We start from the raw sequence: 57,671 nt of genomic DNA on the forward strand, positions 1-57,671 counted from the left end.
TACAAGCAGTCGAAATCAAGCAACCGGCCGGAACACTTTATTGTTCCGGGCAAGTTGCCATAGATGCCAATGGCCAACCTGTTGCCGCTGATATGCTTACGCAGTTTGAGCTGACGATCCGGAACTTGGAGCAACTTATAACCGAAGCCGGATATGAGCCTGGCGGCATTGTAAGATTAAATGTCTACACAACTTCTGTACAAACGTTTTTCACAAGCTGCGTGCAGACTTATCAAAGCTGGATTGCAAAGCATGGCATCAAGCAAGCTACTACCTTGCTTGAAGTGAAGGGTTTGTTTGGCGGGCTTACAATCGAACTGGAAGCAACGGTGGTAAAGTAGCTTATTGGTCTGAAAAGGATTGCAAAAGAGCCCGGTCTTTGGCTCTTTTGCATCGTTGTTTAATCAAAACTCTAATCCAGGATGGATTCAGAAGCGACCAGGCTGTCCCGACTTGTGGGCCTGCTTACACTTTTACAAACAAAACGGAACGTAACCGCCACGGAGCTGGCAGTACGTTTTTCAGTGAGCACCCGGACCATTTACAGGGACATCAGGACCCTTGAAAGTGCAGGGATCCCGATTGTAACACAGGAAGGAAAAGGGTATGCTATGCTGGAAGGATACCGTCTGCCGCCTGTCATGTTCACACGTGAGGAAGCCATCGCATTGCTGACCGCTGAAAAGCTAGCTTCAAGGCTCACCGATACAGCTACGGGCAAGCTGAGCGGCGCAGCCATGGACAAGGTTCGGGCAGCACTCAGGTATTCAGACCGCGACCATCTGGAAACCGTAGAACCTTATATCCATGTAATGGAGCCGCCGAGTGCATCCGGGCGGCCAGATACCTATCAGCAACTCATTTCCGCTGTTACATCTCAGCGTGTCGTACACATTCGTTATCAGGCCGCAGAATCTGGAGAAGCCACCATGCGCGACATTGAGCCGATCGGCCTTTATTTAAGTGAGCATTGGCATGTAGTGGCATTTTGCCGCCTGCGGCAGGCATTCCGGAACTTTCGACTCGACCGTATCAGCTACTTGTCCTTATCCGGGGAATCATTCCCTCCACGTCCGGAAACATTACAACAATACTGGGCTGACGAAGCCAAAAGGAGAGACCAGGAAAAAGTGGTGATCCATTTCAATCCTTCGAAGGTATCACCTGCCCAGGTCCAGCATCTTCATGATACCAAGCACAAATATGGATGGACGCATGAACAAACGCTGACAGACGGAAGCCTGGAAATCTTGTTTTTAGTTGGCTCACTTGCTTATCTGTCCACCTGGTTGTTACCTTTTGCAGGCGCTGTCAAGATTATTGAGCCTGCTTCGCTGCTTGGACATCTATCCAGCCTCGCAAAGCAGGCACATGATTCATTTTATACCGGATAAATTGCAAGGCTCAGGATCCATATTATTCAACCAAGATCAGGCTGATCATCCTAACATTTCCGAATCCATCCCGGCAGAATAACGTTATACAGTTGCCGTCGCAAAACAATTTTAAGTACAAGTAAGGAAGTCCTCATACACGATATGGTTCCTGAGCCGAGCTTTCCGGTGCCTGCTGTGCACATACAGACAGTCGTATATATGTGCACAAATGAACCCGTAGTATGGGCATATGGAACTTACCGCCACTCCAAAAAGCGTCGGTTCTCCGAATTTAAGTAGATATCTTTGCAACAACGATTTTATAAGGATTTTTGTTCGTCCCATATTTTCGCGTAAGCCGGATTAGTTTTTAAAAGCATTGAAGTAGATTAATGAAGAGTATTGCTGTTTTTTGTGGGTCCAATTTTGGTCAAAATCCTGATTACCTGAAAATTGCAAAGGTTCTTGCTTCCGAGTTGGTTCATCGGGACATTACCTTGGTTTACGGTGGTGGTGCAGTCGGATTAATGGGTGCTATTGCAGACGAGGTGCTTCATTTTGGAGGAGACGTAATTGGGGTCTTACCAGAAAAACTGGCCGGAGTTGAAATTGGCCACAAAGGTTTGACGGAGTTACATATCGTTAAAACAATGCATGAAAGAAAGGCGTTGATGGCCGAATTGTCGGATGGATTCATCGCAATGCCAGGTGGTATTGGTACGCTTGAGGAAATCATTGAAGTTTTCACCTGGAATCAACTCGGATTTCACCAAAAACCTTGTGGTTTGTTAAATATCAATGGATTTTACGATAAGCTAATTAGCTTTCTGAGTGATTTGTCGGAAAATGGCTTTCTGAGTTACTACCATTTCAAGACGTTACTTGTGAATGAGAATCCTGCCAGTCTGGTGGATGAACTAGCTGCACAAAAACTGACGTACCAGCCAAAATGGATCAAATAAAAGTCGTAGCAGGAGTTATCATTTGGCAAGATACCAAAGTGTTACTGGGGTTCCGCCTTTCTAAACACGGTCACGGCGTATGGTCATTTCCGGGAGGCCATGTCGAATTTGGTGAGCATCCCGATCAGGCGGTGATTCGCGAAGCTTTTGAGGAGACTGGCCTTGTGATTTCAAACGTTGAGAAGATTACTTTCACAAGTGACTTCTATGAGAATGGTACACAGTACATTACACTTTTTTTTAACGCTACATCGTGGTCCGGAATACTGGAGAACAGAGAACCTGACAAATGTCTAGAATGGGCATGGTTTGATCCGGAATTCCTACCGTCTCCTCTGTTCATTCCAATACGTTCTTTTCTCAAGGAAAAGAACGTACTGATTGATTATAGAAGGCAATAGCACAGTTGGTAGTCGTAAGAGAAACGGGCCGGCAGGAGCTTATAAAAGGCATAGCAAAGATCATCCCGTACGGCACATTCTATCTTGCTAATCCGTAACAGCAATACACCTTTGGTTTAGTCTATATGCCAGACCATGGGATCGGCTTCTGATTTTGTAAAAACGGTCAGCACATGTGATGAAAATTTAGACTGCTTGCCGGACTAAGGAGCTCCTGATGGGTTTCATCTATATAATAGCAGCAAAATGACTCGGTCGTTGAAACGTACTTTTTCTTCATTTTTAAAATCAAGGTTTTAATCCTCTGACAGCCTGATCTTGTTCCGTTACTCGTCCTGCACTACGCTAGAAGGTACGGTTGTAAGCTGCGATGTACACATACATGCGTCGTAACGCATGATTATCTTTGAGCAGTTGAGAATTTCTTTGGCTTAACACCAATATGCTTTTCGAATATTCTGGAAAAGTGGCTCAGGTTGGTAAAGCCGAGTTGATAACCTGCCTCCGAAACTGACAGCCCCTCTGCTTTCAACAGACGGGCCGCCTCATTGATGCGGAACGCCTGATAATAGCTATATATGCTGTTACCAAATATTTGTCTGAATAACCTTTTTAGCTTGGTAGGACTCATTCGGGCACTTTTGGCTAATTCGCTAATCACCGGCGTGACTTCCGGGCGTTCCAGCATTTGCTCCTTGATTCTGTAAATGGTCTGGATATCCTGCCCATTTAATGCATACAGATGATTTTCATCCCGCTTTTCCAAGGCCATTAACAATCGGCAAATCAGTTCCTCGGACTTTACACGCCGGAAAAATAAGGCAAACATGTCATCAATCGTTTCGCTTACCAGTTGATCTATAATAATTTGCAAAGCTGGAAAGATCATTTCTTCGAAAAACAAAGGCTGCGTGTTTTCCAGCAGACCTTGCAAGACCGGTGATTTTTGAGACGAATGGAAAAGTCCTTTCAGATAAGTGGCATCCACTTCTATATTGATCATTGCCCGGCTGCGTTGGATTGGAATAACCAGGTTGGAATTCAGGCGACCGGTTACGATCAAAACGGACGGGGTTTGCAGATCCGGTGGTACATGGACTGATTGAGTTAGGACATGCTGGAATTTAAACAAGATCATTCTTTCCGCCATAGCTGCATCCGGATTGTCGATGACGAAGTCTTCCCGGATTTGGTAATTGAAAATCATCAGCCGGATAAACTCATTAAATACGAACCCGGTGCAGTAACCAGTGCCGAATTCTTCTGGAATATCCAGTCGCCCGTTTTTCACCTCTGTCCCTAATTGATGAGCCAGCGCGATCAGTACTTTGGGTATCATGGATTGTTTGTTTTCCTCCATTGCGTCCTTTATGGCTATTTTTAAGTCCAATATAGCTATTTAGACTATAAAGGACTTCATACGTTTGCGTTAGAATTGAACAACACAAACACATGATACTTCATAATAAACAAATTGCCATCATTGGAGCTGGCCCCGCAGGTCTTACCCTGGCCAGCTTATTACAACAGCAAGGAGTTCACGTAACGGTCTACGAGCGGGACAGAGATGCACAGGCCAGAATTTGGGGCGGTACCCTTGACCTTCATAAAGAGTCCGGGCAAGCTGCCTTGAAAAAAGCAGGTTTGCTTCACCGCTATTTTACGCTAGCGAAACCAATGGGAAGAACCTTGGCCGATCAGCACGGCAATGTGTTTTTTTCTAAAAAGCCAACCGCTGAAAACCAGTATGATCAACCCGAAATCAGCAGGAATGATTTACGGTCTTTGCTACTGGATAGCTTGTCTGCCAACACAGTGGTTTGGGACAGAAAATTTACAGGACTTTCCCAGGACAATGGAAGATGGCGTCTACATTTCGACGAAAAACCAGATGAAGTCGCTGATCTGGTAATCGGCGCAAACGGTGGAATGTCCAGGGTAAGACCTTACGTGACAGATGCACAGGTCGAAGACACAGGCACCTTTATTATCCAGGGCGAGGTGCTTGACCCAATACATAAATGCCCATCCTTCTACCACTTGTGTAACGGCAATATATTAATGAGTTCGTATCAAGGTAACTTGCTGGTAGCAAACCCAGTTAATCACAGTACATTGGCTTACGGAATAACATTCCAAAGACCAGAAGAATGGTCGAATGGCCTTGGACTGGATTTTAAGAGTCCGGACCGCATTCGCACCTGCCTTTCCGAAAGATTTACGGATTGGGACCAGCGTTATCACGAATTATTCAAGGCCACATCGTTCTTTGCTGGTTTGCCGACCCGAAAACTGTCTCTTGATCAACCCTGGAAAGCAGACCGTCCTCTACCAATTACGCTGATCGGCGATGCCGCACATTTAATGCCGCCTTTTGTTGGTAAGGGTGTAAATACCGGGCTGATGGACGCTTTATTGTTAGCGGATAATCTGACCAGCGGTAATTATCAGTCCATACAAGCTGCCATTGAAGATTATGAGCATAAGATGTTTGCCTATGCGTCAGAAGCGCAGAGAGCATCCAGCGAGAATGAGCTGGAAATTCGTCAACCCGACTTTACGTTTCAACGATTCATACACTAGCATGCTAGTTATAGAGTCCGAAAGTTATTTTTGGGCGCGATATATTGCATTTAATGCACATATTACGACTGTCTGTATGTGGACGCTTGAAGCCGGCAAAAAGTCCAGATCAAGGTGTACTTCTTCGCTTAAAACGACGCCGAACTTTCCTTCGATCGACAGAACGACAGGATTTGGAAGGATATGGAAATTTTAATTAAACCAAGGTATTTCTGTAATTCCCGGTTTGACTTCAATGCACCGAACAATTGGCAGACTGGTGCATTCTTCAGCAATACTTCCATTTTTCTAGTAATGCATTAACATTCCTTCAGTATTAAGACGTTTCAGAAAGTTCACCCCTACTTTAACTGTTTTTCGCCGCTCCAATAACTTTCTTTCTGCCTCCTATACGGATAGCTCATGTGTCTTCTGCATTTCAAGTTCCGCCCTTTCAGGATTCCATCACCGCTTGGATAAATTCTCTCCTACCCACCCGAAACTAAAGTAAGATACTTTACCAATTTTTGTCTATTAAAATAAAGGGTCAGGCTTTAAGCTTTGCCTGACCCGGATTAAAATGTTTATACTTTTAACAAGATTGTCCCACTCATAACCATGCCCTCACCTTCTGCTATCATTAGCAACTTTTGTTATTTAGTGATCAAAACCTTCTTACTGTTCTTCAAACCATCTTTATACGTAATCACAAGCATGTAACTTCCTGCGGCAAGTCCATTGACATCCACCTGCTTTACGGATATTGTGGACCGATAAACGGATTTGCCTGTGATTGACAGTAACTGTATACTTTTAATTTCGTTAACATCTACAGTTTCAATAAAGAGCTTGTCAGTTACCGGATTGGGGTATATGCTTACAGCATTAACATATTTTTCTGATTCCGACTTTGTCTTGGCCTTAATCGTTTCTGACATATTGCTGATGACATTTTCTCGCGCAGGTGCAGTACTGCTGCCTGTCAGGTAACCGGGAACATACCGCCACGGACCATAAATCTGACCGGTCAATGCGAGTGCAGGATCATATTTTACCCTTGTGCGCACTTTTGTGAAAGTGCCTTGCTTGGCAACCACATTTTTAAGCTCAGTCCCTTTCAGCCCCAGACTGGTGTACGTGTTCTGTGCACCAGAATATGCAGTACTGTTGGTAATCACATTGTTACTGCCTTTCGAAAAAGCCTGTCCTTTGGGCTTTGTTTCCCAAACCAGCTTGCCCTTGCCGCTACCCAGAAAAGATTTGGCATACAGTCCCGCCCCAAAGTCGTTTTTAGCCTTTTGTGATTGGTTAATAATCGTTGTCAGGTTGGAGTTGTACAGCCGCAGGTTGTTTTGAATACCTCCGGTTCTGCTGCCATAATATACCAGCGCTGTTCCACCAGTCAGTTCCGAAGTCCCATATTTATATTGATAAGATCCTAAAATGATATCTCCCAGCCCGTCTCCATTTAGATCGCCTGCGCCTGATGCTGAAATTGCCGTGGAGTGAGTGGAAACTTGCTTTTTATCACTTGGCAAGATTTCATTAGCTATTGCACCACTTAGAATTCCTGATGCACTACCAAAATAAAGAAACGCTGCGCCTTGATATGGAGTTTTCGTTAATTGGGTAGCTCCAACCATAATGTCACTGTATCCGTCCCCGTTTATATCTCCTGCACTGGACACATCCGTACCAAACCTTGCATAGTTTCCATAAACATTTCTGTCTATTTCCAATCTGGATGACATAGAAATATTTAATCCCGATGTAGATCCGTAGTAGATCAAGACCTTACTTGGTTTAATTTCATCAGGTGCCCCTATCAATACATCGGCAAAGCCATCTCCGTTAACATCTCCGGCTCCGGCAACAGATGTACCAAATTCGGATTCTTCGTCATTTCCTTCAATTGTAATATTATTCTGTTTACTAATGCCGTTTTGAGACCCATAGTACAGAGTAGCGGCTCCATCTGCTGTAATATGATCCTTTGAATATAAAGGCATTCCAGCGATAATATCCGCAAATCCATCTGCATTTACATCTCCTGCACCGGATACGGAAGCACCCAGATATGCCGTTTCTTTATCACTTTCTATCAGCAGAAAGCTTTGAGGTAAAATCCCGGCCTGTGAACCGTGGTAAACGTAAATTGCGCCTTCATGAAATTTATCATTGTCATAGTTTTGTGCTCCTATTACAATGTCTCCATAGCCATCTCCGTTTACATCACCAGCGTTTGCGAGAGAGTATCCGAACAAAGCATCTGCATGATTGCTTTCCAACTGCGTAAAAAAAATTATATTGATCCCACTTGCCGATCCATAATACACACTGGCCGCACCTTCATATAATTGTCCTCCGGAATAATATGGTGCACCAACAATTACATCATCATAGCCATCTCCATTTACATCACCGGCACCTGAGACAGATTTACCAAAATAGGCATCTGCCTTATTGCTTTCCAACATGGTAAAGGCATTTACATGAATCCCTGAAGCAGAGCCTGGATAAACAAATGCTGCTCCTTCGTCATTTTGCCCATTATCAAATCCCGGTGCGCCAACGATAATATCACCAAACCCATCACCATTGACGTCTCCAGCCTTTGCTACGGAAAGCCCAAATAGTGCTTCTGGCTTGTCTTTCTCAATTTTAACGTTTGCTAATGAACTGACTCCGTCCGCTTTGCCCATCCATACAAAGGCGGCTCCTTCATTAACCTGTCCTTTGTCATACAAAGGTGCGCCGGCAATCACATCGCTGTACCCGTCGCCGTTCACATCTCCGGCACTGGCCACTATGTTGCCCAGCTGGGCAGCCGCCTGATTGCCTTCCAGAGTAGAAACGGAAATTGCTGACAGACCAACAGAAGATCCATGGTAAACAAAGCCTGCACCTTCATTGCTTTCGCCATTGTCATAGAACAGTGCTCCTATGATCACATCGCTGTATCCGTCGCCGTTGACATCACCGGCACTGGCAACCGAGTTGCCAAACTGCGCCTCAGCCTGGTTTTTTTCCAGCGTAATGGCTGCTATGGTATTAATCCCTTGCACTGATCCATAATGCACAAACACAGCACCTTCATTGGCTTGCCCGTTATCATACATGCTGGCCCCTACAATAATGTCGCTGTATCCATCCCCGTTCACATCCCCGGCTGTGTTGAGGCTATGGCCCAGGTATGCATTGGCTTGGTTGCTTTCCAGAACTTTTGCAGCCACGGCATTGATGCCCAAAGCCGAACCATGATAAACAAAGACAGCACCTTCATCAGTCTGGCCTTTGTCGTACTGCCGCCCGCTGACAAGGATGTCGCTGTACCCGTCACCGTTTATGTCACCTGCTCCGCTGACGCGGTAGCCGAACAAGGCAGCTGCCTGATTTTCTTCCAGCAGTGTAGGATTGGTGTTCAAGCCTGTAGCCGATCCAAGGTATAGGAATGCTGCACCTTCATTGACCTGTCCTTTGTCATACATCGTTGCCCCGACGAGAATATCACTATATCCGTCACCATTCACATCACCTGCCAACCCGACACTGCTGCCCATATTGGCTTCGGCCTGGTTGCTTTCCAGAATCTGCGATGCGGTCTTGCTGATGCCCTGAGCCGAACCCAGGTATACAAATGCCGCCCCTTCATTGATTTCTCCTTTGTCATACATATGTGCCCCGACCACAATGTCACTGTATCCATCTTTGTTGATATCTCCTGCCGATGAGGCATAAGCCCCGAAACGTGCCTCTTTCTGATCGGATTCCAGAATGGTTGGCGCTACTGCATTGATGCCCAAAGCACTTCCGTAATACACAAAGATCGCACCTTCATCAACCTGGCCATTATCATATTTGGAAGCGCAGGCCAGCACATCGCTGTACCCGTCCCCGTTGACATCCCCGGCGCTGGCCACCACACTGCCCAGCCAGGCTTCGGCCTGGTTTGATTCCACAGACGTACTGGCATTGGCCGGGCTGCCATTGGCTATGATCGGGTCAATGGTAACGGGGTAAGCAGCATTGTGCACATCCACGCTCAACCGGACCAGTCCATCCGCATAGCCCAGGGTTGCAGGCAAGGTTTTCCCATGGGCATCCCAGCATCGGATGTCTTTGTAAACCAGACTGGCCATACGCTGGCCTTTGTTGTTATCTTTATAAAATAATAAGGCATTGCTTTCAAGGTCATTGACTTTTAAACCTTTTGCCGACAACCTAACCTGCAGCGCCTTGGTAGCTTGCGGGGCAGCTTCAATGATGAAGTTCTGACGAACGCCGTCTTCATTGTTGATGAATTCCTCGGTAAAGCCTGCATGTCTGATCAAAAGGGTGTCCTGATGACTTTCCAGAACTGCGTTGGCCTGGGCTGACAAAATCTTTTTACCATCCGCATAAATGCCTTCATTGACCAGCTGCAGTGAAAATTTATGACCTGCCGAATCAATGCGGTTTTCAAGGGTAAATACGCCCGGCTTGTAATATGCGCGCAGTCCATGCCGGCGGTTGGGGCTCTGCATGGCTGACTTTTGTTCATCGAACGAAATGCTGTATTCCCGCCGGACCAGCTGCTGCTGAATATCCTGTAAGGGAGTGGTGCTGGCTGGTGCCTTCCGGTTCTTCTTCATAGTTATGACCTTGGTAACACTTTTGACCTGGGGCAATTGCTGCATCCAGATCAAGTATGCTACTGCAACCAGCAAAAAAGAGAAAACGGCATAGATGCCTGTCTTGTAGTGTTGTTTCATGTGTTTGATTTTTTACAACTAAGAAAAGAAGGTGGTAATTCAGCAGAAGAACCTGCCTGACAAATATTGAAAAACAGCTACATTGTTAAACCCAATAACAATCAACAGGCAGGGAACAATGAGCATCCGGTAAAATCCGGCTTATCGCAGTGTTCAAACACTGGGATAAGCGGTAGATTAAGTGAATAATAAATGTTTGGGAAGAGAAAGACAGGAACTTTTTGTAGGATGAGACATTGTATCACCGGCAAATTTTCAAACCGAGCAGGACTTAGGCTGTCAAAATGTTTTCCCATCCGGCTGCTTTGCACTTCAGAATGGATTCTTTTATAACTAAAACTTAAATGAGCTTTGCAGGTAAAATATTTGAGCCGTAGAAGAAAGTTTCAGAGGGCTGGAATGTTGAATTTTGTACCATGAAAAATATCGCAAAAATTCAATTGGGCCAGAATGGACCGTTCGTTTCCCGACTTGGTCTGGGCTGTATGCGCATGTCCTCTATATGGGGCGGCCCCACACCGGATGAAAAAGAAAGTATGGCAACGATCCGGGAAGCTTTGGATAACGGAATCAACTTCCTGAACACCGGAGATTTTTACGGTGCCGGTCACAATGAAATGCTGATAGGAAAAGCCATCAAGGGAAGGCGAGACGATGCTTTCATCAGCGTGAAATTCGGTGCCATTTTTCACAAGGGCAAGCCGCTGGGAATGGATCTGCGGCCCATTGCCATCAAGAATTTCATTAATTATTCTCTGACCCGTTTGAGTATTGAAACCATTGACCTTTACCAGCCCAGCCGAATGGATCACAGCGTGCCGGCGGAAGACATCATCGGAACGGTTGCCGATCTGATCAGGGAAGGTAAAGTGCGCTACATCGGTGTATCGGAAATTACGGCTGACCAGCTTCGGAAAGCCAACAGCATTCACCCCATCAGCGCGCTGGAAATCGGCTATTCCCTTGCCGACCGCCAGATAGAAAGTGAACTGCTGCCGGCAGCCATGGAATCAGGCATTGCCATAGTTGCCTTCTCCAATACTGCAGAAGGACTGCTGACCGGTGATATGAAAGCACCGCTTACGGGAAACGATTACCGCAACCATTTTACCCGTTTTCAAGGTGAAAACCTGGTTAATAACCTCGAAAAAGTAGAAGTGATGAAGCAAATGGCCAGCAATAAAGGCTGTACGCCGGCACAGACTGCAATTGCCTGGGTAAAAGAACAAGGCGACCGCATCATGCCTCTGGTGAGCATGAGCCGCAGGTCGCGTTTGCCGGAAAATATTGCAGCGATGGACATTGTGTTTACCCCGCAGGAAATGAACATTTTGAACACTACTTTTGCAGAAGGCCATATCCTTGGCGGCACTTACTTACAACGTTAAATGACCAGTCCAGCAGAAATTCTTCCGGGAGTGATTTTCTACTCGTACCTCTCTGCCCAGCGCAAAGAGAAAATATGCTTGTGGAACCATCATACCTTGATATTACAGGTTTCGGGACAGTTTGTGATGGAAACCTCTGCACAAACCATTTCGATGGCCGGCGGAGAAATGCTGCTGATCGGCAGAAACCAGCTGGGTACGCTCACCAAAACACCGTTGCCCGGCGGAAACTATGAAACCATCGTGATATCTCTTCAGGACGATTTGTTACGCAGAATTGCTCTGGAAGATAAACTGGAAGCAGACGGAAAATACACGGGTTCGCCCAACATGCTGATTCCGTCCAATGAATTTCTGCAGGGCTATTTTCAATCGATTGTTCCATACGCCAGAAACTCAGGAGCTGCCATAACAGATGAAATGGGCATTTTGAAGGTAAGGGAAGGCATTAAATTACTGCTACTTGCCGTGCCCGGACTTCATAATTTCCTGATCGACTTTTCGGAACCCAGTAAGATTGATCTGGAAAAATTCATGCTCAGTAACTATCATTTTAATGTTCCTGTTGAAAAATTTGCGCAGCTTACCGGCCGCAGTCTGGCATCCTTCAAACGCGATTTTCTGAAAACCTTCGGTGCTTCGCCCCGCCAATGGCTTCAGAACAGGCGACTTGCCGAAGCAAAGCACCTGATCCAGACCAAACATCAAAAACACTCGGCTATTTACCTTGCGCTGGGGTTTGAAAGCCTTTCGCACTTTTCATACGCCTTTAAGAAAAAGTACGGCATGGCTCCTACTGCTCTGAATCCGGATCTTGCTCAAAAGTAATTTCCTGATATCTGAACAGATCTGCATCAGGATTCCGGTGCATTTGTTCCGGCGAAACCGTGAGTTGTTTTCCGTCTTATCCGTTTCAGATTCAAATCCGGGTTTGAAGCAATAAGAATAATTATAATTAAAATAATATGATTCCAACCTTGGTTGTTCATAAAAGGTCCTGTTAAAAAAACGCTGAGAATTTTATGAACAGGCTGTCCCGGTATTTATTTTTTCTTGGAATCGGTTTATTTGCATCCTGTGAAAACAGAATGGATGAACACTCGAAAACTTTCTGCGCTCAGGCCAAATTTGTCCGGAGGTATCATTGTACTTCTTCTGAATCGGTGCAGGTGGTCGAATTGATGCTGCCTAATCCACTCGCGACGCCGATTGCCGGAAATGATTCCACCGTAACCAGGTATTTTGCCGCAATGCTGGACCTGCCGGATTCCGTTCTTGTCGCAGGAAAGACTTTTTACATGCAGTTTCACCGGGACAAGGCAAGAGAGAAGAAAGCGAACGTGCTTTATTGTACAATGGAATTTGCGCCTGTCAATATACTTGTGTGCGAAAATGTCCTGCAGTCCTGCCCATAACGATAGCAGAGTACATCGATTTATCCGGTACGCTACAAGGTCATAAATGAATAAGGCCGTATAATCCCAGACAGCCGATGAGCAACGCGGCTCCTGCAAAAAAAGTTGATCCGCATACGCATGGTCCGATCTCCTTGTATGGTTCTGACCAAAATCCGGATGCATCCAATTCAAGTTTAATTGTACATGTTTTCCAGTCTGGAGTAATCAAGAATCTGAATTTGTCCGGCGGTAATTGCAATCAGATTCTCATCTTTGAAATCACTCAGCGTCCGGATCAATGATTCCTTGGCAACTCCTGCAATAGCCGCCAGATTGTCTCTCGACAAATCGATGCTGAAATTTTCTTCTTTCAGCGGGTTGTACTTTCTGTAATATTCAATAAGCGTATCGGCTACCTTTTTTCTCAGGGAATTGTAGGCGATGGCCAGTAGTTTGTCTTCCTTTTCATTCACATTATTTGCCAGAAGGGTAATAAAACGTTTCATGACAACCGGGTTGGACCCGATCATTTCCTCAAATTCTGCAACGGGTATAAGCGCCAGTTCCGAATCCTCCAGTGCCTCAGCCGTTTCACGATACGTTACATTTTCAAGCAAAGCCATGTATCCCAAAAAATCACCTTCCTTGTAAAGACCGGTAATGAGTTCCTTGCTTTCTTCATTTTTGCGGAAAGTTTTTATTTTACCCTTGTTGACATAAAAAAGCCGCGCGGGGTGGTTTCCTTCGGTGTAAATTTTCTGTTTCTTTTTGTAAAGGTTGATGCTTCTGTTTTCTTTCAGCTTTTCAAGATAGCTTTCCCCCGCGGAAATACTGATCAGATCATTGAAGCCGGTCAGGTTACCCTGAAATTCTTTTCTCAGCTGAGCTGTTTTTTTAAGCCTTCGGTCGATGGCATTCAGCAGTTCGGCGCCTTCAAAGGGTTTGGTAATGTAATCATCCGCCCCCAGATCCATGCCTTTTCTTACATCTGCGCGTTCCGATTTTGCGGTTAGAAATATAAAAGGGATATTCTGCAGGAATTTGTTTTTCTGAACGACATGAAGTACCCCGTAGCCGTCCAGTACAGGCATCATGATGTCGCACAGGATCAGGTCGGGCCTGTGCTGAAGCGCGAGATTCAAGCCCTCTTTTCCGTTGTCTGCACTGAAAACCTGATAATTGGCCATTTCCAGGATCTCGGCCATGTTTTCCCTGATTTCCGTATTGTCTTCAATTAATAAAATCGTATTCATTCCATTGGTTATTCATGTGGCTGCAAAGGGAACACAACTTCAAAAGTAGTTCCTTTGCCGATTGTACTTTCGCACCGGACGCTTCCGTTCATCAGTTCGGCATAGTTGCGGATGATATGCAGGCCCAGTCCGGTTCCCTGAATATGGTTTACGTTACTTCCCCGGAAAAAGCGCTCGAACAGATGCGCCTGATCTTTCGCAGAAATTCCGATGCCCTGATCCTTAACGGAAATTTTCAAAACGTTTTCAAGATTGCTGCTTCTGATTTCTATGATGGAGCCTTCATTTGAAAACTTGATTGCGTTGGAAATCAGGTTTGTCACAATATGGTTCAGCAATTTCGGGTCCAGCACCACTGCCTTTTTTCCCTGATGGGCATACGTTATTTCCTGCCCTTTTTTCAGGATGTCACTAAGCTGAGCAATCTGGCCCCGGATCGTTTCTTCCAGATCAAATTCACTGTTGCAAACCTGTATTTTCCCTTCTTCAATTTTACCGACCGATAAAAAATCATCCAGGATGCTGTTCAGCATTTTAACAGCTGTCACAATGCGCTGCACGTGCTTTTCTTTTTTGGCACTGTCGTCATGCTGGCTGTATTGCGAAAGGATAAAAGCGGAGGTAAGTACCGTACTCAGCGGCGTCCTGAATTCATGCGATGCCATCGAGACAAACCTTGATTTAAGCTCGCTCAGTTCCCTCTCCCTTTTCAAAGCCATTCTCAAATCTGTTTCTGCTTTCTTGCGCTCCGAAATATCAATGGCAATGCCGAGATATCCGTTGATCTGTCCGGTAACGTCACGCATGACATTGAAGGTCAGTGAAACCGGAAATGAGGAATGGTCCTTTCGTATAAAAGCAAGTTCACTTTCATTGGAAAGGCCCTGTATCGCCTTGGCTGCCAGAACGGTGAAGTCGGGCTTCACTTCTTTTTTCAGCAGATTGCTTTGTTCTTTCGCCCGTTTGGCTATTTCCTGCGGCTCGTAAAAAAGCAGCGGGGAAGCCCGGTCAATCACTTCATGCGCTTTATAGCCCAGCTGCTTTTCAGCAGTAGGATTAAACATTTTGATGATCCCGTTTTCGTCTGTCACAAAAATGATCGGCTCGGCATGGTGCCATATATTTTTCAGAAAACTGTTGGCCCGGCCGAGCTCCAGATCTTTCGCCTGCGTTTCTGCCACTACTTTTGCCAGGTCTTTTACCGTATTGCTCAGCGATTCAGTTCGCTGATGCACGATTGTTTCCAGTTCATCATTTAACCTGATCAGCGCATTTTCGGCTTCCTTTCTTTTGGATATGTCACTGATGAATGCGATTGTAAACTTGCCATTTTCATCTTCAATGTTCCCGAGACTGACCTCAACCGGAAACTCGCTGCCATCTTTTTTATTACCGAACAAATCAAGGCCCAAACCCATAGGCCTTTTTTTGGGATGTTCGTTGAAATGGGCTATGTGCTGATGATGCCGGTGATGAAAACGCGAAGGAATAAGCTTATCCACCGATTCTCCGATCAGTTCATGTTCCGGGTAGCCGAACTGCTGTAACAGGAAGGGATTGGCAAGCACGATTTTCCCCTGTTCATTGGTAACAATAATACCCAGGGAAGCGCTTTCAAAAATGGTATTAAAGCTGATTCGGACATCATAATTCATGGTGGCTTTTCCTGAAGATAACATAGTCAAAGTTAGGAATAATTCTGATTTCGCCTGTACCGCTGAGCACCTTAAACACCGCAAAAGCTCGTAACGGATTGATATTCCGTCAATTTCTCCTTACAGGAATGCTATTCATTTGCAGCGAAACAGATTTGTTTCTTCGTAAAAATGTAGACAAGCGTCGGATGCCCGCATTCGTAAGGACCCAGCGACTTGCACGCTTGCACCGGAATGACTTCAATCATCAGGTCTGCGAACCAATATCATCCGTCCTGCAAGATTTGCCGCCTAGTTTTGATTCCAAAATCAGCACGTCCAACCTTTAACCAGCCGCTGCATGCATACTTTTCATATTCCTGTTTTAGGATTGGGATACTCCGTGGATACCCCGATCAAAGTCGCCCATCTGGGTATTTCTTCCGTCGCTTCGATTGTAGACGATGAAATGATCGAGCGGATGAGAAAACACCATACCCTTGAAAACGGGGAAACTTATACGCCCATAGCCAGCGATGAAGCCGATTTCAGAAGCCGCCGGATCACCGCTTATCTTGATCTGATGGCGCGTATGGTCGAGCGGAATTTCCAGCATCTGAAGCAACAGCCTTTTACCGGAAATTCACTGATCACCCGCTATTTCGAACTGCTGCCCGACACTTCTTCCCTCAAGAAAAGGTACAACAAAATGCTTCTGACCGTATCTGCGGAAGAACGGAGCAGGATTCAGGAGGAGCTCAGGAACCAGCTTGTCAAAGGAGCTATCGATGTCAATATTATGTCCAAAGTCGATAAGCTCAACAAGGATGTGCATGGAGAACGGCTAGACGAAGCGTTTTCGGATGCATCGGCAGCCTTGCGGGGTTTTGCAAAAAGCAGTCTGCAGTCATCGGTTGTGCTCTCGGCGGGCATGAACCCGCGGCTGTATAATTATCTGGAAAGCTTTGCTGAATTTTATCCGGATCCGTACGGGCGTTTTATGAAGAAGGTCATCCTGAAAGTCAGTGATTTCCGCTCCGCCATTATCCAGGCCAAATACCTTGCAAAAAAGGGAATCTGGGTTTCTGAATTCCGGATCGAATCGGGCCTGAACTGCGGCGGCCATGCCTTTGCAACCGACGGCTATCTGCTTGGGCCGATACTGGAGGAATTCAAAACGAAAAGAAGGGAAATGCTGGCCGATCTGTTTGCACTTTACCATCCGGCGCTCAACTCGAAAAACATATCCATTCATTCCGTTCCGGATCAGGTTATTACGGTGCAGGGCGGAATCGGTACCGCCGAGGAGCACCACTTTCTGATGGAGCATTATGAAGTGGATGGCACGGGCTGGGGAAGTCCGTTTTTGCTGGTGCCTGAAGTGACCAATGTGGATGAAGAAACGTTGCGTAATCTGGTGGATGCAGACCCATCGGATTATTATGTCAGCAATTCGTCGCCTCTCGGTGTCTTGTTCAATAACTTTCGCAGGAGCAGTGCTGAAAAACAGCGGCTTGAAAGAATTGCAAAAGGAAGGCCGGGCAGTCCCTGCAACAAAAAGTACCTCGTTTCCAATACGGAATTTACAACGGAGCCGATTTGCACCGCATCCCGGCAGTATCAGCAGCTGAAAATCGGGCAACTCCAGTCGCTTGATCTTCCAGACGACGAATACCAGCGGCAATTCCAAGCGATTACTGAAAAACTTTGCCTCTGCGACGGATTGAGCACGGCAGCTTTGATCCGGAACCATGAAATGAAAGCAAGGGAAAACCATGCCGTAGCGATTTGCCCGGGGCCAAACCTGGCCTGGTTTTCAGCTGTTTATTCGCTGGACCAGATGGTGCAGCATATTTACGGTAAGACCAACCTGCTTTCAGGCGTGGACCGGCCCAATATGTTTATCAATGAGCTGAACCTTTATATTGAATATTATCAGAAAGAGCTGGAAACATTGGCGGTGCAATTCAGTGAAAAACGGCAAAAGTATCTTGCCAGGTTCCGCGACCAGTTACTGGCCGGCATACAATATTATATGGATTTGTTCCCGCAGCTGATCAGGCAGCTTGATGCGGCCAAGGCGGCCTTATTGCAGTACGAGCCGGCTTAGATGCGCAGCTGAAAAATAAAAAGGAAAGACTTTGTTTGCGAAATGCTTAAACAAAGTCTTTCCTTTTCCTGCTTAATGGTGAAAATTACCTTACAACGGTATTTGCAAAAAGCAAAATCATGGTTTATACGGTCTGGCTGAACAACTGCGTCTCGGGCTGACTTTCCCAAAGACGGGCATCAAAAGCCATGCAGATATTGCGGACAAACGGCTTTCCTTTTTCGGTAATTTTTACGCCCGATGGCACAATCTCGACCAGTTCATCAAATTCCATTTCAGAGAGCCGCCCCACGGACCTGAAAACATCCGCACACACTTCGCCGGGATTTTTCCATGACGTTTCAAACGCTGTCATCAGCCTTAAAATATGTTTCCGCAGGATCAGATCGTCTTTTGTAAGCAGGTGCCCGCGGAAAACCGGAAGTTCGTTTGCTTGGATTCTTGCGTAGTAATCTTCTACTTTTTTCTCGTTCTGCACATATCCCTGCCAGCTGTCGCTGATCGCCGAAGCGCCCAGGCCGATCAGTAACTGTGTGCGTGTGTCGGTATATCCCATAAAATTCCGGTGCAGCCGGTTCTCCTGCTGTGCTTTGTAAAGTTCATCGGTTGCAAGCGCAAAGTGATCCATGCCGATATCCTGATAGCCTGACATTTCCAGTACATTCCGGCCGGTTTCGTAAATCGCCATTTTTTTATCGGGATCGGGCAGGTCTTTTTCGGTAAAACTCCGCTGGCCCGGTTTGATCCAGGGCACATGCGCGTAACTGTAAAACGCAATGCGGTCGGGTTTGAGCCGGACTACGCGTTGCATGGTCTCCATCATATAACAAACTTTCTGATGCGGCAGCCCGTATACAATATCATAATTGACCGAGGTATAGCCGATCTCGCGTGCCCTCAGCGTAAGTGCTTTAACCTGTTCGTACGTTTGCTGGCGGTTGATGATGGCCAGCACGACAGGATTAAAATCCTGCACGCCGATGCTGATCCTCCTGAAACCCAGATCAAACAAAACCTGCAGATGTGCCTCGGTCGTATTGCCGGGATGCGCTTCAAATCCGAACTGCGCTTTTTCATGCACGACGGAACCTTCAAGCAATCCCAGAATCAGTGTCTGCAGGTTTTCGGGACTAAAAAAAGTGGGCGTACCGCCGCCAAGATGGATTTCCCGGATGACAGGTCTGTTGTCGCCGAATGCAGACAAATACATGGCCCATTCAGCGAGTAAGGCCGCAATGTATTTTTTTTCTACGGCATGGTTAACCGTGATCCGGGTGTTGCAGCCGCAATACGTGCACAGGCTTTCGCAAAAAGGCAGATGTATATACAGACTGATGCCCTCCCCGGATGATTGGGATGCCGTAAATGTATCCTGTACAAGGTCAAGCCATTGGTGCTGGGCAGGTGGATTTTCTTGCCAGTACGGTACAGTGGGATAGCTGGTATAACGGGGCCCCGGAGTATTGTATTTGAATAGCAGTTCTTTGTGCATGGCAATGATGTTTTTGTTTGTTACTTTGATTTAAATTTAAATAGCCGGCGAGCTGGAAAACTGAGCCTTAATCCGCGTTGAAGCCAATGATTTACTTTCCATGACAAATGGTAATCTGCGCAGCCTGCGTATGGCCGCTTTGTGGATACTTGATCATAACACCGCGAAGGACGAGCCAACAGCCAGCTATGGCAATGACTACCGGAGTGAACCGGTGAAAGCGGGATCGAAGCGAAGGCGTAAATCCGTTTTTGAACAATCCTATCGCCATCATCATGGGCAAGGTGCCCGTCCCGAATACAAACATGTACCATGCGGCGCCGGACACATTGCCGGTTGCAGCGGAACTTGCCAGTGCAAGGTAAACCAGGCCGCAGGGCAGCAGGCCATTTAAAATTCCCAGGAACAATCTCCCGTGCATTTTACGGCTTTGCAGCATGACCGACATCCTTTTTTTCAGATGCGTAATTACGGCAGACCACATTTCAGGCGGATGCAGCCACAAGCCGAAGGTTTTAGGCCAAAGCACATAACCCAGCATTCCAATACCGGCGATGACCGACAAATAACTGAGATAACCCATCCATGCTACCGCATTTCCCAAAAGGCCGACGACAGCGCCGAGCGCTGCATAAGACAGCGACCGGCCCAGGTTATAAAACAGAAACCCGTTCACTTTCCGCCAGCGATTTCCTGCTTGATCCGGCAAGGCCAGTGCAATGGGGCCACACATGCCGATGCAATGAAAACTGCTCAGCAATCCCATTGAAAATGCGAGATAAACTAATGCGCCGTTCACACATCTGTTATTTCAGGTGGCTAATGGTTACAACGCCTTCATTCCAGAAGGTCTGATCGTCGCTTTTCCAGTCAATTTGCAAACGGTAAGTGCCATCGGGAATATCAGCAGCGGAAATAAACTGTACGCCACCGGCTGCTGAAACGGCATATTGCCGGTCGTTCCTGTCATTGGACGGACAGTACAGTCTGATCTGGCCCGACAAGTTTTTTTGTTCCAGATCAGACGGATAGTCAACCGTAATCCCGTGTTCGTCTACTTTCCAGTCCAGCGGCTCGCTTAAAGCCTGAGCCCGTTTGACCTTATCGATTTTATCCTGAAACTGCAGTTCCTCTTCGTAATAATGTTCGGTTGCCAGATCAATTTTCTGCCCGACGCTCATGGTTACCAGTAACAGTATCATGGCCACAAAGCCAAGATAAAGCGTAACAATTCCGACTCCCCAGTTGATTTTCATAATGATTCTCCGGCTAAAAAAAGGATTTCAAATTTTTCCAGTTGCTTGTTTCCTTCATACACAGCGAGCTTCAGAGCCGTCTTTCTCTTTTTCACTGCTGCTTTCGGAACATTGATGAATAAAGTCCCTTCCGCCATTCCCGCCGCTTCCAGTGTGAGGTCCGGACTGCCTGCAAAGATCAGTTTGCCCTCTACATCTTCCAGCCGGATGACAGGCTTTACGACATGATTGGTTTTATTGAAAATCTTGAATGTATACAGGTTGCTGACCGTGCCGTCGCCATTTTCAATAAACTGACTGCCCGGTGCGCGGAGCAGTAAAGTCTGCGTATCCGTTCTCGACACAATGGCCAATCCCAGCGCCGACCAGAGCAGAACAAGCACAGCCGCATAGCTGATTACGCGCGTGGTAACGAGCCTGCCGGTTTTATTTACAATGGCATTTTCCGAAGTATAGCGGATCAGGCCGGTATCAAAGCCGACTTTATTCATGATCGTATCGCAGGCATCCATGCAGGCCGTGCAGTTCACACATTCCATCTGCAGACCGTTTCGAATATCAATTCCCACCGGACATACCGCCACGCATTGCTGACAATTGACGCAATCTCCCCCGCTTCTTTCCTGTCCTTTGTGAATTTTTCCCCGCGGCTCGCCTCGCTCGTAATCGTAGCCGACTGCAATGGTATGACGGTCCATAAACACACTCTGCAAGCGGCCGTACGGGCATACCACCGTGCAGGCCTGATCCCGTAGCCAGGCGAAATTGAAATAGAACAATGCCGTGAAACCAACAATACCGGTAAACAGTCCGATATGTTCTTCAATGGGTTCACGAATAATCTTTGTCAACGCATCCACTCCGATTACATAAGCCAGCAACAGATTGGCGATTGCAAAAGAGATCAGCAGGAAAAGGAAGTATTTGGCTGATTTTTTAACAATCTTGTCCCTTGTCCAGGGCGCTTTGTCAAGCAATTTCTGTTTGGTCGCGTCACCTTCAAGGACATATTCGATCTTGCGGAACACCATTTCCATGAACACCGTCTGTGGGCAGGCCCAGCCACACCATAACCTTCCCAGAATGGTTGTAAAAAGCACGATAAAAACCATAAAGGAAAGCATGGCAAGCCCGAAAATCCAGTAATCCTGTGGCCCGATGAAGATGCCGAACAGGATGAACTTTCGCGCCAGTACGTTAAAAAGGAATAACGGCTGGCCATCAAGCCGGATAAAAGGTCCTGAAAAAAGCAGGCTCAGAATCAGAATGGTAAACCAGGCCCGCCGGTTGTGCCATTTGCCTTTTGGCTTTTGAGGATATATCCATTTACGCTTCCCGTCCTCGTCCGCAACATTGAACGGATCGCGGAAAGCCTGGTTCTGGCCGGAAGCAGCAAGGGTTTGAGAACGCATTGTTTTGGTGCTCTGCACATGTTTAAGCCGTTTTTCAGATTCCGTTTGCTGCAATTTTTTCGTCTGTCATCAATTCCCCCTGCGGTTCTTTCGGATTGGCTGGCTTTGATCCTTTCAACGATAGAATATAACTCGCCACTTTCTGGATATCCGTAGGTGAAAGCTGTTTTTCCCAGGAAATCATCCCTTTTTCCGGCACACCGTACTTCACGGTTTTGAAAATATTCTTGATCCCGGTGCCGTGCAGCCAGTAGTTGTCTGTCAGGTTCGGGCCAACCGTTCCGCCGCCGTCCATGCCGTGGCAAGCCGAGCATTTTTCCTGGAAAGTTTTCTTTCCCTCGCCTATGACAGACGGGTCGGTGAGCTGTGTAACGTTGTTTTCGTCCATGCTGGCACCTACTTTTTCCATATAGATCTTTTTGTCAATTTCCGCCTGCGCCATTTCCTTGTCCAGCTCCGCCAACTGGAAATCACCGATTCCACTGTAGTAGTAAGCAAAGTAAGCAATGGCGATCACGATCGTACCCGCAAAAAGCGACTGCAGCCAGGGCGGCATTCCGTTGTCCAATTCATGAATGCCGTCGTAATTGTGGCCTTCAATAATCAGGTGTTTTTCATCCGCCGGCAGCACGCTCATTCCTGCAAATTTTTTCCACCAGGAGACCGTTTCAACCGTCTTACCTTGAGCCGCTTTCTGATTTTGTGTAAATTTATTCAAAGTACGCAAAGCACTTGCCAGCGTGATAATCAGCTGTATGGCAACGAAGAACGACACGATCAGCAACAGATAGAGCATGATGTCGATGCCGGTAATCGCCTGGGGTTTTTCCTCCGGTGCCTGTGCAAAAGCGGAAGCGGAGATCATCAGTAAGACAGCAATGGACAAAAGACCTTTTTTGATCACACCATCGTTCAGCGGCATGCTTTCCAGTTTCCTTAATGTCTTATTATCCATCCGGAAAACAAAAACAAGGAGCGACACAAAGAAGACAAAAAATATAAGGAGCGAAATCAGCGGGTAAATGCTTATTCCGGCTATGGTTTCGAGGTAATTACGAAATTTCATGATTTACTTTTCAGTTTTGATGTCGGTTCCCAGTCTTTGCAGATAGGCAATCAATGCAATGATTTCCTTGTTTTCAGCTGTCTTGATGCCGCTTTGTTTGAGCCGGGCCTGTATTTCTTTTGCCTGTCTGTGCAGTTCGGCGTTGGCGACTTTGTCATACCCTTTTTCATACGGTACACCCAGTGTCTGCATGGCGCGGATCTTCGCGGCAGTTGTTGTCGTGTCGAGATTGTCTTCGAGCAGCCAGCCGTATCTGGGCATAATGGAGCCGGGCGACATGCTTACGGGGTCTTCCATGTGATTGTAATGCCAGGAATCGGGGTATTTCCCTCCTACCCGGTGCAGATCCGGCCCCGTCCGTTTGGAACCCCACTGATGCGGGTGATCGTATACAAATTCGCCTGATTTGGAATATTCCCCGTAACGTTCGATTTCGGAGCGGAACGGACGGATCATTTGCGTGTGGCAAACATAACAGCCTTCCCGCACGTAAATGTCCCGGCCCTGCAATTCCAGCGGTGTATAGGGCTTGACGGCCGTTATGGTCGGAACATTGGAGTCGATCATAAAGGTCGGGATCATTTCGACCATTCCGCCGATCGCTACTGCGACCAAAGCAAATACGGTCAGCCTCAAAGGTTTGCGTTCAAACCACCGGCGGTGCCAGTATTCGTTTTTTTCAGCATGCCAGATGGCTTTCAGGGGCAAGGCGCGAGCAGATTCAGTGGCAATCAATTCACCTTTCAATGCGGTCATCCAGAGATTGTAGATCATCACCACAAAACCGATAATGTAAAGCGTGCCGCCTACGCTGCGCAGAAAATACAAAGGCTTCAGTTGCGTAACGGTTTCAAGGAAGTTAGGATATTTCAAAAGTCCTTCCTGCGTAAACTCTTTCCACATCGAGCTTTGCACCCAACCTGCCCAGTACATGGGAACGGTATAGAATACAATGCCGAGCGTACCAATCCAGAAGTGAAAACTGGCAGCCTTCTGCGAGTATAACGGACGTCCGTATAGGCGCGGGAAAAGCCAGTACAAAATCCCGAAAGTCAGAAAGCCGTTCCAGCCCAGCGCACCCACGTGCACGTGCGCCACGATCCAGTCGGTATAGTGTGCAATGGCGTTCACATTTTTGAAAGAAAGCATCGGGCCTTCAAAGGTTGCCATACCGTAGGCGGTAATTGCCACAACCATAAATTTCAGGACTACATCTTCACGCACGCGGTCCCACGCGCCGCGTAGCGTCATCAGCCCGTTGATCATGCCTCCCCACGAAGGCGCGATCAGCATGACGGAAAAGACAGTACCCAAGGTTTGCGCCCACTCGGGAAGGGCCGTATAAAGCAAATGGTGAGGGCCTGCCCAGATGTACAGGAAAATCAGCGCCCAGAAATGGACGATGGAAAGCCGGTAGGAATAAATGGGCCGGTTGGCTGCTTTGGGCAAAAAATAATACATCAGACCCAGATAGGGCGTGGTCAGGAAAAAGGCCACGGCATTGTGCCCGTACCACCATTGTACCAGTGCATCCTGCACGCCTGCATAAACGGAATAACTTTTGAACAGTGAAATCGGCAATGCCATGCTGTTGACCACGTGCAGCATCGCTACCGTAACGAAAGACGCAATATAAAACCACACTGCCGCATAAATATGTTCGGTCCGGCGGTTGATCGTCGTCATGATGATGTTGATCAGCGCTGCTACCCATACGACTGCAATGGCCACGTCGATAGGCCATTCCAGCTCGGCATATTCCTTGGAGGTGGTCAGGCCCATGGGAAGTGTGACCGCTGCCGCAAGGATGATGAACTGCCATGCCCAGAAATGCACCTTGGCAAGTACCGGACTCCAGATCGGGGTTCGCAAAACCCTCGGAACCGAATAATACAGTCCGGTAAAAAAACCGTTTCCGACAAATGCAAAAATCACCGCATTGGTGTGCAGCGGCCTGATCCGGCTGAAAGTCAGAAAGGGAATATCCATGTTCAGGCCGGGGAAAACCAGCTGGAAAGCAGCAAGTAACCCCACCAGCATGCCGATGAGCCCGAAAAGGATGGTGGCAATTGCAAAATCCCTTACAATGCGGTTATCATATTGAAAATGATCCAGTTCAACAGAGACGAGGTCAGAATGCGGAACGTTTGACATAACTCAGGTAAAATTTGGTGAATGGCTTACTTGTCTTTTCTGGTTGATTTTTCACTGACGGGTTCATCCAGTAAAATCCGTATCGAAGGTGTATAGTCGTCGTCGTAATGCCCTTTTCTTACAGACCAGATGAAAGCACTTAAAAATGCGACAGCAATGAAAAGGCTGGTAATGATCATGACATAAAATGCGCTCATATCCGAGTGGGTTTGATTGTCTTTCGATGCTCAAAACTACCCGATCGTGCCCGTCAGCATGATGATGACGGATACTGCCGGCGATGATTTTGGTCAGTCCCTGAAAATCCGGCTGGCTGCCAGGTTGCTGGCCGCAGTTGTAAAGGCAACAATCGTGATCAGACTGACCGGCATCAGAATGGCCGCAAGTACGGGCGATAACTTCCCGCCGATGGCAAAGAAAAGTCCCAGGATATTGTAGATCACGGAAACAGCGAAACTGGCCTTGATGATTTTCTGTCCCGACCGTGCCAGCCGGATGAATGCGGGCAAGCGCGAAAGCTGACGGCCTTCCATGATCATATCGCAGGAGGGTGAGAAATTACCGGTATCGTCAGAAACAGCCATGCCTACATTGCTCTGCCGCAATGCGCCTGCGTCATTCAGGCCGTCGCCGATCATCAGCACATTCCTGTTCTCCCTGTTTTGCAGGGTTTTGATGAATTCCAGTTTTTCATCCGGTTTCCGGTTAAAATGAAGCATTGCTTCGTTGCCGAAAACCCCGCTTAAAAAAGGCTGGTCGGCAGGCTTGTCGCCCGAGAGCAGAAAAGTTTTAAAACCGCATTTCTGAAGGGCTGAAATGGCTTCCGGCAGATTATCGCGGTACTGGACCCGGATTGCAAAATACCCGAGCACTACCTGATCCATGGAAACATAAACCCTGGAAAATGACAAGTCGTTACTGTTTTCAGAAGGCGCACCGACCCAAGCCGCAGAGCCGAGCCGGATTTCCTGTTTTCCCCAAAGCACTTCAATGCCCGCTCCGCTGACTTCTGCATAATTTCCCAGGCTTCGCTTGCTGAGCTGGATATGGCCAAGATTTCCCACGATCATGCGGCTCAGCGGGTGTGATGACTGGGCGGCAACAGTCCTGATAATAACCAGCTCGTCTTCGGATAATTCTTTTCCGACAAACTGTACGTCGGCTTCTTCGGACCGGGTAATGGTGCCTGTTTTGTCAAAAACAACCGTATCAATGTGCGACAAGCATTCGACGGCATCGGCATTCTTCGGATAGCAGCGGTTTATACCAAAAAGACTCAGAATATTCCCGTTGGTAAAAGTGGAGGAAAACAGCAGGCCGCACGGACAAGCTACCAGCAGACAGGTCGTAAATGCCCGGAATGCCGTTTCAGGATCTTTTTTAACAAAATACCAAATGAGAAATGTAACCGTGGCAATGATCAGGACGATGACCGAAAAGTAGCGGTTGATCCGGGCGGACAGGGTTTTGTTCTGATCTTCTTTTTCCCTCGAAAAGGCGTCATTGTTCCAGAGCTGGGTCAAATAACTCTGGGAAACTTTCCTCAGCACTTCCAGTTGAATGGCCGTTCCCGTCTGTTTTCCGCCTGCATAAACCGTATCGCCTTTTTTCCGCGAAACAGGTTCCGCTTCGCCGGAAACAAAGCTGTAATCAATCCAAGCTTCCGGACTGAGCAGCACAGCGTCCGCCGGGATCAGTTCTGCATTTCGGACCAGTACAATGTCGCCCGGTGCCAGCCCAGTAATCGGTGTGCGGGCTTCCGTACCGTCTTTGAGTACAGAAACACCAACCGGAAAATAGGATTTGTAATCCCGGTCAAAGGAAATGCCGTCATACGTTTTGTCCTGAAAAAAACGGCCGGTCAGCATAAAAAAAACAGCGCCGGTCAGGGAATCGAAGTAACCCGGGCCGGTTCCGGAGAGAATCTGATACAGGCTCAGCCCGAAAATACTGAGCAAAGCCAGCACAATCGGTGCGTCGATATTCAGGTATTTGCCTTTCAGCGCAGACCAGGCCGATTTGAAAAAATCACCGGCACAATAAAGCAGTACCGGAATGCTCAGAGCCAGATTCAGGAAACCGAAAGTAACCCGCAGGTTTTGATCCGAACCCGTATTTCCCAGGTGAAAATATTCCGGAAAGCTCAGCATCATGATATTGCCGAAACAAAATCCTGCAATGCCGATTTTATACAACCGCGTACGGTTCCACTTTTTGATCTGCCGGTCTCCGAGGTCGTTCAAACTGATATAAGGCTCGTAACCGATCCGCGAAATCAATGCTGCCAGCTCGCTGAGTCTGATCTTTTCAGTTTCAAATGTAATTCTGACCTTTTTTTCAGGAAAATTAACCACCGAACTTCTGACCGCCGGATTGAATTTATACAACTGTTCCAGCAGCCAGATGCACGAGCTGCAATGCATGCCGGGAATATGCCAGTTGACCCGCGATAATTGATGGTCTGTAAATTCGATTATTTTTCCGCTGACTTCCGGCAGTTCCAGATAATCGTATTTGCCGTTGAAGTATGCTTTGTCAGGCGAAATTCCGGTAGCGCCTTCCACGGCATAGTAACCGCATAAATCACTTTCTTTTAAAATATCGTACACATTGAAACAGCCATTACAGCAGAACTCATGCCCGTCTGCAATGATTATTTCTTCCCGGCATTCCTCGCCGCAGTGGTAACAGATGTGTCTGGCAGCAGTTTCCTGCTTCCTATCTTCATTTAAAACATTCATGAGTGCATCAGCATAACTTCAAACCGTTGAACAGGCAGCTTAACTGCCCAGTAAAGGTGCTGAATACGGGTTTTTGCAGAGATGACAGCCGTGGGCACGATGGATGATTTTCATCAGCAGCGCAAAAAAGACGCGACAGAATCAATCCGTTTTTCCGGCGGGGATAGTATCGGAACAGACGAGCTGATTATCCGTTCCGTGCTATCCGGAAGCCCAGATCGTCAATTTTGAATTTGGCAGGATGGCTTCGTCTGCGCGTTGTTGCCATAATGCTCCTTTCAGGATCAGCCCATCCACCGCCCCGAAAAATACGATAGGAGCCGTACACATCCGTATCGTAGTAATCAGAACACCATTCCCAGACATTTCCCAACATATCATGAAGCCCCCATTGGTTCGGCATTTTCCGGCCAACCGGCTGGGTCATCTGTCCGGAATTGTCCCTGAACCAGGCAATATCTTCCAGATCGCCATACCTGATCTGCCCTGTTCCGGCTTTGCATGCATACTCCCATTCTGCTTCGACAGGCATCCGGTAGCCATTGGCGTGTTCATGAAACACACATGAATGATCCTCCGTGTTTAATGTATAGCATGGCTGCAAACCGCTGCTTTCCGAGAGCAGGTTGCAAAATTCGGCAGCTTCCATCCAGGACACATTTTCGACCGGTCGTCTGGGATGCAGAAAAAGGCTGGGATTTTTTCCCGTGATCCGGAAATACAGATCCTGCGTAACCGGGTACTTTGCAAGCCGGAAACCGGATATAGCTGCTGTCCAGCTTTGCTTTTTTCTATCGTCGCGAAGGGAAATGACGCCCGAAGGAATTGGTAACAATGGATAATCACTGATTAACATGATAATGGGTCCGAGGTTGAAACATTACAGCGAGAAATTGAAACGTACATGCCGTTTGCTTGATTCCATCATCCTGGACAAATGAGCAAACGGCGCCTGTCCTTGCTGCACCAACATGGATGCCGGATCCATATATACATGCTGAATCCGCGTACCGTCATAACAAAACGCCATTCAGCTGAGAACAAAAAAGCGGTTGTTAAGCGTGAAAAAAATACGTTACGACTACTTCCCGCTTCCAGTTCCAACGCAGGATTGTCAATTTTGTACTGTCAGAAATGAATTATTGGAGACAGAACAGAATCGTAAATAATCAGGTTGAATCCATGTTGACAGAAATCATTCAACAATCGATCGCGAAAAGTGTGCTGTGCTGGCTGGCCACGGTGTCGGAGGACGGAATGCCGAATGTTTCGCCCAAGGAAATATTTTCGCATTATGAAGGAAGTATCATTATTGCGGATGTAGCCTCGCCTCAAACAGTCCGCAACATCAGGACAAACAACAAAGTTTGTATATCCTTTATAGATATACTGATTCAAAAAGGATATCAACTGAAAGGCACCGCAAGCCTGCTGGATCAATCTTCACCGGCGTACGGCAACATGGAAAAAGTGCTTTTGAAAATAACGCAGGGGCTTTTTCCTTTTACGACCATCATCCGGATAAACGTGGAATTTGCCAAGCCGATCATCGCTCCCCGGTACATGTTGTTTCCCGGAACAACGGAAGAGGAACAGTATGAAAGTGCGTTGAAAACATATGGTCTGAATCGTCATTTATGATTAATCCAAAACAAACCATGCAAATTTCCTATGAAAATGAACAGCTTTACCCCACGCAGGTCCCGGCGGTATTTGCAGACAATCAGTTGTACCGGTTTTATGAGCAATCAGCCGTGCTGCATTCACATGCATCCTGTGTACATTGGTTTGATTTTGAGACGAATCGTGCCCATAAACTGAGCGTTCATTATCCTGATCCGCTCTACAAACTGGTACTTTGTATTGCCGGCAATGCAAGATCGGTGCCCGGAATGGCTCGGGAATACTGTTTCAGTACGGGGCAGGCACTTTTTTACAAGACTGAGGAAGAACCATATACTTCACTGCTGGCTGCCAATACGGCATTCAAAGTCATTCACATTCATTTGTCTGAATGGCATATCGGGATGCTTCAGAATGAACTGCCGGTACTTTTTGAAAAACCCGTCGGGGCAATGGCTCTCTCTTCCGAATGTGCCGCTGCATTTTTACAGTTAAAAACCATTTCGAAGGAAAATCCCGGACTGCTTCGCTTGTTTGAAGAAAAACTGATAACAGACCAGTTCTTTAACCTGGCCTCGCAGATCCTCCCGCGCAGCAGAGAAAAGGACATTTTACAGGAAGCGATCTGGCACATGCACCAGTCAAGCCGATACCTGACCATTTCCGAATTGGCGCATCGGTGCGGAACGAACAGTTTTCGTATTAAACAACTTTTCCGTGAAGAGCTGCGCAGCTCCGTTTTTCAATACCAGTCGGACCTGCAAATGGCGCGTGCGGCCCGGCTGCTGCTGGATACGGCATTACCCGTTGCACAGGTAAGCCTGCAATGTGGTTACGAAAGTGCTGCCGCTTTCTCCAATGCATTTACAAAAAAGTACGGCATGCGGCCGCTGGCTTTCAAAAATGCCCGATTGCGCAAGTAATGCTCCCGATCTGACAAACCGGTCCGTCAGGCATCCTGTTACATTTGCTCAAAAATCAGGAAGCATGAAAGCAAATGTAATTACTGCACACGGTCCGGCCCGGGCTGTTTTTGAAATCCGTGAAATGCCGGAGCCAGTTGCCACGGCTGACGATCTGATTATCAAAGTGCTCACTACGAGTGTCAACCCGCTCGACTGCCGCATCCGGAACAAGGCCTCCGTTCCGCGCGACCTGCCTCTTATCCTCGGCTTCGACGTCTGCGGCGTGGTGGTTGAAAAAGGCAGTAATGTCAGGGGTTTTAAGATCGGCGACCGGGTGACAGGCTCTCCTACTCCATTCCGGAGCGGCGCAAATGCATCCTATGTCGCCGTTGATTACCGCTCCTGCGCTTTGGCGGGAAGACTTACTGACGAGATTGCGGCTGCGATTCCGCTCGCAGGCATAACGGCATTTGAAGCATTGCTGGACAGACTGCACATCCGGAGCGGCAACCTGGTTGTGATTCACGCAGGAGCAGGCGGAGTCGGGCATATGGCGGTGCAGATTGCCAAATATGTGGGCTGTAAAGTCATAACCACAGCCAGCCGGGAGGAATCGCTGGAATACTGTACCAGTGAGCTCGGCGCCGACTACGTTCTGAATTATCGTGAGCAGGACATAAAAGCAGCCGTAATGGATCTGAGCGAGGGAAAGGGAGCTGCGCTGATTCTGGATACCGTCGGAGGTTCTACATTCAGCCAATGCATTGATTATGCAGCCATTACCGGACATATTTGCACGATTTTGCCTGTTTCAACGAATGCACAGGAAGGTTATCAGCTGCTTTTAAAGAACATTACAGTAAGTTACCAGTTTATGGGCGGGCCATCCCGCAACCCTTTGAATAACCGGCAAGGCATTATTCTGAAACGGCTGGTAGAAATGACGGAAGGCGGCACATTGCGGCCACATGTGTCAAAGGTTTATCCTTTGAAAGAGCTGGCTCTGGCGCATGAGCAAATAGAAACCGGGCATACAACGGGTAAAATTATCATTCGTGTGAATAACAATTAACATCATCTTCGCAATAAAATCCCATGCAGTTCATTATTTCAGCATTATCCGGACCTGATTACCCCGAAGTCATTTTCGTCTGGGAAGCCTCTGTGCGTGCCAGCCATCATTTTCTTGCAGAGGCTGACATTCAATATTACAAACCTGTGATTGTTACGGATTACCTGCCTGTGCTTGATCTGTTCGGCATTCGTCATGCATCCGGCGGACTTGCCGGCTTTATCGGGATCGCTGGCCGTAAAATTGAAATGCTTTTTGTACACCCGGACGATTTCGGGAAAGGTATCGGCAAGGCACTGTGTCAATATGCCGTTCGGGAACTACGGGCATCCGAAGTGGATGTCAATGAGGATAATCCGGGAGCATGCCAGTTTTATACAAAAATGGGCTTTGAAGTTACAGGCCGTTCTCCGGTCGATCCAGGCGGAAAACCTTTTCCCATCCTGCATTTAGCTATGAAAGCGTAGCTGAACTTGCATTTACCGAATGAAAGTATGTTTGTTGCCAATCAGCCGAACCTACATCCTGCACCTTTGTCACTGCGATAAAAAATCATGGTTTTCATCATCAATCAGGCTTTCGGAAGCTTGAAAAAAAACGTGCTGCCCATTCCGATTTCACTGTTTACCCCGATATGGCCGCCCTGCGCTTCAATGAACTCTTTGCTGATTGCCAGACCAAGTCCCGTACCCGTTTTCGCGCTGCCGGGAACCTGAAAGTAACGGTTGAAAATCTTGGCGCGGTAACGGCTGTCTATGCCCTGCCCTTCATCCTTTACCGAAAACTGTACGCCATTTTCATGCTGCTGAATGGCAATATGAATCTGTCCGGACTGCTGTGAATAGCGGATTGCGTTCGTCAGGAAATTGATGAGAACCCAGGCTGTCTTTTCCGTGTCGGCTTTTACTTCCGGCAGGTTTTCTTCCTTGTCAACATGCAGGCTGATCTGCTTTTGCTCGGCCTGCACTTTCACGGCTTCCACCGCATATTCCAGTATCTGAGCCGGATCGGACTGCTGGATACTGAGCTGGATGTTGCCCGTTTCCACCTGTGACATATTCAGCAGTTCACCTGTTATTTTCAAAAGCCGGTTACTGTCCTCTTTGATGCTTTCGATCAGTTGCTGCTGTTCCGGATTGATATGCCCGGTATTCTGGTTTTCAAGCAGCAGCAGGCTCATTTTGATTGACGCAATCGGCGTTTTTAGTTCATGGGAAACGGTAGCGATGAAGTTGGTCTTGGCAAAATCCAGTTCCTTGAACGGTGTGATGTTTTTCAGAATTATGACATGCCCGATCAGCTTTTTATCCTTTTCTCCGGTCGGCTTGATCGTGATATTGACTATTTCCTTCTCAAAATAACTTTCCTTGTTGTCGGCGTAAATTTTAAGCGGAACCGAGGAAAGTACTTCTGTATTTTCATGCTGCGGCAAATCGTTGACAAGCGATCGCACCAGATCGTTATTCTCAGCAATGTCCTGTGCTGTTCTGCCCATTATTTCTTCAGGCCGCAAACCGGAAATTTTGATTGCCTCGTTGTTGATGAACAGAATGGTCCTGTTTTCATCCAGGCCGATAACGGGTTCATGCATGTTGTTGATCAGCGTCTCAATCCGCATCTTCTCGGTCAGGATTTTGGAAAGGTTACTGTTATTGTATTCTTCCAGCTTTTCGGCCATCGTGTTGAAAGAGTCGGCCAGCTCGCCGAATTCGTTTTTGCTTCGGTAATTTACCCGTTGTGAATAGTTTTTGGCTGCAATCTCTTTAATACTGGCTGTGAGTTCCTTAATTGGATTTGCGATATTGCCCGGCAGATTGACAAGCAGCGTCATCGCAACCAGGAAACAGAGCGTACTGGAAATGACAATCCATGTATTCCCGGTTCTGGCTGTCTGATTGGCAACATTGCTTTTACGTTCAATTGCATTCATATTCAGCTCCATAAGCCGGAATATATCCTTTCGTATCAACAAATGAAGCTGGGTATCCTGAGGATTTGCTTTCAGCATGGCCAGTCTCTGAGCGATCTGTTCAGTTGCCTGCCCTTCTCCTTTCTCGGTGACGTTCTGTTCCTGAAGGTTCAGGTTTTTTTCAAAGGCTGTGATCCCGTCCTGCTCCTGCTGCATAAGATCCAGGGCCGCAATCATATTTTTACCATATTCGAGCGAATTGTAATTATCCACAAGAATATTCTCTGTATCGCTCTTTAATGCATTGATGTTGCTGATTCCTACCGTTGACAGCAGCAGGATCATCAAAAACAGGAGGCCGATGCCCAGTCTTAGTTTGGTTTTGATACTCATCAGGACAGAATAACAAGGTCAATTTCAGAAACGGAAAGTTTTTTTAAAAGCTGGTTAAATATATTGGTTGCCAGAATAACACGAAAAAGGTTCATATGCGGCTTGCCGATGCAAATGGTCGTAACTTGTCTCTGTTCGGCTACTTCCATAATGACTTTTGACACATGCGGGCTTTCCACGCGGACAATTTCACCGCCGAGTTCAGTAGCCAGCTTGAAGTTATTGATCAGGTGCCGCTGTTTGACGAGCGTAATTTTGTCGGTGTTTTCTTTTGGCGTCTGCACGTACAGCAGAATCCACGGGCTGTTGTAATAACTGGCCAGGCGTGCTGTTTTGCGGATCACGTTCCTGGCTGTAACCGCATTGCTGCTGATGCATGCCATAAACCGGTTGGGTTTCAGTGCGGACAGGCCCCGGGAAGAAATCTGCGTTTCTACTTTCCGGACTACCTGACTGGCTACTTCCTTCAAGGCAAGTTCGCGCAGCTGCAGGATATTATTCGGTGTAAAAAAATTGCCCAGTGCTGTCTGCACTTTTTCAGGCGCATAGATTTTCCCTTCTTTCAGACGTGTGATCAGCTCGTCGGCCGTCAGGTCAATATTCACGACTTCATCCGCCGCTGCCAGTACGCTGTCCGGAATCCGCTCCTTTACCTCCACGCCGGTAATGTCCTTGATTTCTTCATTCAGGCTTTCTATGTGCTGGATATTGACCGCGCTGATTACGTTGATGCCCGCGTCGAGGATATCCATGACATCCTGCCAGCGTTTGTCGTTTTTACTTCCTTCAATGTTCGAATGCGCAAGCTCGTCAATAATGACAATTTCAGGCCGCAAGCTGATGACCGCCTGAATGTCAAGCTCTTCCAGTTCTTTTCCTTTGTAAAACAGTTTCCGCCTTGGAATAACCGGCAATCCTTCCAGCAGCTCGTGCGTTTCCCTGCGGTTATGCGTTTCAATGTAGCCGATCTTCACATCGATCCCGTTCCGCAACAGGGTATGCGCTTCCTGCAGCATCCGGAAAGTTTTGCCTACACCGGCGCTCATGCCGATGTAGACTTTGAATTTGCCTTTGCGCGACTGCTGGATCAGTTCCAGAAAATGCCTGACGTGATTTTCTTTTTCTGTCATTTAAAAGGAAAGTGCAACGGAGGTTGTAACAAAGTAATTCTGATTTCGGGCGGTATGATCATGCGTAAAGATAGCATCTTTGCTGTTCAGACAACGCGCTTCCATTCGCCACACGACGTTGTCGGCAGGCAAGCAGTCGAAGTTCAAGGAGTAACCATACGTTTTGAACCCGTTTGCGGTTCCGGTGCTGATGATGACGCCGTTCCGATCCGCATAATACTCTCCTCTTGCTGCCATCCGGATTTTTTCCGAAACGCTGAACCTTGCAATCAAAACCGGCGTGTACCAGCTGTTAAAGCGGCTGCTTCCTTTTGCTTTTTGTTCGGTACCTATATCAAAGCCCGCCGTTATTCCCAGCCGGCTTGTCAGCCGGAATATGCCGTATACATTATGGAAATAGCGCATTTGCCTCAGGCTGTCCGGTTTGTCATTCCCGATAAACGTGCTGTAATTAAGCGTTACGGCATCGTTTGGCTTGTAAGTAACCTGTGTTCCAAATCCTGGCGTTGAATTTCCGTCAATCCGCTGGATCCGCTGCCAGCCGTTCAGGTACATGGCCGACAGATATAATTTTTCGTCACGGGTCGTAAAACCCAGTTTCAGCCCGGCTTCAAAATAGGGGGAATTTTCTGCCAGAAGACTTCTGCTCAACGTCCAGTTGTCTTTTCCGACCGCACTTTCAAAACCGATATGGGAAGGCATAATGCCGGCATCGAGCCAGAGAGTGTGGGTCCGGGAAAGTTTAATCCCTGCATTGGCTTCCAAAATATTTCTTAAAACACCGGGTTCCGCATTGTAATTCGCATTCATATAAGTGCCGGCTGCCAGTGCTACATTTGCTCTGACGCGGTCCGTAACATAAGCAGCCTTGATAAAAGCCAGATTCAGGTTTACTTCTCCTGCACGGTTGAAGTTGTAGAGAAAGCCGGGAACCGTATTATTTTCGGGACGGTTAAAATCGTGATTATAGTAGGCTTCCACATAACCGCTGACGGTCAACGGATTTTTTGTGGCCGTAGCATCCTGCGCCAGAGCAGGCTGTAAAATCATTAGACTGACTGCACTTGAAATTAAAGTCTTCATGGGTACGCTATTAAAAAAAAATGACTGCAACGTTGTTTACTGCATTGCTCACCCCGTTGCAAATTCTGATGGGCAAAGCTTGTTTTCTTAATTCAGTTGATCAAGAGCCAGGTTCAGTTTCAGCACATTGATTTTTTCCGGCCCGAACAATCCGAGCAACGGGCCTTCGGTATTTCTTGCAATCAGTTGTACAAGTGCTTCTTCTGAAACTTTCCTGACGGAAGCAATTCTTTTTACCTGTACCAAAGCCGACCTGGGAGTAATATCCGGATCAAGGCCGCTGCCGCTTGCCGTAACGAGTTCTACCGGAATATCTTTTTTCCCTACCCCCGGATTGTGAACCAGAAAGGTATCAATCCGTGCCTGAACCACAGCAAGGTATTCCGGATTGGAAGGCCCTTTGTTACTGCCGCCGCTGCCGGCCGCGTTATAACCGACTGCGGAAGGACGGGAACAGAAATACTTATCCTCGGTGAATGTCTGGCCAATGTTGGCGTAATACGTCTTGCCATGTACTGTAATCATTTTGCCCTTGCCGCCATTTGGTGCGAACTGCGCCACGCCCCAGATGACGGCTGTATAAAGTCCTGAAAAAAACATCAGGGTCAGGGCGGTAAGTTTGATGGCTGGAAATATGTTGGTTTTCATTTTTTTTCTAAGATGAGGACTGTGGAATGTTGGCTTTTAGTTATTTGTCAGGAATTGTTAGTTGTAGTCACGGGTTGTCATTTTTTGTTATGGATTGTTATTTTTTGTCATGGGTTGTTTTTTTGTCAGGGGTTGTTACTTATAGTCATGGGTAGTGGTTGGGGAATTTGGGTTTGGGGTTATTGTTGTTGAGAGCTACAAGCTGACAGCTAAAAGCTAATCGCTAAAAGCTTTCAAATCCAGATGCTGACGACAAGATCAATGGCCTTGATTCCAATGAACGGGATGATGATGCCGCCTAGGCCGTAGATCAGCAGGTTTCTTCGGAGCAGTGCGCTTGCGCCGATGGGTTTGTAGGCAACGCCTTTCAGTGCCAGCGGTATCAGGATCGGGATAATAACGGCGTTGAAAATTACCGCTGAAAGTATCGCGCTTTCGGGGCTATTGAGCTTCATGATGTTCAAACCCTGCAGTGCGGGAATGGAAGCAATGAACAAAGCCGGGATAATGGCAAAGTACTTGGCTACGTCGTTGGCGATTGAAAATGTGGTCAGTGTTCCGCGCGTCATCAGAAGCTGTTTTCCGATTTCGACGATCTCGATGAGTTTGGTCGGGTCATTATCCAGATCGACCATGTTGCCGGCTTCCTTGGCGGCTTGTGTACCGCTGTTCATGGCAACGCCCACGTCTGCCTGCGCAAGTGCAGGCGCATCATTGGTACCGTCGCCCATCATGGCCACCAGCTTGCCGCTTTCCTGCTCGCGTTTGATGTAATTCATTTTATCCTCCGGCTTTGCTTCCGCAATGAAATCGTCCACGCCGGCTTTTTCTGCAATGAATTTGGCGGTCAGCGGATTATCGCCGGTTACCATTACGGTTTTTACACCCATTTTACGCAGACGTTCAAAACGTTCACTGATTCCGGTTTTGATGATATCCTGTAACTCGATAACGCCGAGGACATGCTCGTTTTCCGAAACCACCAGCGGCGTTCCGCCATTGCCCGAAATATCCTTCACCCTTTGCTCAATGTCAGCGGGAAAATGGTTTCCTGCATTTACAGTCAGTTTTTTAATGGCATCAAAAGCACCTTTGCGGATTCGGGTCTGGCCGAAATCGACACCGGAACTTCTGGTTTCCGCCGTGAACTTGATAAAAGCCGGATTATCAATTGAATTGTAGCTGGCAGGATTCAGATTGGCCAGTTCAAGAATTGACTTGCCTTCCGGGGTTTCATCTGCAATGGAGCTGAGCACGGCACATTTGATAAAATGATCACGATTTGTCCCGTCGGCAGCATGGAAATGCGTGGCTTTTCTGTTCCCGATGGTAATCGTACCCGTTTTATCCAGCAAAAGCACATCGATATCACCGGCTGTTTCGACTGCCTTCCCCGATTTGGTAATGACATTCGCACGCAGCGCACGATCCATACCTGCAATCCCGATTGCAGACAGAAGTCCGCCGATCGTTGTCGGAATCAGACAAACGAAAAGAGAAATGAAGGCTGCAATCGTAATGGGTGTACCGGCAAAATCAGCAAACGGTTTCAGTGTAACGCAAACAATGATGAATACAAGCGTAAAGCCTGCCAGCAGAATGGTAAGCGCAATTTCATTAGGCGTTTTCTGACGGCTTGCCCCTTCCACCAGCGCGATCATTTTGTCCAGAAAGCTTTCTCCCGGCGCTGTGGTCACCATCACTTTGATTTTATCAGAAAGCACCTTGGTGCCGCCTGTAACGCTGCTTTTATCACCGCCGGCTTCCCGGATCACCGGAGCCGATTCGCCGGTAATTGCACTTTCGTCAATCGTAGCAAGTCCTTCGATTATTTCTCCGTCGGTGGCAATGTTGTCTCCCGCTTCACATATAAAAATATCGCCTTTCTGCATGGAAGCGGACATGACGTTTCTGGTAGCAACGCCAAATCCCGGCTTGTTGTCTATTACCAGCCTGGCCGGTGTTTCTTCTCTTGTTTTGCGCAGGCTGTCGGCCTGTGCTTTTCCCCTTGCCTCGGCAATTCCTTCGGCAAAATTGGCAAAAAGCAAAGTAAGCAACAGCACCAGAAAAACGATGAAGTTATAGGTGAAACTGCCCTGCGAATGCTCGCCGGCAAGTACCCAGATGCTTACGATCAGCATCACGAACGTCCCGATTTCCACGGTGAACATCACCGGATTGCGAAACATCATTTTGGGGTTTAATTTAATAAATGACTGCTTCAAAGCTTCATTGACCATTTCCTTCTGGAATAAGGAGGCATTCTGATTTTTCATTGGTATTGGTGAAATGTGAAAAGTGAGCGGTTTCTTTTGTAAGATGAAATGATGCTTTTGGAAAATGATAGGCTACTTGTGAAAAGTAAAATGTGATTTGTGAAATGTGAGATGTCGATTTATGGGATGCGGGTTGTAATATTTGTTTTTATTCGTTAGACATTCTGATTAAAATAATGTAATGTGAAGCCGCATAAAAAGCTAAATTCCTGGATCAGAAGTTTTGAGATGGTTAAAGTGCTGTATGAGGTAACAAGTTCGTTTCCTGTTGAAGAACGCTTCGGGCTGTTTTCGCAAATTCGAAGAGCCGGAGTTTCCGTACCGGTCAACATTGCCGAGGGAGCAGCCCGTAAAGGCAAGAAAGAGTTTATTCAATTCTTGCATATTGCACTGGGTTCATTAACCGAACTGGATACACTTATCCTGCTTAGCAGTGACCTAAACTTTATTACAAAAGAAAAATCCATACTTCTAATCAACGAACTCGATACAATCGGAAAACTCATTTACGGCTTGATAAGAAAGCTGGAAAGCAAGTGAGATATACAATCCTTCACATCTCACATCTCACATCTCACATCTCACTGTAAAGAAAAGTACTCTGCAATAGGTCCCAGTGTCAGTGCGGGAAAGAAGGATAAGGCGGTAATGATGACGATCACTGCCAGTACCATGATTCCGAAAGTGGCTGAATCCGTACGCAGCGTGCCTGCGCTTTCAGGGATGAACTTCTTGCTGGCCAATAGTCCGGCGATTGCAACAGGACCGATAATCGGAATGTAACGGGACAGGATCAGTACAAAACCGGTTGATATATTCCACCAAGGATTGTTGTCGCCAAGTCCTTCAAAACCGCTTCCGTTGTTGGCCGAGGAAGAGGTATACTCATAAAGCATTTCACTGAAACCATGAAAACCCGGATTGTTCAAGGTGCCTGCGGTAATTTCGGGAAAGGCTGCTGCCAGCGCAGTACCGGCCAGAATCAGGAGCGGGTGCAGCAAGGCAACGACCATGGCAATCTTCATTTCCCTGCCTTCGATTTTTTTACCCAGCAGCTCCGGCGTACGTCCGACCATCAGTCCGGAAATAAAAACGGCCAGAATGATAAAGATGAAAATATTGAGCATTCCCGCTCCTGCCCCGCCGTAAAATGCATTGGTCATCATGGCCAGCATCTGCGTCATTCCGGACAAAGGCGTAAAACTGTCGTGCATGGAATTAACGGAGCCTGTTGAAATAACGGTTGTAGCTATACTCCAGAACGCTGATGCCGTGCTTCCCAGCCTGACTTCCTTACCTTCCATGGCTCCGGAGCTGTTGTCGATGCCCATGGCAGTGATGGCGGGATTGCCTGCATTTTCCCAGATTACCGTTGGAACGGTCAGCACCAGAAACCCGATTGTCATCACCCCGAAAATCATCCGTGCCATTTTCTTACGCAGCAAAAAATAGCCAAAAGCAAATACCATCGCAAGCGGAACGATCATCTGGCCGAACATTTCTGCCATGTTTGTCAGATAATTGGGATTTTCAAGCGGATGCGCAGAATTGGCCCCGAAAAATCCGCCTCCGTTAGTGCCCACATGCTTGATGGCTACAAAAGCCGCAACGGGCCCGGTAGAAACACCGACTGTATCGCCTTGCATATTGATATACGTATCTTTTCCTTCAAAAGTCATCGGCGTGCCGTTAAATGCCAGGACCATTGCAATCAGCACGGAAACCGGAAACAGGATTCTTGTACACGATTTGAGCAGAAAATTGTAAAAATTGCCAAGCTGATCCGTCGTACGCTCTTTCAGAGCCATAAACAGCACCGCAGCCGCTGCCATGCCCGTTCCTGCCGTCACAAAGTGCAGAAACATCAAAAACAACTGCGAAAGGTAACTCAGCCCGGATTCACCCGAGTAATGCTGAAGGTTGCAGTTTACAACGAAAGATATGCTAGTATTAAAGGCCAGATCAGCACTTTGTCCCGGGTTACCGTCCGGGTTCAGCGGAAGCCAGCCCTGATTCATCAGTACAAACATGCCCAGCAGAAACCAGACAAAATTGATCGTCAGCAATGCAGCCATATGCTGCTTCCAGTTCATAGGTGCATGCGGATTGATGCCGCTGATGCGAAAAAACAGTTTTTCGACGGGATTGAAAACGGGGTCAAGAGGTGTTTTATCTCCTGAGTAAACTTTTGCAATATACTTGCCGAACGGAATGGCCAATGCAACGGTAAGGATAAAAACGGCAATAATTCCTGCTAATTCAGTATTCATTTGATTTAAGCTTTATTTCAGTTTCAGAAATTTTCAGGTTTGACCAGTACATAACACATGTAGCCAAAAACCCCGATGGAAATGATAAACAGCGCTGCCATGTTGCTAGATGTTTTCAAAAAAATGGATGATTTTGTAAAAAAGCAGGAAGCACAAACTGCCGGCTGCTATCAGAAGAATGGTAATCATTTTGTCAAGTATTCAGATTATTGGTTTGCATTGATTTTCCTGACGGGACTTTGCCGGAAAGTTTTCGTGCGTCAGTGCCTGCCGTTTGCAGGAATGCCAAGGCAGGATTGTTCCGGGCCTGTAGATGTATAAAGTGGAACTGCGTTTCAGGTCGGGTGATTTTGATTGAGGTGCAGCCTCCATTTGGCTGTAAACGCTGCTATTTCTGCTTTTCATGATTTGTTTATTAAGATCTGCAAGGGTTTATACCAAACCTGTTCCAGTGTACTAAACACAAAATCAAAACACTGATGATCAATGAATTAACTTTATTTTGATTTTATATACCAAAAAAACAGCCCTATCAAAATGATAGGGCCTTATCAAAATGGAAAAAAGTGAAAAGGTAATTTGCGGGTTTTCCGTTACAGGCTTTTTACCCTTTTCCTGCAGCCGGCATTGTGATGTCAGGTTCGGGGAAATAAATCTGCCCGGGAATTTTCATGGAATCAGACGGTCTTTCCGCAGTTGTTCAAAGAGATCATAAAACGAATCCAGCGTGGATTGGTAACCTGTAAATCCGAGTTTCCGGCTTTTGGACATATCCATCATCACCTCGATCGGACGGCCCAGATCCAGATCTGTATGCCAGGCCGAAACCAGGCGGCTCAGTTCCTGTTCTTTCAATCCATACCTGACCGCGATTTCTTTCCATAGTTGCCCATCACCTGCAATTTCATCTTCCAGAGGGTGAATTTCACCGTCAAAGCCTTTTGGCTGAATGTCAAACCACTCTGCCAGTTTCTTCCACAGCCAGCTCCACCGGAACACATCTCCGTTCGTAATATTAAAGGCTTCATTGCGTGCCTGCGGCGTTGTGGCCGCCCATATCAGATGTTCGGCGAGCATTCTGGCATCCGTAACATCCGAAAGCCCGTTCCACTGCGCACCGGAACCCGGCCACACAAACGGACGGCCGGTTTCTTTACAGATCGTTGCATACACCGCCAGTGTCGTGCCCATATTCATCATATTGCCAACCGCTTTGCCGATTACCGTATGTGGCCGGTGAATACTCCATGTAAATCCGTCCCGCGCTGCGGCAGCATATACTTCATCTTCCTGCGCATAGTAAAAGTTCTCAATGTCCAGCCGGGGATGTTCTTCCCGCACAGGCGTTTCGGGCAAAGTTCCGGCTTTGGCATATGCATCAAAGGGCCCGAGATAATGTTTCAGGCCGGTTACAAGTGCCACATGCTGCACCGATTTTGCAGGTGACAAAGCATTAAGCAGGTTGCGTACCATCAGGCTATTGACACGGATATTTTCTGCTTCCGTTTCGTTTCGCATCCAGCTCGTTAAAAACACGTGCGTCGGCTGAACGTCTTTCAGCGCAGTTTCCAGACTCCCCGTATCAAGCAGGTCGGCGGCAACGGGAATCAATTCCGGAATTTCAGTATTCGGTTTTCTGGCCAGTCCGTAAGTAATCCAGTCTTTACTGATCAGTTTTTCAGCCAGGTTACTTCCGGTGATTCCACTCGATCCAACAACAAGCGCAATATTTTTCATTTTAGAAATTGTTTTTGGCGTTGATATGGAAAGAATTGTTCCAGGCGGAGTGAACTTTTGTCATGAGGTCAGTTCGGATGAATCTGTTTGGTCATTTGTTGTTGATGATTTTTTTATGTGTAATGTATGGAAACTGCTGTTTAAAGGTCTTTTTTCATCATGATATCTGTTTGTTCATCTTCGCCGAACCTGAAAATATGCTTGTCAAATGCAGTAAAACCGTTTTTTTCATAAAACCGGATGGCCTTGGCGTTCTTTTCCCAGACCCCAAGCCAGATATAGGATTTGGACAGGGAACGGGCAATTTCCAGTGCTTTTTCAAACAGCAGCTGACCTGCTTTTTTGCCATGAAAAGCCTGTTTTACGTAAATACGCTCTATTTCGAGTGAGGTTGCATCCCGAAGTTCAGTTTGCGACGTTCCGGTATTTACTTTCAAATAACCGACCGGCGTTTCATTGTCCCAGGCAATACAAAATACAGACTCCGGATTAGTTAATTCTGACTTGATTTTTTCATCACTGAAATTTTCCGTCAGATACTGGATCATATCCGCTTCGGTGTTATCTGCTGCAAACGTTTCAAAAAAAGTCTCTTTTGCAATAAGCTGTACAGCTTTTAAATCTTCGGGACGGGCTATGCTTAATTCCACTGGTTGTTCATTTAGGTTATATAGGTTGTAAAGTTAATCTGGAATCAGCAGGTTTTGTTATATCGATTTAAGGCCGGATTCCGGATTTTCTGCCTGATTGAATGATTTTCGGCTTTTGGTTGCGGTCTGTATATTCCACAATTTCGCTGATTCGCTTCTGACGGGTTTCCGGCCTTTTGGCAAGTACAATCCATTGCAGCAGGTTCCGTTTGTCGGATCTGCACAAGGACTGATAAAATTTTTCTGCATCGGGCCTGCGGTGCAGTTCCGACTGAAGGTCGGCAGGAACAATCAGTGCTTCCACATCGTCCAGAACGGTCCATGAACCGTTTTGCTTGGCTGTGTAAATGGCTTCCAGGCCGGCCGGCATCATCAAACCCGCTTCCATAAACCTGTTTACTTTTTCCTTGTTGATCTTTGACCAGACGCTGTCGGGCTTTCTGCGGGTAAAAAACTGCATAAACCGGTTCTCGTCCATCCGCCTCGACAAACTATCAATCCAGCCGAAACACAATGCTTCATCCACGGCTTCGCTCCATGTAATGGTCGGAATGCCTGACTTTTTTTTGTGATAAATCAGCCAGACGGATTTTTCCCGGGAGTGGTTTTCCGCCAGCCATGCCCTCCATTGCTGCTTGTCTGCAGGACAAAAAGTATGAATATCTTTTTCCATTATAGAAATGTCATTTGTGATTTAACAACAGCAAATTAAAATTACAATACAAAGGAAAGCGGCCGGGTGACAACCCTGTGTCAGTTGAAATTATTATTTATAAATATTCCGGAAGATAAAATGAACGTGTCTTTACAAAGGAGAAAAGTATGTGCAGCGTATTTATTGATAGTACTGTTTCCGGATGCAAAATGAGTATGGAAAATTAATATCAGGTGTATAAAAATGAAAACTTCCGAAGGCTTCCATTCCTTTTGAAATTCCTGCATCGGATGAGGATTATCATTTTGAAATATGCTGTGATCTTAAATGCAGGTTTATATATTTGAACAAGATTACAAAAGACCATTCAACCGAAATGCCCGATTTATCGCCAGCCAGAAACCGGCTTCTTTACGGATTGCTCACGATCATTACATTACTTGCAGGCTTTTTGTCCAGACGTTTATTCGGCGATCATGCATTCATCAAACTTTATGTCGGCGATGCGTTATGGGCATTGATGGTGTTTTTCGGTTTTGCTTTTCTATTGCGAAGGCGTTCAACGCTGGCCGTTGCTGCGGCCGCACTCGGGTTTTCAGTAAGCATCGAGATCAGTCAATTGTATCATGCGCCATGGATTGACGACCTGAGAAAGATTCCTTTAATCGCACTTGTTCTGGGATTCCAGTTTGTATGGAGTGATCTGATTTGTTACAGTATCGGCGTAGGAACCGGCGTACTTGCCGAAATCTGTTTCATTCAGCCTTTCAAAGAATACAGAATGGCCGCAAAGAAGCAGTAAGCAGTTGATAAAGTTTGAATGTTTTCACTGCTTGTTTTACTTTCAGACATCTGATTGATCCACAACAGCATAAAAAAATCATCAGCTTGCAAACGTGACAAGCTGATGATTTATAAAACCCATCTGTTTCAGTCTATTGGGTTTATTTTTCTGTCATGCGGCCTATGCATCTTTCTTAGTAAAATCCGGCAGGGCATTCGGACGGGCATAAGGAAATTCCGCGATTTTTTCCAGCTTGTAGTAAGTGTTCAAACCGGAAATGCCGACATCATTCGGCTGACTTAAATCTATTTGTCCTTCCTTATTAATTGCGTCATCCGGAATAATCAGGTGTTCCACTTCGCCGATGATCAGCACTGTTCCATTCATTTCAATCGGAACGGTTTGTACGACTTTCATGCCCATCTTTATCAAACTTTCTTTAACAAACGGAGCGATAAAACCATCCAGATATTCTTCGGTCAGTGCACATTTTTCAAACTCGGATTCGTCTTTTGCAAACTTTGCCGAAGTATAATGCGCCCTTTCGATAAAGGACTCGTGAATGTGATTTATCGTGTAATAACCGTTCTCTCTGATGTTGTCAAAAGTATGCTGTCCCGCCTCACGATCGGGCCTGATAATGAAACCGATCAATGCAGGATTACTGCCCAGATGGACAACCGAACTGAAAATGGCCAGGTTTGTTTTGCCGTCATCGGAAACGGTTCCAATAAGATTGGCCGGTTTTATGCCGGTGATGGAATTAATGATATTCAAACGTCTGATTCGTTCCGTATTTTGAATTTCTTCTCTGGTCAGATGCATAAACGAAGATGTAAGTGGTTGGAAAGCGGAATTGGTTATTGATTGCTGAAACCGGCCTTATATTCCTTTATCTCTAAAAGGATATGCCAGATTATTTATCAACCTGTGACTTTCCGGAAATTGCACACCGTTGAATGTATCCCGACATTCAACATGCACCCGCTATTCAACTATTCACTTTTAAAAACAAATCCTTCCACAACCGCTACGTCGCCCTGTATGCCTTTGGCAAGAATTCCTGCACGTACGGCACGGTCCCACGGCGGCAGATACGTAATATCAGGCATGGTTACATCCAGTTTGGTAAAATCATCTCCGTTCAGGCTGTACGAGAAACTGATTTCCTTGTTGTTTCTTACATCCATTTTCAGAAACAGGTGCTTGTCCGCCGCAGCCACCGGAAACTTGCCCAGGCTGCTTCTTGCACCGTCTCTGGCAATGGTTACATGAATACTATCCTGTTTGGCAACCGCATAAATCAGGTTTTTTTCATCCCCGATCAATGCAACTCCCGCCATAGAGTTTTTTCCCGGGACGGTTTCCACGGTTGCCTCGTAATTCGGGCTGTCTATCCTGCGGGCTATAAAAACTTCCCTTTCATCTTTTATCTGCAGCGCCAGTCTACCATTTTTCAGCTCATATGCAGGCTTGTTGAATACCGACCAGCTCCATTGCAGATTCAGATTTTTCTTGTCAAAATTGTCAGTCGATGTATAGGTTAAACTCTTGGTTGAAGGCGACAGATATTCATCTGTAAAGCGGAGCCAGTTGTCAGGCGTAAATTCAAAACCTCTGATCAGCGCCTGACGCCCCGTATACTGGGTTGAAGTTTTATCGTAGGCATGGTACATAAAATAGTTTTTCCCTTTGTGCATGATCGCCGTTCCGTGTCCGGGGCATATCCAGTCACCTTGTCCGGTCAGGATCGGGTTTGCTGCATATTTTTCCCACGGACCCATCAGGTTTTTGGCCCGTGCAATGCCGGTTGCATATGTACAGCCTGCGCCGCAGCATCCCGCCGCTGCATATATGGCATAGAAATAGCCGTTGTTTTTAATTACCGAAACACCTTCTACCAGATTTCCTTCCCATGGCTTATCGTTTCTGAACAATTCCTTTTTTTCACCGGTGAGTTCGGTTCTTTCCTCATTGAGTGCCTGAATCCAGATCGGTGTCGGCTGTCCAATGCTGTTGCCGTCCTCTTTCCAGATCAGGTACAGCTTGTTGTTTTCATCCCGGATCGGAAATCCGTCGATTGATCCGGCCTCCTGGCATACCAGCGGACCGTGATCCTTGAACGGACCTTCGGGACTGTCTGCGCTGGCAACGCCGATGCACAGATTGCCGCCTTTTTTATGAGCCGTATAATAGGCATACACTTTCCCGTTGTCATAACTGAGCTCCGGTGCCCAGTAATAATAATCTGCCCAGGAAGTCAGGTCCGGGAAAATGGAGCCAGTCTGCTTCCAGTTTTTCAGATCTTTCGACTTCATTACCGGGTATGCAGGCGCCCAGTTGGAACTCGTGGCAGCTGCATAATAAGATTTTCCAACTTTAATAACCGACGGATCCGCAAAATCGCCCCGGATAACCGCCCTTTGTGCGTTTGCAAATTGAACCAGAACCAACAGCAGCAAATGAATGCTCAGAATCTTCATAAATAACTTTTAAGGTGAATGTTTTTCTAACTCCCAAATATAATCAAATCACTATTCACCGGATGGAACGGGAATGGCCAGACCCGTTGCAACCGGCTCTCCGAAGACCGGCAGACCATCGGCATTCCAGCTGAACTCTTGCATTCTGACGTTTCTTGCATTGCCGCAACCCTGCCCGGCCGCCGAATTGGCATGATAAATAACCCAGTCTTCCTTTCCGTCCCTGGATTTGAAAAAACCGTTATGACCTACTCCGAAAGCGTTGGCAGAGGCAAGTCCTGTAAAGACCGGTGCCGGCATTTTGGTCCAGCTTTTCACATCCATCGGATCGCCTCCTTCTTTCAGGCTGATTAATCCCAATCCGTAACGGTCATCGCCGCAGTAACTGCCCGAATACACGACAAATACTTTTCCGGAAGGACTTTTAAGGATTTCCGGACCTTCATTTACCGGAAAGCCGCGTTTTTCCCATTCATTCTCGGGAGCAGCCATTTTGACCGTCGGGCCGGTGAGCGTAAACGGATTGCTCATCCGGGAAATGTAAAGGTTCTGTGTCAGATCATCATTTCCGCCCGCAAACGGCCTGCCCGACCAGATCATGTAAAGCGTTGTATCCTGCTGAAATATCGTTGCATCAATTGACCATAAATCTGCGGGCTGCGTTAGGAGTCTGCCTTTATCGGTCCAGGTACCCTGCGTCGGGTCCGGGCTTGCATTTTCAAGTACCCACATGCGGTGTTCACGATCGTTTCCATCCGAACCGGTATAATAGATGTACCATTTTCCGTTCAGGAAGAAAAGCTCCGGTGCCCATATATCCCGTGAGTTGCCGCCCGAAGCCGGGGCGTTAAATACCGTAACCGGCGCAGCATCCTTCAGTCGGCTCATCTTATCCGTTTTGCGGATCTGGATCCTGTTGCCGAGTGTATGCATATAGTAGTAAACGGAATCTTTCTGAAAAACCCACGGGTCAGGCGCGGATTCGAGCAGCGGATTGGTAAATCGGGCTGTCTGCTCCGTAACGCCGGGCAATTGGTTTTTTGCTTCCTTTTTGCAGGATGCATTGATGAACAACAGTGGAATACACCAGACTAAAACAACGCGGCAAAGTGAGCGAATGATCATATAATTAAGGAATTGCGCTATGATTTAATTGAATGGCCTGAAGCGTAGCGACGCCTCTGCGCCATGAGAAAAATGACAGATTTGTTCTTCCTGAGCTAATGACCAGAACCGCATCCGCACCGCACCGACAGGCAGCAGGCATGGCCTTTTTAATAGCTGCCTCCGCACTTCTTCTGACATACAAGGATGAGCCAGTGATGCTTTCCAGATCGCATAATACGTCGTAAGCACCACTGATCTCACTTGCATTCCTGAATACCGGAAGCCGGCAATCGCTTGCTTTTGCCTCAACATGCTTGACTTCCTTTACACGGACAGATGCACAGGAAGTTAGCACCGATAACAAAATCAAACCATAAACATACACTTTGATCAGGTTGGCAAACATGTAAATGTAGGATAAATGAGTACACGACTGTACAAAATCCCGGTTTCTTAATACCCGGGATTTTGTGTCAGGTTTGGGTTCAGATCTATATCCGATTGCGGGATCGGGTACCATTCATTCCTGCCTTTTACAAAATTGGTAAATTCCGGATCTCTCACCGCCAGTTCCGGCCCCAATTCACCCCAGCGCTGCAGATCGGCAAAGCGCCAGCCCTCGCCCGTCAGTTCGGTAATGCGTTCATGCTTGATCTGCGCCAGAAACTGCGCCTGCGTCATACCCGGTTTTACCTGCGACAACGGCCGCAATCCGGCCCTTGCGCGAACCATATCCACGTAAGGATAAGCCTGTGCAGTCTGTCCTGTTCCGTTCAGCGCTTCGGCATACATCAGCAAAATATCGGCGTACCGGATCAGCCGGTAATTGTTGGGCGACCTGAAACCCTCTTCGGTTCTGCCCGGCTCATTATCGTTCAGTTGCTTGCGGAACCATACTGCGCTGCTTTCGCCGCCGGTGGTTCCGTAACGGCTTGCAAAGGTTTGTCCGTAAACCATGGTAAATTGCGGGCCGCGCACATCTGTAGAATCGAAGAGCAAGGTGGCGGCAAGTCTCGGGTCTCTTGCGCCGGCAGCTGTCTTTTCTTTTTCAAATTCACCAATGAGCCAGCGGCGTGCTCCGCCATCGGAAAACCCGACGCCGCGGGGTGCATAAAACTGGGCAATGGAAGTTCCCGTGTTATTGATCCGCGTTTCGTCTACATCGTCATCCGTACTTTCATTGGGATTGAACCGGAACTGTATTTCAAATACGGATTCGCTGTTGTTTTCTGTCGAAGCTTTGAAATTGTCCTGATAATTGGGAACCAGACTGTACAAACTTTTTCCTTCCCCGGTAACAAACCAGGCCAGCGTATTGACTGTTTCCTGATATTTGTTTTGCTGAAGATAGGCTTTGCCGAGCAAACCCAATGCCGCACCGCGCGTAGCCCGGCCCAGATCATCACCGGTGTAGCTCAGCGGCAAAGCCGGAGCAGCTTCGGAAAGGTCTTTTTCCACTTGTGCCCACGCTTCTGCATTTGTTGCGTTGGACGGCCTGTCAGTCGGCTCGGAAGGTTCCAGGATCAGCGGCGGCCTGCCGTAATACAGCGTCAGATTGAAATAGAATAATCCTCTCAGGAACTTCGCCTCGCCGATGATCCGGTTTTTCAAAGCTTCATCCATTTCAATGCCCGGTACATAAGCCAGGACCTGATTGGCCCGGAATACGCCGATAAACAGGTTTTGCCAGGTTCCGGCAGTCAAACCTTCATTGAAGTTGGTCTGGTTGAAGCTCATGATATTGTTCAGCGTAATATCGCCGCCGGAGCCGTAACCTTCATCGGAACGGAGCATGCCGTGATAAAACAAAAACCTGGAATAAAGCGTGGCTGTCCGGTGAAAAGTACTGTAAACCGCATTGATCCCTTTTACGGCATCGGCCTCGCTTTTCCAGAAAGATGCAATCGTCGGGTTGTTCGGGTTAGGCTGATCAAAATCGCGGTCGCAAGCGGTGGTAACCAGCAAAATAAAGGAAGCAAGCAAAAATATCTTTTTCATGTTGATGTCTTTTGGGATAAATGGCGATTTGTCAGAAGCCCAGGTTCAGGCCGAATGAGATAATGCGGGACGAAGGATAACTTCCCAGATCCACACCGGGTTCAAGATTGAAGTTGGCACCGACCACATCCGGGTCCAGTCCGGTATACTTGGTAAATGTCAGCAGGTTCTGCGCACTTACATATACTCTTGCATTGCTCAGGTGCAGTTTTCCGGTGACGGATTCGGGAATGGAATAACCCAGCTCCACATTTCTCAGACGCAGATAGGAACCGTTTTCCAGCCAGCGGTCCGTATTGGCACGTACATTGGAAACGATTCCCCGGTCGGCCGTGGCAGGATCGCCGGCTGCACCCGTGGAATAGGAAACGCCGAGGCGGGGGAAATCGGTATCGGTATTTTCTGGTGTCCACGGATTGATGCCGCGGCGGTAATTGGAATAGCCCATGCCGTCTATTTCCCTTCTTACATCATTGTACAGTTTCTGACCGAATGCGCCGTAAAACTGGATGTTCAGCGACAAGCCCGACCAGGTTCCGTTCAGGATCAGGCCCGAAGTCAGCTTTGGCCACGGACTGCCTGCGAACGTCCGGTCGCGGTCATTGATATCGTCATTCGTACCCTGATCGATCCGGTTTACATAGCGTACATCGCCGGGCTTTGCATAAGCAGCCTGTGCCCGGTGCGACTGTATTTCTTCGTTGTTCTGAAACAGCCCGTCCGTTTTGATCAGATAATACTCACCAATGGAACGGCCAACCTGCGAGCGTGTATTGCCCGACTGGATGTAATTTCTCGGCTCACCCGTTTCCTCGTCTATACCAAGATTGCCAAGTTCCAGCACTTTATTCCGGATCACGCTGAAGTTGGGTGCAATGCTCCATGTGAACGGCCCCGAAGTCTGGCGATAGGCAAGGTCGAGTTCAATACCTTTATTTTCAATGGAGCCAATATTAACCAGCGGATCGCCCTGTAAATTGCCGATGTAAAGCGGAAGCGGAAGCGAGAGCAAAACGTCTTTGGCAACGGAACGGAATGCATCCACTGTAACAGCCAGCTTGTTATTGAAAAGAACAAGGTCAGCACCCAGGTTGGTCGTAGCCTTTTGTTCCCATTTGATATCTTCATACACGAGCCTTGCCTGCGTTGCGCCCGGAAACTCGGTTTGTCCCGATCCGAACACGGCGCGTGGTGCCTGATTCAGAAATCCTGTAAACTGATAATTGCTCAGGTTGGCAGAACCGAGAACGCCGTAGGAACCTCTCAGTTTCAATTCAGTGATCAGGTCGGATTTGAAAAACTCTTCATTACTGATTTTCCAGGAAGCCGCTGCGGACGGAAAATAACCGGTACGATGTGCAGGTGAAAAGCGCGAATCCTTATCGGCGCGGAATGTAAAGGTGAGGTAGTATTTTTCTGCATAATTATAGTTCAGCCGTCCCAGTGCCGAATTGATCAGCGTTTGCGAGCGTGTTCCCGTTGCAGTCATTCCGCCGCTGGCCGAGTTGATGGTCGTAAAATAATCGCCTCCGTACACGCCGAGCTGCAGTCGTCTTCCGCCAACGGCTTCATTCCGGATGGTCTGCTGCGTGTAACCGACCACACCGTTCAGATTATGTTTGTTAAAGGTGAAATTAAAATTCAGCGTATGTTCAAACAGATAACTCAGAAACTGTGAACGCGTCTGCCCTACGCTGCTGAATTCCGGCGACTGGTTCCAGTACCAGAGCCCTTCTTTTCTGATATCATTCGTTTTGTCAAAACTGGTTTCCAGCCCCGCATTGAAACGGTAACTCACGCCTTTGAAGATTTTGTAATCAACATAGGCATTTCCCAAAACCTTGAAAAAATTACTCGTTGATTGTGTGATATTATTGATTGCAGCCTGATTTCTGGCAAAGGAACGCGCATTGAAAGAACCGTAACCCCACCCGCCCGGATTGGAAGTACTCACCAGATCCGCACTTTGAACAGGAATAATCGGAAGGCTTGTCCAGATGTCATACCATGCGTTTCCTTCGGCAAATCCGCCCTGAAACGGTGCATTTCTTTCGGTGCTGGAAATCATCATGTTTTCACCGAAAGTAAAATTGTTGCGCGTTGCTTCCGTGTTGATCCGTACCGATGCACGCTGGAAATCACGGGCTTTCATGATGCCTTTATCGGAGAAATAAGAGCCGGAAATCAGGAACCTGCTGTCTTTTCCTCCACCCGACAAGTTGATGTTGTAATCCTGAATACTTCCGGTTCGCAGCAGCTCGTCGGCCCAGTTGGTATTTACCGCACCGTTATAGCCTGCAACAGCCTGCTGCAATGCATAACCTGCTGCCTGGTAAGCGCGTGTGTTTGTTTCCACATACTCCTGTGCGTTCATCATATCCCACCGTCTGGGAAGTGATGAAATTCCTACACGGACAGTAGCATCCACTTTCAGCGCACCTTCTTTTCCTTTTTTGGTGGTAATGATGATAACCCCGTTTGCAGCGCGTGAACCGTAAATAGCCGCCGCCGAAGCATCTTTTAAAACCTGAATGGTTTCCACATCATTGGGGTTCACCGTCGTATTGGCATCGGCAAGCATGCCGTCGATGACATATAGCGGGCTGGCATTTCCGAAGAGCGTACTGAGTCCGCGAATGTTCACAATTGCTTCCTGCCCCGGTGCGCCGCCGCTCCTTACCGCCACGCCGGGCGTAAGGCCCTGCAGGGTTTCGGGTACCGAACGGGCAATACGCTTGTTGGTGTTCTGCGCATCAATAATGCCGGTGGCGCCGGTAAGGTCCGCCCGTCTTACGGATTGATAACCGATTACAACAAATTCTTCCAGATTCTGTGCGTCCTCCGCAAGCTGGATGGTGTAGGTTGTCTGATCTGTAACCGGGATTTCCGATGGCAGAAAACCGATAAAAGAAACCCGCAATGATTGTCCGTTTGCAGCAGTTAATGAAAACTTTCCGTCTGCATCCGAAATAGTTGCGGTGTTGGTACCGGCAACGAGCACGGTAGCTCCTGGCAGCGGTTCGCCTGTGGCTGTCTGCACGATGCCGCTTATTTCCCTGCTTTGCGCAAGGGAATTTTCGATGCAAAAGAGAAAAAGAACGACAATCTGAATCAGAGTATAAGAATAACGCATGGCTGATTGGTTGATGATTTAACGAATTTGTAACCTTATCGAAGCAAAGGGGAAAAGCAGATTACAGCTATAAAAATTATGCCATTAATCAGTTATAAAATTCTATTTACATGTATTTGTAGCCGTCGGCGACTAGCTTTTGGCTGTCAGCGAATAGCCGCTGGCTTTTAACTAGAAGCTGATACCGGGCAAAAGGATAAACAGTCAGAAGGTTTGATAAGGACTGATTCCCGCTATGCCATTTTCAATCCTGCATTCCTGCCCGTCGGGTTGGGAAGTGTGCCGGTGTGTCCGGGCCCAATGCTTCCGCCGCTGAATAAGCTTATGTATATTCTATTGAAAATTAGTGATTTAGCCTGAACAACACAGCAAAATAACAGGTATATTTAAATAAAATATTGGAATATACCTACATACCTTAAACAGCCCGTCATATGAAACTCAGACTACTTTTTTTGACGATTGCAATGGTATTGTCTCACCTGCTGACCGCACAGCAAATTGAACTGGTAAAAGACATCAACACGACGCAAACCGGTTTAGGACTTTTTACACGTGAACAGGCTGTTGCCAACAACATGCTCTTTATGCTTGCAGGCAACAACACAGAAGGAATTCAGCTCTGGCGGAGTGACGGTACAGCCAGTGGCACCATCAGGCTGACCGATGTCAACAGCACCCACCGCGGTGATCCCTCCTACCTGACCGGCGGCGGAAATTACGTTTGCTTTGTAATGGAATATGAAGGACAGGACTGGCTGTACCGCAGCGACGGCACCAGAGAAGGCACCTACCGGTTACGCAAGTTTGGCCAATTTGCTTCGGGGTATTTCGATGTTATAGAGAATGTTAACGGGACCATTTATTTTTCCTATTCCGATGAAATCAAAAGCCGTCAGCTCTGGAAAACGAACGGAACCATTGCCGGCACGGTGCTCGTGAAAGATTTTGGCATTTCAGGTTCCGGTGAATCCGTTCCCGACCAGCTGTTCAGCTTCAACGGGAAACTCTACTTTGTAATCCGGAATGAAGAAGACTATGATTTGCCGGCCGTGCTGTGGCAGAGTGATGGTACCGGTGCAGGCACTGTGCCCGGCCCGGTCGTACCCAGGGGTTTTATCCGCCCTGTTTTCATGGGGAACAACATCTATTTTGGAGAAGGAAACAGCCTTTACCGCATAAACGGCAAAACGATAACCGTGGTTAAAGACGGCTTTGAGTGGCTCCGCGAGCCTCTTGCAGTCAGGCAAACCTTGTATTTTTCTGCCAGGCATACGGCTACCGGCGAGGAATTGTGGAAGTCTGACGGGACAACGGCCGGAACCGTTCTGGTAAAAGATATCAATCCCGGAAGTACCAGCTCCTCCGATCCCACCGCGTTTGTCAATGTAGCCGGAACGCTTTATTTCAAGGCACACGATGCAACCGGATGGAAGTTATGGAAGAGCAATGGCACGGCAGCAGGAACTGTTCCGGTAAGCCCTGTAGAGGTCAGCAGATATACTTTTGTAGGTCAGAATGATCTGGTTGCGATTGGCAGCAAAATCGTGTTTCCGGCCGGCCCGGATTCCGATGAACTCTGGGTGTCCGATGGTACACAAGCCGGTACGCAGTTGCTGATTTCCGTGAAAGTCGAAATCCTGGGCAAAGTAAATAATCAGGTCTTTTTTCTTGGAATAACGCCCCATGGCAATCAGTTATACAAAACAGACGGCACCGTGGCGGGAACAGTCGCAGTAACAAACAGGACTTCATCCGAAGGCTCCACGCCGCAACGCATGACGGATGTAAACGGGACAGCATTTTTCATTGCATCTCCCGTCCTTTCCGTGAACACCAAATATGAACTCTGGAAAAGCAACGGCACGGCCAGCGGTACCGTCAAGTTAGTCAACTCGACATCAGTCAACACAAACAGACCGCCCCGATCCTTTACCAATGTAAACGGAATATTGTATTATGTGGAAAATGATGATGAACTATGGAAAAGTGATGGCACCGTAGCGGGTACAACCCGGTTAAAGATCAATATGGGTTCGGATTTCAGCAGAAACATTGACTACCTGACAGCCGTTAACGGAACCCTCTTTTTCCTGATGAACAATGACGTCTGGAAAAGTGACGGAACCACAGCCGGAACCGTCCGTATCCAGCATCCCGATTTGAAAACAGGAAGGATCAGCAGTTTATTCCATGCAGGCGGAACGATTTACTTCAAGGAGATAAGGTATGCAGAAGATACACTGCAATCCGTTGTCTTGTGGAAAACAAACGGCGAGCCGGCAGGAACCGCTTTGCTGAAAAGCTTCAGTCCATCATTCAGAAATGCTGTTCCGTATGCATTCAAAGGGGAACTTTACTTTGGTGAATGGGACGATGTCAACAGCATTGAACTCTGGAAAAGTGACGGGACCAAAAATGGCACCGGCATCATCAAGCAAGTAACTTCCAGTGGAGGCAATACACTGATACAGCCCGAAGCAATGGCTGGCTGGGGAAATTATCTGTACTACTTGGCCAATACTTCCACCGGTTTTCTTCTGGTGAAAACAGACGGGACAGCAGCGGGCACAACGGTGATCAAAAATCTTTTTCCCGGTGGAAATATGAAACGCTTCAGGCTATATACGGCCATGGGACTGGTTTATTTCAGTGTTTACAACCAGAATGCCATGCAGGAATTGCTGTGGCGGTCGGATGGGACTGCTGCCGGTACTTTTCAGCTTGCTGCTTTTGATGTTTACGATGCCGGAGATCCGTACCGGGATGAAAACAGGCCGATCCAGATAAAAGACGAGGTCAATGGCAAATTGATTTTTATCACCTACGGCAAACAATCCGGCGATCAGGCATGGGTAACAGACGGAACGGTGACAGGAACCCGAATGCTGACGACTTCCCAGACTCCGAAAAATTTCATCATCAGATCAACTGTGAAGTTTGGTAATCTGTTCTATTTTGACATGCTTGATCCTGAAACCGGAACTGAGCTCTGGCAAACGGACGGTACTGCAGAAGGAACGCACCTGACCGTGGAAATGAACCCGGAAGGCAATGCAGTGATCCATGAAATGCTGGTTATTGGCCAGACGTTGCTGTTGTCGGCAGATAACGGCAAAACGGGCATTGAACTTTACAAATACCTTCCGCCGGCCAATCAGGATGCAGTTATTACTCCGATTGCAGATGCTTACACGCGCAATGTCCCGTATGAAAAAACCAACTTTGGAACCCAGTCCGAGCTGAGTGTAAAAGCAGGAAGCCTGCCCGGCTATCAGCGGAAAACCTACCTTAAATTCCCACTCGATGGCATCAGTAAAATTAACTCGGCCAAACTGCGGGTGTACGGCTTCAACTTTGAAAACAACAAAAACATTACGCTGGCAGCAACGGGAGTCAACAATGACGGCTGGACTGAAACGGGCATCAACTGGCTGAACGCACCGGCAGCTTCCGGCAAAATACTGGATTCGGTAAAGGTCGGTAACCAGGCGAAGTATTATGAACTGGACGTAACGGATTTTGTGAAAGCGCAGCTTGCGGGCGACAAAACCGCCAGTTTCCTGCTGACCAATCCGAAAGATGATAATGTACGCCTCTATTTCATGAGCCGGGAAAACAAGTCAAATCCTCCGCAGCTGGTTGTAGAAAAGCAAAGCAGCTCTGCGGCCCGGATTGCAGCATCCATCGAACCCGAAAAAAGAACTGCCGACGATTCCTATATTTACCCCAATCCGGTAAAAGACCATTTTTTCATTCAGATCTCCGACAAACACCAAGGACATGCGCAGCTGCTGCTTACAAAGCTGAATGGCCAGACCCATTTGCTCAGACAGGAAAACCATAAAGCGGGCGAAAAG

At 47.3% G+C, this 57,671-nt stretch carries 45 protein-coding genes (2 of these 45 running past the window's edge); 17 read left to right on the forward strand and 28 right to left on the reverse strand.

The genetic code is table 11. The annotated features are described in order from the left end of the window. The 4 genes from FEM33_RS13620 to FEM33_RS13635 form a co-directional block, all read left to right on the forward strand. Positions 1-341, forward strand: partial view of a RidA family protein gene (locus FEM33_RS13620; protein ID WP_139012553.1) — the 3' portion only. The gene continues 52 nt to the left of window position 1, outside the view; 341 of the gene's 393 nt are visible here — the last part of the coding sequence; its start codon lies off the left edge, out of view; the stop codon is at positions 339-341. 81 nt (positions 342-422) lie between these two features. Next, positions 423-1,394: a helix-turn-helix transcriptional regulator gene (locus FEM33_RS13625; protein ID WP_139012554.1), complete on the forward strand. Its 972-nt coding sequence runs from the start codon at positions 423-425 to the stop codon at positions 1,392-1,394. Positions 1,395-1,768: 374 nt separating this feature from the next. Next, positions 1,769-2,338 (forward strand): LOG family protein, encoded by a 570-nt coding sequence (locus tag FEM33_RS13630; RefSeq protein ID WP_139012555.1) that lies wholly within the window; start codon positions 1,769-1,771, stop codon positions 2,336-2,338. Next, positions 2,326-2,739, forward strand: coding sequence for a nucleotide triphosphate diphosphatase NUDT15 (locus FEM33_RS13635; protein WP_139012556.1), 414 nt, complete (start codon positions 2,326-2,328; stop codon positions 2,737-2,739). Before FEM33_RS13630 ends, FEM33_RS13635 begins: the two co-directional genes overlap by 13 nt. Positions 2,740-3,139: 400 nt before the next feature. Here the strand turns inward: FEM33_RS13635 and FEM33_RS13640 are convergent, their stop codons facing one another. After that, positions 3,140-4,078, reverse strand: coding sequence for a helix-turn-helix transcriptional regulator (locus FEM33_RS13640; protein WP_201747748.1), 939 nt, complete (start codon positions 4,076-4,078; stop codon positions 3,140-3,142). 113 nt (positions 4,079-4,191) lie between these two features. Between FEM33_RS13640 and FEM33_RS13645 the strand changes: the two genes are divergently transcribed. Next, a complete protein-coding gene (locus tag FEM33_RS13645; protein WP_139012558.1) occupies positions 4,192-5,322 on the forward strand; it encodes an FAD-dependent oxidoreductase in 1,131 nt (376 codons plus the stop codon). 632 nt (positions 5,323-5,954) lie between these two features. On the opposite strand, the gene FEM33_RS13650 is transcribed toward FEM33_RS13645, so the two are convergent. Further along, positions 5,955-10,052, reverse strand: coding sequence for an FG-GAP-like repeat-containing protein (locus FEM33_RS13650; RefSeq protein ID WP_139012559.1), 4,098 nt, complete (start codon positions 10,050-10,052; stop codon positions 5,955-5,957). Positions 10,053-10,468: 416 nt separating this feature from the next. On the opposite strand from FEM33_RS13650, the gene FEM33_RS13655 reads away from it, so the two are divergent. The 3 genes from FEM33_RS13655 (at position 10,469) to FEM33_RS13665 (ending at position 12,855) form a co-directional block, all read left to right on the forward strand. Further along, positions 10,469-11,440: an aldo/keto reductase gene (locus FEM33_RS13655; protein ID WP_139012560.1), complete on the forward strand. Its 972-nt coding sequence runs from the start codon at positions 10,469-10,471 to the stop codon at positions 11,438-11,440. Further along, positions 11,441-12,268 carry a helix-turn-helix domain-containing protein gene (locus FEM33_RS13660; protein WP_139012561.1) on the forward strand — a complete coding sequence of 276 codons (828 nt, stop codon included), beginning with the start codon at positions 11,441-11,443 and terminating at the stop codon, positions 12,266-12,268. Between the two features lie 194 nt (positions 12,269-12,462). Then, positions 12,463-12,855, forward strand: a complete 393-nt coding sequence (locus FEM33_RS13665; RefSeq protein WP_229214238.1) for a hypothetical protein — start codon at positions 12,463-12,465, stop codon at positions 12,853-12,855. A 176-nt stretch (positions 12,856-13,031) separates the two neighbouring features. Here the strand turns inward: FEM33_RS13665 and FEM33_RS13670 are convergent, their stop codons facing one another. Then, positions 13,032-14,090: a response regulator gene (locus FEM33_RS13670; protein WP_139012563.1), complete on the reverse strand. Its 1,059-nt coding sequence runs from the start codon at positions 14,088-14,090 to the stop codon at positions 13,032-13,034. 8 nt (positions 14,091-14,098) lie between these two features. Further along, a complete protein-coding gene (locus FEM33_RS13675) occupies positions 14,099-15,769 on the reverse strand; it encodes a sensor histidine kinase (RefSeq protein WP_139012564.1) in 1,671 nt (556 codons plus the stop codon). A 316-nt stretch (positions 15,770-16,085) separates the two neighbouring features. Here FEM33_RS13675 and FEM33_RS13680 point away from each other — a divergent pair, with 316 nt between their 5' ends. Further along, a complete protein-coding gene (locus tag FEM33_RS13680) occupies positions 16,086-17,834 on the forward strand; it encodes a hypothetical protein (RefSeq protein ID WP_139012565.1) in 1,749 nt (582 codons plus the stop codon). A 124-nt stretch (positions 17,835-17,958) separates the two neighbouring features. Here FEM33_RS13680 and hemN read toward each other — a convergent pair whose 3' ends face one another. The 9 genes from hemN to FEM33_RS13725 all read right to left on the reverse strand — a co-directional run bounded on the left by hemN (position 17,959) and on the right by FEM33_RS13725 (position 28,811). Then, on the reverse strand, positions 17,959-19,326 hold the full coding sequence (gene hemN, locus FEM33_RS13685; protein ID WP_139012566.1) for an oxygen-independent coproporphyrinogen III oxidase: 1,368 nt from the start codon (positions 19,324-19,326) through the stop codon (positions 17,959-17,961). Between the two features lie 91 nt (positions 19,327-19,417). After that, positions 19,418-20,125, reverse strand: a complete 708-nt coding sequence (locus FEM33_RS13690; protein WP_229214239.1) for a sulfite exporter TauE/SafE family protein — start codon at positions 20,123-20,125, stop codon at positions 19,418-19,420. Positions 20,126-20,132: 7 nt separating this feature from the next. Further along, positions 20,133-20,582, reverse strand: a complete 450-nt coding sequence (locus FEM33_RS13695) for a FixH family protein (protein WP_139012567.1) — start codon at positions 20,580-20,582, stop codon at positions 20,133-20,135. After that, entirely contained in the window at positions 20,579-21,994 is a 1,416-nt protein-coding gene (gene ccoG, locus FEM33_RS13700) for a cytochrome c oxidase accessory protein CcoG (protein WP_139012568.1), read from the reverse strand. Before ccoG ends, FEM33_RS13695 begins: the two co-directional genes overlap by 4 nt. A 34-nt stretch (positions 21,995-22,028) precedes the next feature. After that, positions 22,029-23,060: a cbb3-type cytochrome c oxidase N-terminal domain-containing protein gene (locus FEM33_RS13705; protein WP_139012569.1), complete on the reverse strand. Its 1,032-nt coding sequence runs from the start codon at positions 23,058-23,060 to the stop codon at positions 22,029-22,031. Positions 23,061-23,063: 3 nt separating this feature from the next. After that, on the reverse strand, positions 23,064-25,214 hold the full coding sequence (ccoN, locus tag FEM33_RS13710) for a cytochrome-c oxidase, cbb3-type subunit I (RefSeq protein ID WP_139012570.1): 2,151 nt from the start codon (positions 25,212-25,214) through the stop codon (positions 23,064-23,066). 26 nt (positions 25,215-25,240) lie between these two features. Continuing rightward, complete coding sequence (gene ccoS, locus FEM33_RS13715; RefSeq protein WP_139012571.1) at positions 25,241-25,411, reverse strand: cbb3-type cytochrome oxidase assembly protein CcoS; 171 nt, start codon at positions 25,409-25,411, stop codon at positions 25,241-25,243. Positions 25,412-25,504: 93 nt separating this feature from the next. Then, positions 25,505-27,955 (reverse strand): heavy metal translocating P-type ATPase, encoded by a 2,451-nt coding sequence (locus tag FEM33_RS13720; RefSeq protein ID WP_139012572.1) that lies wholly within the window; start codon positions 27,953-27,955, stop codon positions 25,505-25,507. A gap of 187 nt (positions 27,956-28,142) precedes the next feature. Then, on the reverse strand, positions 28,143-28,811 hold the full coding sequence (locus FEM33_RS13725; protein WP_139012573.1) for a formylglycine-generating enzyme family protein: 669 nt from the start codon (positions 28,809-28,811) through the stop codon (positions 28,143-28,145). A 278-nt stretch (positions 28,812-29,089) separates the two neighbouring features. On the opposite strand from FEM33_RS13725, the gene FEM33_RS13730 reads away from it, so the two are divergent. The 4 genes from FEM33_RS13730 (at position 29,090) to FEM33_RS13745 (ending at position 32,022) form a co-directional block, all read left to right on the forward strand. Then, positions 29,090-29,596 (forward strand): pyridoxamine 5'-phosphate oxidase family protein, encoded by a 507-nt coding sequence (locus FEM33_RS13730; protein ID WP_201747749.1) that lies wholly within the window; start codon positions 29,090-29,092, stop codon positions 29,594-29,596. Beyond that, on the forward strand, positions 29,593-30,501 hold the full coding sequence (locus FEM33_RS13735; protein WP_139012574.1) for a helix-turn-helix domain-containing protein: 909 nt from the start codon (positions 29,593-29,595) through the stop codon (positions 30,499-30,501). The genes FEM33_RS13730 and FEM33_RS13735 overlap by 4 nt, the downstream gene beginning before the upstream one ends. Positions 30,502-30,565: 64 nt before the next feature. Next, positions 30,566-31,555 (forward strand): quinone oxidoreductase family protein, encoded by a 990-nt coding sequence (locus tag FEM33_RS13740; RefSeq protein WP_161597120.1) that lies wholly within the window; start codon positions 30,566-30,568, stop codon positions 31,553-31,555. Between the two features lie 23 nt (positions 31,556-31,578). After that, positions 31,579-32,022: a GNAT family N-acetyltransferase gene (locus FEM33_RS13745; RefSeq protein ID WP_139012576.1), complete on the forward strand. Its 444-nt coding sequence runs from the start codon at positions 31,579-31,581 to the stop codon at positions 32,020-32,022. Between the two features lie 104 nt (positions 32,023-32,126). Here FEM33_RS13745 and FEM33_RS13750 read toward each other — a convergent pair whose 3' ends face one another. The 5 genes from FEM33_RS13750 to kdpB form a co-directional block, all read right to left on the reverse strand. Beyond that, on the reverse strand, positions 32,127-33,857 hold the full coding sequence (locus FEM33_RS13750) for a HAMP domain-containing sensor histidine kinase (RefSeq protein WP_139012577.1): 1,731 nt from the start codon (positions 33,855-33,857) through the stop codon (positions 32,127-32,129). Beyond that, a complete protein-coding gene (locus FEM33_RS13755; protein WP_139012578.1) occupies positions 33,857-34,987 on the reverse strand; it encodes a sensor protein KdpD in 1,131 nt (376 codons plus the stop codon). The genes FEM33_RS13750 and FEM33_RS13755 overlap by 1 nt, the downstream gene beginning before the upstream one ends. Then, positions 34,988-36,070: a porin gene (locus FEM33_RS13760; RefSeq protein WP_139012579.1), complete on the reverse strand. Its 1,083-nt coding sequence runs from the start codon at positions 36,068-36,070 to the stop codon at positions 34,988-34,990. Between the two features lie 87 nt (positions 36,071-36,157). Beyond that, positions 36,158-36,718 carry a K(+)-transporting ATPase subunit C gene (locus FEM33_RS13765; protein ID WP_139012580.1) on the reverse strand — a complete coding sequence of 187 codons (561 nt, stop codon included), beginning with the start codon at positions 36,716-36,718 and terminating at the stop codon, positions 36,158-36,160. A gap of 233 nt (positions 36,719-36,951) precedes the next feature. Then, positions 36,952-38,994, reverse strand: a complete 2,043-nt coding sequence (gene kdpB / locus FEM33_RS13770) for a potassium-transporting ATPase subunit KdpB (protein WP_139012581.1) — start codon at positions 38,992-38,994, stop codon at positions 36,952-36,954. Positions 38,995-39,177: 183 nt separating this feature from the next. Between kdpB and FEM33_RS13775 the strand changes: the two genes are divergently transcribed. Next, on the forward strand, positions 39,178-39,534 hold the full coding sequence (locus FEM33_RS13775; protein ID WP_201747750.1) for a four helix bundle protein: 357 nt from the start codon (positions 39,178-39,180) through the stop codon (positions 39,532-39,534). A 41-nt stretch (positions 39,535-39,575) separates the two neighbouring features. Here the strand turns inward: FEM33_RS13775 and kdpA are convergent, their stop codons facing one another. Then, entirely contained in the window at positions 39,576-41,264 is a 1,689-nt protein-coding gene (gene kdpA, locus FEM33_RS13780; protein ID WP_139012582.1) for a potassium-transporting ATPase subunit KdpA, read from the reverse strand. Between the two features lie 81 nt (positions 41,265-41,345). Between kdpA and FEM33_RS26345 the strand changes: the two genes are divergently transcribed. After that, positions 41,346-41,585, forward strand: coding sequence for a hypothetical protein (locus tag FEM33_RS26345; RefSeq protein WP_161597121.1), 240 nt, complete (start codon positions 41,346-41,348; stop codon positions 41,583-41,585). A gap of 348 nt (positions 41,586-41,933) precedes the next feature. On the opposite strand, the gene FEM33_RS13795 is transcribed toward FEM33_RS26345, so the two are convergent. From FEM33_RS13795 to FEM33_RS13805, 3 genes are all read right to left on the reverse strand, one after another. After that, positions 41,934-43,001 (reverse strand): SDR family oxidoreductase, encoded by a 1,068-nt coding sequence (locus FEM33_RS13795; RefSeq protein ID WP_139012584.1) that lies wholly within the window; start codon positions 42,999-43,001, stop codon positions 41,934-41,936. Positions 43,002-43,141: 140 nt separating this feature from the next. Beyond that, positions 43,142-43,651, reverse strand: a complete 510-nt coding sequence (locus FEM33_RS13800; protein WP_139012585.1) for a GNAT family N-acetyltransferase — start codon at positions 43,649-43,651, stop codon at positions 43,142-43,144. A 67-nt stretch (positions 43,652-43,718) separates the two neighbouring features. Continuing rightward, positions 43,719-44,324 carry a YdeI/OmpD-associated family protein gene (locus tag FEM33_RS13805; protein WP_139012586.1) on the reverse strand — a complete coding sequence of 202 codons (606 nt, stop codon included), beginning with the start codon at positions 44,322-44,324 and terminating at the stop codon, positions 43,719-43,721. 325 nt (positions 44,325-44,649) lie between these two features. Here FEM33_RS13805 and FEM33_RS13810 point away from each other — a divergent pair, with 325 nt between their 5' ends. Further along, the gene (locus FEM33_RS13810) at positions 44,650-45,108 is read left to right on the forward strand and encodes a ribosomal maturation YjgA family protein (RefSeq protein WP_229214240.1); all 459 of its coding nucleotides are present in this window, start codon (positions 44,650-44,652) and stop codon (positions 45,106-45,108) included. A 162-nt stretch (positions 45,109-45,270) separates the two neighbouring features. Here FEM33_RS13810 and FEM33_RS13815 read toward each other — a convergent pair whose 3' ends face one another. The 6 genes from FEM33_RS13815 to FEM33_RS13840 form a co-directional block, all read right to left on the reverse strand. After that, complete coding sequence (locus tag FEM33_RS13815; RefSeq protein ID WP_139012587.1) at positions 45,271-45,915, reverse strand: flavin reductase family protein; 645 nt, start codon at positions 45,913-45,915, stop codon at positions 45,271-45,273. 170 nt (positions 45,916-46,085) lie between these two features. Beyond that, positions 46,086-47,573, reverse strand: a complete 1,488-nt coding sequence (locus tag FEM33_RS13820; RefSeq protein WP_139012588.1) for a family 43 glycosylhydrolase — start codon at positions 47,571-47,573, stop codon at positions 46,086-46,088. Positions 47,574-47,624: 51 nt separating this feature from the next. Then, positions 47,625-48,698, reverse strand: a complete 1,074-nt coding sequence (locus FEM33_RS13825; RefSeq protein WP_139012589.1) for a glycoside hydrolase family 43 protein — start codon at positions 48,696-48,698, stop codon at positions 47,625-47,627. Positions 48,699-48,702: 4 nt separating this feature from the next. After that, complete coding sequence (locus FEM33_RS13830; protein ID WP_139012590.1) at positions 48,703-49,086, reverse strand: hypothetical protein; 384 nt, start codon at positions 49,084-49,086, stop codon at positions 48,703-48,705. Positions 49,087-49,133: 47 nt separating this feature from the next. Next, positions 49,134-50,678: a RagB/SusD family nutrient uptake outer membrane protein gene (locus FEM33_RS13835; RefSeq protein ID WP_139012591.1), complete on the reverse strand. Its 1,545-nt coding sequence runs from the start codon at positions 50,676-50,678 to the stop codon at positions 49,134-49,136. Between the two features lie 31 nt (positions 50,679-50,709). Beyond that, on the reverse strand, positions 50,710-53,811 hold the full coding sequence (locus FEM33_RS13840; protein WP_139012592.1) for a SusC/RagA family TonB-linked outer membrane protein: 3,102 nt from the start codon (positions 53,809-53,811) through the stop codon (positions 50,710-50,712). Positions 53,812-54,245: 434 nt separating this feature from the next. Between FEM33_RS13840 and FEM33_RS13845 the strand changes: the two genes are divergently transcribed. Further along, positions 54,246-57,671 carry the 5' portion of an ELWxxDGT repeat protein gene (locus FEM33_RS13845; RefSeq protein ID WP_139012593.1) on the forward strand. It continues 108 nt past the right edge of the window, so only the first 3,426 of its 3,534 coding nucleotides appear in the window; it begins with the start codon at positions 54,246-54,248; its stop codon lies beyond the right edge, outside the window.

Origin of the sequence: Dyadobacter flavalbus, assembly GCF_006149045.1 — a bacterium.
Lineage (GTDB): Bacteria > Bacteroidota > Bacteroidia > Cytophagales > Spirosomataceae > Dyadobacter > Dyadobacter flavalbus.

Bases quoted from the DNA above. Each gene is read 5' to 3' on its own strand.
- FEM33_RS13625 (WP_139012554.1), top strand. From the start codon at position 423: ATGGATTCAGAAGCGACCAGGCTGTCCCGACTTGTGGGCCTGCTTACA.
- FEM33_RS13630 (WP_139012555.1), top strand. From the start codon at position 1,769: ATGAAGAGTATTGCTGTTTTTTGTGGGTCCAATTTTGGTCAAAATCCT.
- FEM33_RS13635 (WP_139012556.1), top strand. From the start codon at position 2,326: ATGGATCAAATAAAAGTCGTAGCAGGAGTTATCATTTGGCAAGATACC.
- FEM33_RS13640 (WP_201747748.1), bottom strand. From the start codon at position 4,078: ATGATACCCAAAGTACTGATCGCGCTGGCTCATCAATTAGGGACAGAG.
- FEM33_RS13645 (WP_139012558.1), top strand. From the start codon at position 4,192: ATGATACTTCATAATAAACAAATTGCCATCATTGGAGCTGGCCCCGCA.
- FEM33_RS13650 (WP_139012559.1), bottom strand. From the start codon at position 10,052: ATGAAACAACACTACAAGACAGGCATCTATGCCGTTTTCTCTTTTTTG.
- FEM33_RS13655 (WP_139012560.1), top strand. From the start codon at position 10,469: ATGAAAAATATCGCAAAAATTCAATTGGGCCAGAATGGACCGTTCGTT.
- FEM33_RS13660 (WP_139012561.1), top strand. From the start codon at position 11,441: ATGACCAGTCCAGCAGAAATTCTTCCGGGAGTGATTTTCTACTCGTAC.
- FEM33_RS13665 (WP_229214238.1), top strand. From the start codon at position 12,463: ATGAACAGGCTGTCCCGGTATTTATTTTTTCTTGGAATCGGTTTATTT.
- FEM33_RS13670 (WP_139012563.1), bottom strand. From the start codon at position 14,090: ATGAATACGATTTTATTAATTGAAGACAATACGGAAATCAGGGAAAAC.
- FEM33_RS13675 (WP_139012564.1), bottom strand. From the start codon at position 15,769: ATGTTATCTTCAGGAAAAGCCACCATGAATTATGATGTCCGAATCAGC.
- FEM33_RS13680 (WP_139012565.1), top strand. From the start codon at position 16,086: ATGCATACTTTTCATATTCCTGTTTTAGGATTGGGATACTCCGTGGAT.
- hemN (WP_139012566.1), bottom strand. From the start codon at position 19,326: ATGCACAAAGAACTGCTATTCAAATACAATACTCCGGGGCCCCGTTAT.
- FEM33_RS13695 (WP_139012567.1), bottom strand. From the start codon at position 20,582: ATGAAAATCAACTGGGGAGTCGGAATTGTTACGCTTTATCTTGGCTTT.
- ccoG (WP_139012568.1), bottom strand. From the start codon at position 21,994: ATGCGTTCTCAAACCCTTGCTGCTTCCGGCCAGAACCAGGCTTTCCGC.
- FEM33_RS13705 (WP_139012569.1), bottom strand. From the start codon at position 23,060: ATGAAATTTCGTAATTACCTCGAAACCATAGCCGGAATAAGCATTTAC.
- ccoN (WP_139012570.1), bottom strand. From the start codon at position 25,214: ATGTCAAACGTTCCGCATTCTGACCTCGTCTCTGTTGAACTGGATCAT.
- ccoS (WP_139012571.1), bottom strand. From the start codon at position 25,411: ATGAGCGCATTTTATGTCATGATCATTACCAGCCTTTTCATTGCTGTC.
- FEM33_RS13720 (WP_139012572.1), bottom strand. From the start codon at position 27,955: ATGAATGTTTTAAATGAAGATAGGAAGCAGGAAACTGCTGCCAGACAC.
- FEM33_RS13725 (WP_139012573.1), bottom strand. From the start codon at position 28,811: ATGTTAATCAGTGATTATCCATTGTTACCAATTCCTTCGGGCGTCATT.
- FEM33_RS13730 (WP_201747749.1), top strand. From the start codon at position 29,090: ATGAATTATTGGAGACAGAACAGAATCGTAAATAATCAGGTTGAATCC.
- FEM33_RS13735 (WP_139012574.1), top strand. From the start codon at position 29,593: ATGATTAATCCAAAACAAACCATGCAAATTTCCTATGAAAATGAACAG.
- FEM33_RS13740 (WP_161597120.1), top strand. From the start codon at position 30,566: ATGAAAGCAAATGTAATTACTGCACACGGTCCGGCCCGGGCTGTTTTT.
- FEM33_RS13745 (WP_139012576.1), top strand. From the start codon at position 31,579: ATGCAGTTCATTATTTCAGCATTATCCGGACCTGATTACCCCGAAGTC.
- FEM33_RS13750 (WP_139012577.1), bottom strand. From the start codon at position 33,857: ATGAGTATCAAAACCAAACTAAGACTGGGCATCGGCCTCCTGTTTTTG.
- FEM33_RS13755 (WP_139012578.1), bottom strand. From the start codon at position 34,987: ATGACAGAAAAAGAAAATCACGTCAGGCATTTTCTGGAACTGATCCAG.
- FEM33_RS13760 (WP_139012579.1), bottom strand. From the start codon at position 36,070: ATGAAGACTTTAATTTCAAGTGCAGTCAGTCTAATGATTTTACAGCCT.
- FEM33_RS13765 (WP_139012580.1), bottom strand. From the start codon at position 36,718: ATGAAAACCAACATATTTCCAGCCATCAAACTTACCGCCCTGACCCTG.
- kdpB (WP_139012581.1), bottom strand. From the start codon at position 38,994: ATGAAAAATCAGAATGCCTCCTTATTCCAGAAGGAAATGGTCAATGAA.
- kdpA (WP_139012582.1), bottom strand. From the start codon at position 41,264: ATGAATACTGAATTAGCAGGAATTATTGCCGTTTTTATCCTTACCGTT.
- FEM33_RS26345 (WP_161597121.1), top strand. From the start codon at position 41,346: ATGATAAACAGCGCTGCCATGTTGCTAGATGTTTTCAAAAAAATGGAT.
- FEM33_RS13795 (WP_139012584.1), bottom strand. From the start codon at position 43,001: ATGAAAAATATTGCGCTTGTTGTTGGATCGAGTGGAATCACCGGAAGT.
- FEM33_RS13805 (WP_139012586.1), bottom strand. From the start codon at position 44,324: ATGGAAAAAGATATTCATACTTTTTGTCCTGCAGACAAGCAGCAATGG.
- FEM33_RS13815 (WP_139012587.1), bottom strand. From the start codon at position 45,915: ATGCATCTGACCAGAGAAGAAATTCAAAATACGGAACGAATCAGACGT.
- FEM33_RS13820 (WP_139012588.1), bottom strand. From the start codon at position 47,573: ATGAAGATTCTGAGCATTCATTTGCTGCTGTTGGTTCTGGTTCAATTT.
- FEM33_RS13825 (WP_139012589.1), bottom strand. From the start codon at position 48,698: ATGATCATTCGCTCACTTTGCCGCGTTGTTTTAGTCTGGTGTATTCCA.
- FEM33_RS13830 (WP_139012590.1), bottom strand. From the start codon at position 49,086: ATGTTTGCCAACCTGATCAAAGTGTATGTTTATGGTTTGATTTTGTTA.
- FEM33_RS13835 (WP_139012591.1), bottom strand. From the start codon at position 50,678: ATGAAAAAGATATTTTTGCTTGCTTCCTTTATTTTGCTGGTTACCACC.
- FEM33_RS13840 (WP_139012592.1), bottom strand. From the start codon at position 53,811: ATGCGTTATTCTTATACTCTGATTCAGATTGTCGTTCTTTTTCTCTTT.